The sequence below is a fragment of the Streptomyces sp. 8L genome (assembly GCF_020176795.1).
Lineage (GTDB): Bacteria > Actinomycetota > Actinomycetes > Streptomycetales > Streptomycetaceae > Streptomyces.
The window spans coordinates 1-44,715 of sequence record NZ_JAIUKE010000005.1; the positions used below are offsets into that span (position 1 = coordinate 1).

Below are 44,715 nucleotides of genomic sequence, written 5' to 3' on the forward strand. Positions count from 1 at the left end.
CGCCCACCCGACAACCCGACTCACCTGCGGACCTCGACCTGGCGCGGGCGGCGGAGGACATGGGGATCGACGGCGCCTTTGTGCGCGTGCACCACTGGGCTCGCCAACTTGCCTCCCCCTTCCCGCCGCTGTCCGCGCTCTACATGGCGGAAGAGGCGGCGGCCGTAGACCCCATGAGCGGTGAGCGGCTTCAGCTCGGTTGTGGGCCTGATCATCCCCCACCTCGTCCCGCTCTCCACGGGCGCGAACCACCGCAGGCCCCTTCTTCCTCTGGCTTCTCCGGCGGAACAAGGGCTTGGATGCGGTATGGGGCTGACCGTCGAGCAGGTACATGTCCGGCTGGACCGTACGCCGGTGTTGCGGGGCGTGGAGCTGGAGGTGGGTGTCCAGCGGGCAGGTGGTGGGCGTCGTCGGCCCCCATGGGAGTGGCGAGTCCACACTGGTCCGAACGGCGACCGGTTCGCAGCATCGGGACAGGTCGCGCGGAGCGGTGTCATCGTCGGGTCCCGGTCGCCGGGCCGAGGCGGCGGGAGAGGAATGCGTCGAACGTGGTGCGGGTTCTTGTCGAGCGGTCGCGCGGGCGGAGCATGCGGATGCGCCCTTCGGCGACGTCCTCGGTCATGCCGACCGTTCCGTCCGCCATATGCGCGGAGAAGCCGGCCGTGAGCAGGCCGGCACGCATCGTCGGCGCGTCGACGCGTTCATAGCGTGCTCGCGGGTCGCTGAGGTGGCGGCCGATCGTGGCCGTCACCTCGGCCAGCGTGATGTCCGCCGGGCCGGGCAGCTCCAGGACCCTCGTGGACGGGGTCCTGTCTCCGGCGAGGATCTCCGCGGCCACGGTCCCGATGTCCTCGGTCGCGATGGCGGGCAGGGGCAGATCTGCGGGGATGAGGCCGTGGGAGACACCGGTGTCCTCGATCTCGGCGATCATCGGCAGCGTGTTCTCCATGAACCATCCGGCGCGCAAGTGGAAGGCTGCCACGCCCGGGATCGTGTCCACCGCCTCTTCGAGGCGTCGCAGTCCCCAGACCGGCCCGCGGGCGCCGTCGTAGTTGGCCGCCCAGCCGCTGAGAGTGACTACGCGTTCCAGCCCGGGCGTGTCGGTGAGGGCCCCGCGTAGCGCGCTGATGGTTCGGCGCTGGTGCGCGGCGTAGTCCGTGCTGTCGGGGATCAATCCGGGTGCGAGCATGACGAACGCGGCACGTGCGCCGCGGAAGCCGGCGTGCAGCTCATCGGCACTCCCGTGCGGCACCGCCGCGACCTCCGCGCCGCGGTCGCCGTACGTGCGCAGCCGCTCCGCGTTGCGGCCGAGGGCCCGCACCGGGTGGCCGTGGGCGAGCAGAGAGTCGGCGACTGCTGATCCGGTGTTGCTCGTGGCAGAGACGACGACGATCATCCAGCACGTCCTTTCGCTGTGGGCTTCCCACGGAGTGGGCTCGGCGACGACTCGCCGGGGAAATCAGGAGCGCGGAGGCGCGGCCCCTGACACAGCACTTGCCGGAGCGGGGTCGCGCGGGGATCAGTCCGCAGAGAGCGCCCCGAGCAGCCGCAGCCGTTCGGCCGAGGGCGATGACGGCTCGGCGGCGCTGATGATGAGGCGTTGGCCGGGGTCGTCGGGGAGACGGAGGATCTCTTCGTTCAATTCCAGGTCGCCGACCAGGGGGTGACGGTAGCGGCGCACGGTGTGCATGCAGTCCCGGACCGGGTGCTCCTGCCAGATCCGGGCGAAGTCCTCGCTGCCGTCGGCGAGTTCGGCGACAAGCCGGTGCAGAGAGAGGTCGTCCGGCCGTTCCGCGCTCGCCAGCCGCAGGTAGGAGGCGAGGTCTTCGGCCTGCTTTTCCCAGTCGGCGAACAGCGATCGGGAGGCGGGATCGAGGAACACGCGTCCGACCTGGTTCGGTCCCCGCTCCGTTCCGATCGCCGCGATCTCCTCTGGCGTGAGACACCAGAGACCGTGGCCGAGCGCGTTGCCGGCGAGGATGTCGCCGCGGCGCCCGACCAGCAGGACGGCGGCGGTGCTGGAGGCGATCAGGTCGAGGACCGGTCGGCGCACCCGGTCCGGTCCGTCGATCGCGACCGCGGGCGGCAGGGTGCGCGCCAGGCGATACAGGTGGGCGCGCTCGTCCCGGGTCAGACGCAGGGCGCGCGCCAGAGAGCCCAGGACCCCGTCGGAGACCTCGTGCCGTTCGCCTTGTTCGAGCCGCGTGTAGTAGGTGACGCTGAGACCGGCGAGCCCGGCGAGTTCCTCACGGCGCAGCCCGGGGACCCGGCGGTCGTCGCCGTAGGAGGGCGCCACGTCCGCGTCCTGCGGCGTGAGCGCCGCGCGGCGGGAGCGCAGGAACGCGCCCAGCCCCCCATCGCGCACCTCGGCGGAGGAGCTGGTCGCGTCGGCTTTCACGCCGCCTCCAGTGGTCGATACGGGATCGGAATCCATGTTGCCTCGTCGTCGTGGAAACGCAGATGCCCGATGCCGGGGAACGGCAGATGGGCGCCCGCGACGGCCCAGCGCCGTGCGCGAAGCTCATCGAGAATCCGGGCCCGGGATGTGCGAGCCGTCGGCCGGTCGCTGTCGATCTCCATCGCCACACGCGGCGCACGCAGCTGGACCGTGTGACTGTGCACCGTGTCTCCCCAGAACAGCACCGACTCGCTCGCATTCATTCCGTCGGCGCCGCTCAGGAGGTATCCGGTGTGGCCTGGTGTGTGCCCGTGCAGGTCCACAGCGGTCACCTGCGGCACCGGCTGGTCGCCGTAGGCGAAGCCGGATACCTGCCCGCCGGCGCGGTACGGCGCCAGCGCCTCCCTGCCCCATCGATGGATCTGGGCCTGCACGCCCTCCGCGCCGGCCTCGATCGTGTCGTTCAGCCAGTGGTCCAGGTCCGCGCGTGCGACGTGCACGGTGGCGTTCGGGAACGCCGCATCGCCACCCGTCGTGAGCAGGCCGAAGGCGTGGTCCGGATGCATGTGCGTGATGAGGACATCGTCGATGTCTTCCGGCGCGGTTCCCGAGGCGCGCAGGCTCGTCAGGAGGTGGCCGGTGCCGGGGCCGAGCGACGTGCCCGCTCCGGCGTCGACCAGGACCGTGCGGCCACCGGCGTCGAACAGGAAGACGTTCACCGCCGTGAGCAGATCGCCCTCCGGGGGAAGGAAGCCGTCCGCGAGGAGCTCGGTGATCCGCTTCGGGGATTCCCCGTGCATGTCCGACGAGAAGATCGGCAGCGCGCCGTCGTAGAGAGTGGTCACCGTCGATGAACCCACACCTGTCCGGGTGAAACCAGGCGGTGCGGAGTGTTCTGTGGAGCGCATGTTTTCAGTATGCGAAGGCGGGCGTGAGCCTGCCTGCCCACGTGGTGGATAGGCAGCGGCCGGCCATGCGGACCGGAGCGCCGAGTCCGAAAAGCCCCGCTTCCGGGCGTCATCTCTGTGTTCCCGGTCGCGGACGACGGTGGAGAACTTCGCGGTGTTGTTGTCGTCGCGGGGGGCCGGCTCAGCCCGCGGCCCTCAATGCCGCCGCCCCCGGATGCTGCGGCGACCAGCCCCCAGACGTGCGTGTGGTTGGTCGGTGAGGGACGGCTGCGCGAGCTCGGCCGGGGTTCGTCGCCAGCGGTCACGGGCCGAAACGCGGTGTTCGGCGTGCACCCGCTTCCACTGGTCGGGCCTGGCCGACCCGTCACTGAGCCACAAGGCCCGTACTCCGTGCTGCTCAGCAGGCGACTGATCCACCGTTCCGGCCCATCAGTCTGCCTGTGGTGGGACTGGTGGCGCACTGACGGTTTAGGGCCGCAGACGCACGAACGGCATGCGTGGCGGTGCAGGAAGGGCCGTTCGGTCTGATTCGGTGATCTTCATGTGGGACGGCTCGTGGAGACAGACCCGGGCACCTCGGCATGGCGCGCCTCGCTGTCGCGTGTAGACGTCCGGGCGAGACCACGCTGGGGGTTGTCCCAACGGATGTTGGTGGAGACGAAGGTGGACAACTTCGAGCGTCAGGCGCGGCTGAGCTTCCTGGGCTGAGCGGGACCGCTACCGGGCCGTGCCGGCCGGTTCTCGGTACCGTGCGTGCGCTAGTAGAGAGAGACCTGCACGGACTGGGCACGGCTGTGAGCGAACGTCCGTCGCCGCACCTGGGCCATGACGCACGTCGTGTGTCCAAGCGATCTGGGTGACGCCACGTCGGGAGTTGGCCGAACTGGTGCTGTCCGCCCGGTGCCGTGAACGCCGCGGCCGAGCTCTGGACTCCGGCAGGCATCCACTCCTCCAGACGTCTCCAGACGCGCATTCTGTCGAACGGGTTCTCGCCGATCCCGGATGCCGGAGGCGACCCACTCGCTGGACGCACCGGCGGTACCGGCTTCCCCCCGTCTGCCGGGCCCATGGCTTCCGTCCTTCTCCACGCCGGTTCCGTACGAGCCGGAGCGCCTGCAAGGACTATCCGCTTTCCGGATGGAGATGACCTGAATTCCGGCGTTGACCCTCTCGCAACAAACATTTAACGTCCTTGTCAGTGATCGCCTTCACACGGGATTGCGGAACCATGCGATCGCGTGAACACCGGGGATGCGGGCTGCCGTTTGCGCTGCCGGGGAACACCCGCACGCACCGTGCGATGCCGCCAAGTCATATCGATGCCATGAGGTGAAAGATGCCGGAAAGCACGCAGGAGAAGATAGGCGATGAAATTCTCGCGCGATTTCGAGATATTCCGACGAGCCTGGTGACGGACGCGTTTCTCCGCCTCGGACTGAGCGGCTGGATGGACGAAATCCTGCCGCTCGCGGCCGGCAGCCGTGTCGCCGGCCGTGCCCGTACCCTCGCCTTCGGGCCGACGCGGCGGTCCGGAAAGCTCGACGCCAGCATGTACGAGCTGCTGTCCAGGATCGCCGGGGGCGAGGTCCTGGTCATGGGCGCGGGCGGCACTCACGACAACCTGCTCGGCGACAACATGGCGACGTTCGCGCATCGCTCGGGCGTCGCGGGGATCGTCACCGACTCCAAGACGCGGGACCGCGCGGGACAGCGCGCGCTCGGCATGCCCCTCTTCTCCCGTGGAGCCGGGGTCCGGCCCCCGATCGAGGTGGAGCCGCAGGCGTTCGACGTGGCGATCAGCTGCGGCGGTGCCCAGGTGAGGCCCGGCGACATCGTCCTGGGCGACGACGACGGTGTCGTCGTGATCCCGGCGGAGCGCGCGGCCGATGTCCTCCACGAGATCGAGGACATCATCGAGATCGAGGAGGCCGTCGGGCGGCTCATCGCGAATGGTGGCGGCGTACGGGAGATCGAGCAGCAGGTCGCGAAGAAGAAGACCCCTCGGGGCTGACCGGGCCCGCCCGGGCCCAGCCCCCTTCCCACGAACCGGAAGTGACGCGCCATGTCCGACGACAGCACGGAACGTGCCCTGATCGCACGCCGCGAGGAAGCGCTGTACGACGCTCTCGCGACCGGTGACACCGACGCCTTCGAGGACCTCTTCTCGGAGGACGTGACCTATGTCCACTCGACGGGCATCGCCGAGAGCAAGGCGGAGAACATTGCGGGCCAGCGGCACGGCGTACACCGCCACGGGCCGACCACGACCGTACGGGGCCACACCCGGATTCTCGGCCGGACCGCCGTCACCCGTGGCCTCATCGACATGATCGACACCGCGCACGGAGAGCCGTTCAGCATCCGTATCCGTCAGACCCTGGTGTGGGTCAAGGAGGACGGCGTCTGGCGCCTCCTGGTGCGCCATGCCACACGCATCCCGGTGTGACAGCCCATGCGTTCCACTCGGCACACGCACCACAAGACACGCAGCATCCACCATCCAGGACTCAGGACGGGAGTGAGGCCATGACCGCATCGGCTGGGGCGGCGGAACAGGAGACCGTCCGGATCGTCGAGGAGAGGGAGGAGCTCCTGTACGAAGCGCTCGCGGAGCCACGCGGCGAAAACCTCTCAGCGAGGCTCGGCGAGCTGCTGTCCGAACGGCTCGTACACATTCATCACACGGGATTCGCCGACACCGGGCGGGAATACCTCCTCGGCCGCCTGAGCGGTGTCTACAGGCCCGGTCGCGTTCGCAGGCTCAACGGCGGTACCGCGGTGCACGGGGACCTTGCGGTCACCACGGGAACCGTCGACGTGGCGGACCCTGCACGGGGTCCTGCCGCCGTCACACGCCTTGAACAGACACTGGTCTGGGGCGCGGAAGAAGGCACATGGCGCCTCCTGCTCAGGCAGACAACGGCGGCGCGGCCGTAACTCCGGCCGGTTGCCGTAGCTCTGGCCGGCTGTCGTAACACCCGCCGTAGGACCGGCTCTTGAGCGCGGCGGCCGCATCGTGGTGGCTGCCGCGCCGTGTCCCAGCCTGCCCCGTCCCACTTCCGAGTGCTCGCGCAGGACCCTTCTTCCGTCCGCGCACACCGGCACACCACCACACACCGGCACACCACCACACACCCGTCACCACACACGAGCCGCAGCCCGGGGCGCCGCAGTCCGCGGAACGGCCCCGGGCACACCGGGAGACGAACATGGACAGTATCGCGCAGGTGCGCGCCAGGGAAGACGCGTTCTTCCTGGCCCAGACGGCGTCCGACGTCGCCGCGCTGAACGAGATCATGTCGGACCGCCTCAAGCGGTTCGTCCACACCACCGGCCTCGTGGAGACCAAGGCCCAGTATCTGGAAGGCGTCGAGTCCGGCCGCCACGCCCACGGCGCCATCACCCGCATCACGGGGCACACCAGCGCCTCTGGCGGCGGCGCCGTCACCATCGGCGTGGTCGACATGGTGGCCGAGCCGCCCGGTGTCCCCTCCTTCACCATGCGCATCCACCACGTCCTGGTGTGGGCACACGAGGACACCGGCTGGCGTCTGACGGCACGTCAGGCCACCCGGCAGCCGCTGTAGCGGTCCGAAGACCCCGAGGGGCAGGACCGCTGCCCCTCACCCACGGCCCAACACCACTGCGAGGCGCCAGATGAGCGACGACAGCGCGACACCGAACCGGAAGGACGGTCCCGACCGCGGCCCGCTGGCGGTCGTCGGATGCTTCACCACAGCGGAGAGAAAAGCACGCGGCACCGGAATCCGTGTGTTCCACCGCGACGGCGCGCCCTGGCGGGCCGCCCACCGGCTCGACGGCATCGTCAACCCCTCCTTCCTCCGGGCCGATCCGGAACGGGGCGTGGTCTACGCGGCCCACGGCGACGACGATGTCGTGAGCGCCTACACCGTCGACCCGGCCACCGGTGCGATCGCCCCGCTCGGCCGGGCCCGCTCGGCCGGCCGCAACGGCGTCGCGGTAGCGCTGCACCCGTCGAAGCGGTTCCTCTTCGTGGCCGACTACGCCGACGGCAGCGTATCGACACTGCCCGTGGCGTCCGACGGCAGCCCGGCGGACGCCACCCACTGCCTGGCCCTTCCCGGCCCGGCCGGGCCCCACCGCGTCGAGCAGACCTCGTCGCACCCCCATGACACGGTCATGGACCCGGCGGGGCGGTTCCTCCTCGTCCCCGACAAAGGACTCGACCGGGTGTTCGTGCTCCGCCCCGAGGACAGTACCGGTGAACTGACGGTCGTCAGCCAGGCTCTTCTGCGGCCCGGCTCGGGGCCGCGGCACATCGCCTTCCACCCGGTGCTGCCACGCGCCTACGTCGTCACCGAGATCGACTCCATGGTCGTGTCGCTCGCCTGGGACGCGGCGGCCGGAGTGCTGTCGCCTCTGCACGTGGTGCCCGCGCTGCCCGACTCCTTCTTCGGCCACAGCACCGCCGCCGAGATCGTGGTCGATCCGTCCGGCCGCTTCCTCTACCTCTCCCACCGCGGCGCCGACCTGGTGGCCCGGTTCTCCCTGGACGACAGCGGCGACCGCCCGGTCCTCGGCGGTTGGGTTCCGAGCAACGGCGCCGAACCCCGTTTCATGGCGCTCTCGCCCGACGGGACCCGGTTGTTCGTCGCCAACGAACAGAGCGACTCCATCGTCGAGTTCGCGATCGACGCGGTGACCGGCGAGCTGTCGGCGACGCACACCGTGGCGACACCGAGCCCGTCCGCCGTCGCCTTCCTCTGAACACCGGCCCGGCCGGCGCCCACCGGTGGCGCGGACGTCGACAGCGGCCATCGCACCCCAGGAGAACCGTGTGAACGTCCACTCCGGAACCGTCGTCGATCACAGCCTGCCGATCATCGATCCGCACCACCACCTCTGGCACGGCGCCGCGGGGCGGTACATGCTCGACGATCTGGTGGCCGACCTGAGCAGCGGACACGACGTGCGGGCGACCGTCTACATCGAATGCGGATCGTTCCACCGCGCGGACGGTCCTGAGCCCCTGCGTCCCGTGGGAGAGGTGGAGTTCGCCAACGGAATCGCCGCGATGGCCGCGAGCGGCCGCTACGGGCCGGTCCGCTTCTGCTCCTCCATCGTCGGCTTCGCCGACCTGATGCTCGGCGCCGAGGTCGACCGGGTCCTCGACGGCCTGGTCGCCGCGGGCAACGGCCGGCTGAAGGGCGTGCGGCACATCGCCGCACACGACCCCGAGGTCAAGCAGCTCGCGCCGGTCGGCATGCTGCGCGACGAGCGCTTCCGCGCCGGCTACGCCCGTCTGGCCGGGTACGGCCTGAGCTTCGACGCCTGGCTCTACCATCCCCAGCTCGGGGACCTTCTCTCCCTCGCCGCCGCCCACCCCGAGACACCTGTCGTCGTCAACCACGCGGGCGGCCCCATCGGCATGGGCTCGTACGCGGCCCGGCGCGACGAGGCGTTCGCCGAGTGGCGGACAGCACTCAAGGCGCTGGCCGCACTGCCGAACGTGCACATGAAGCTCGGCGGCTTCTTCATGCCGGTCTTCGGGTTCGGGTTCGAGAAGGCGTCCGCCATCGACCCGGAGGAACTCGCCCGCGCCGCACGGCCGATCGTGGAGACCTGCGTTGAGCTCTTCGGTCCCCAGCGGTGCATGTTCGAGAGCAATTTCCCCGTGACGCGGGACTTCCTCACCTACCGGGACGTGTGGAACTGCTACAAGCTCGCGGTCGCCGACGGCACGCCCGCCGAGAAGCGGAGCCTCTTCCACGACACGGCGCGGGACTTCTACGCGATTCCCCGCGAATGACTCAGGACAGGACGGGAAAATGACGGAGATCGAACAGCGCACCATGCGCCGCCTGAGCAAGAGGCTCGTTCCCTTTCTGCTCCTCTGCTATTTCGTTTCCTATCTCGACCGGACGAACCTCAGCTTCGCGGCTCTGCAGATGAACCGGGACCTGGGGCTGACGGCCGGGGCCTTCGGCTTCGGGGCGGGTGCCTTCTTCCTCACCTACTTCCTCTTCGAGGTGCCCTCCAACCTGATGCTGGCGCGTGTCGGCGCGAGCCGCTGGATCGCCCGGATCATGGTGACGTGGGGGCTGGTCTCCGGCGCCATGGTGCTCGTCAGGGGCGAGGCGAGCTTCTACACCGTCAGGGTTCTGCTGGGCGCGGCGGAGGCCGGGTTCTTCCCCGGAGTCATCTTCTACCTCGGCCTCTGGTTCCCGGCCGCCCACCGCGCCCGCATCATCAGCCTCTTCATGGTGTCCGTGCCGCTCTCCGTGGTCGTCGGCGCGCCCCTGTCGGGCGCACTGCTGTCTCTCGACGGTTCGCTGGGGCTGCGGGGGTGGCAGTGGGTCTACATCGTGGAGGCGGTACCGGCCCTCGTGCTCGGCGTCGTCACGTTCTTCTACCTCTCCGACTCCCCGAAGGACGCGCGCTGGCTCCCGGACGACCAGCGCACCTGGCTCGTCGGCCGTCTGGAGGCGGAGCGGATACAGGCGAAGGCCGGCACAGGACACGTCACGGTCCTCAGGGCTCTCACCCACCCCCGCATCCTCGCCCTGGCTGTGGTCGATGTCGCCATCTGCTCGATCAACACGGGCGTGGGGGTCTTCCTGCCGCAGATCATCCAGGGCTTCGGCGTACGGTCGGACGTGGGCGTCACTCTGACCACGGCCGTTCCCTACCTGGTGGCGGCCATCGGCATGGTGCTGTGGAGCAGGCACTCGGACCGAACGGGAGAGCGGCGGATGCACACGGCCGTCCCCCTCGCAGTCGCGGCCCTCGGGATCGTGGGCGCGGTCTGGGTGCCGGGCGCCGTGCCGAAGATGGTGTGCCTCTGCGCCGTGATGTTCGGCCTCTACGCCATGCAGCCCGTCTTCTGGACGCTGTCGATGACCTTCCTGACCGGTGCGGCGGCGGCAGGCGGGGTCGCCGTCATCAATTCCATCGGCAACCTGGCGGGCTTCGTCAGCCCTTACGCGATGGGTTCGGCCAAGGACGCGACGGGCAGCTTCAGCGTCGGCATGCTCGGCATCGCCTGCACCGGTGTGCTCGGCGTGGTCGTCGTGCTGCTCGTCGGCAGGGGCCGGCGACGCACAACGGCCGAGTCGCTCTCCAGCAGTGCGGAGACGGCGCGGAGTGGGCAACCGCACGGCGGCGGGGGCGCGTGAGACGGGCGCCGCGACTCACAACGGCGGGAACACCGTGGGGTGGCGGCGGTGCGCGGCGCCCCGCAGATCCACCACCTGCTGCGGGGGCGGGGTCAGCAGCACCGTCCTGAGCAGCGCCGTCGCCGCTGCCGACGGTTCCACGGCCGCGGTCCAGTACACCGCGACCTCCCGGCTGATGCCGGAGGCCACGGGCACGACGGCCACACCGTCGAGCCGGACGCTGCGGAGCGCCATCAGGTTGATGATCCCGCAGGCCAGCCCCTCTCTGGCCATCGCGACGATCGACTGCGGCTGGTTGGAGATGTACTTGATCCGCGGGGTGACCCCGACCGCCGAGAGCAGCCGGGTGATCTCCGCGTCCTCGCTGTTGCGGCCCCCGATGATCAACGGCTGGTCCGCCAAATCCACCGCCTCCACGGCTCCACTGCGGGACAGCGCGTGGTCCTCGGCGACCACCAGGCACATCGGCTCCCGCCACAGCGGCTGGGCATGGAGGGGCGTGCGGCACATCGGCGGCGGAACCGTCGGGCGGATGGCGATCGACGCCTCGTCGGAGTCGAGTACCTGGTCGAGGCCACGGATGCGTCGCTCAACCAGTTTGACCTCGATGTTCTGGTAGTCCCGGGCGAAGTTCTTGAGCACGTGCGGCAGGTACTCGGACCCGGCGCTCGGGTAGGTGGCGACGGCGACGTCCCCCCGTGCGAGCCCCTTCACCTCCAGGGCAGCGTGGCGGCCCGCGGCCAGCTCGTCGAGCAGGGCCCTGGCGTGCGGGAGGAACGCCTCGCCCTCCGAGGTGAGCCGGGTGGGACGCTGGTGGCGGTCGAACAGCCGCACGCCGAGCTCCCGTTCGAGCGCGGTGATGTAACTGCTCACCCGCCCCTGCGAGCGGTAGAGGTGACCGGCCGCGGCGGAGAACCCGCCGACTTCCACGACCGCGAGGAACGCCTCTATCCACATCGTCTGCACGGCGGCGCCGTCCCTTCCCGTCCGCCCGATTCCCGCCCGATTATGACAACACACCGGTTCAAGCCGCGGTGCCGGGGCGTCCGCGGGGGCCGAACCGGGACACTCCCCGGCCGGCCCCCACGCGTCACCGCTTGCCGACGGACGCTCAGTCCTCCTCCGACAGCCCCCGCAGCTTGTGCACGAGCGTGCGCACACCCCTGGGCTGGGCGAGCACCGTCAGGATCGACTCGGCGACGTCCTCTGCCCGCAGCATGTCGGCGAGTTCGGGGGACCGCGGCGTACGCCCGGCCCCCGGCGCCATCGCGAACTCGGTGACCACCCCGCCCGGGCACAGCGCGGTCACCCGGATACCCGACCGGTGCAGCTCCCTGTCCAGGCCCTTCGCCAGCCCGATCTGCGCGTGCTTGGTCGCGCCGTAGACCGCCTCGTTGGCTCGTACATCCAGGCCCGCCACGGAGCTGACGACGACGATGTCCCCGGAGCCGCGCTCCCGCATGTGCGGCACCGCGGCGCGCACCGGCCACACGGTGCCCGCCACATTGGCGTCGAGCATCTCGGCGAGTTCCTCGTCGGTGTGGTCGGTGATGCCCCCGTACATCCCCACGCCCGCGTTGGCGACGAGGACGTCGAGCCGGCCGAAGTGCCCGACGGCCTTCGCCACCAGTTCCCGGGCGGCCTCGGGGTCCCGTACGTCCATGGTGACGCCGACGGCCCGGTCGCCGAGTTCACGGCAGAGGTCGTCGAGCCGCTGCTGCCTGCGGGCGCCGAGTACGACGCGCGCCCCGGCGGCCACCAGGCGCCTCGCCGTGGCGGCGCCGATGCCGGAACTCGCACCGGTGATCGCGACGACGTGCCCCTCTGGCAGTGTGTTCATTTCGTTCTCCTCGCGGGCTCGCTGTGTGGATCGGTGGTCAGAAGGACTTCAGGATGTGGCGCACGTGGCTCGCCTGTGGGGGAGCGGTCAAGAGCGGCATGACGAGTTCGCGCCAGTGGGCGAAGTCCTCGCTCGTACGGAACCCGACGAGGTGGTCGTCGAGGGTGCTCCACTCGATGAGAAGGTGATAGACGAGGCCGTCCTCGACGGACCGCACCAGTTCGAACGACCGGCAGCCGACGGCCCGTTGGAACAGGGCGGCCGCCTCCGCGACCCGGGCCTCGAACCGGTCCTCCGCGCCGGGCCGCACATGCAGGTCCACGCACTCCGTCACACCGTCGCGACCGGTGCCGCCCGCCGTCTCCTGCTCCACGTCGATACGCGTCGCCGGCCCGCCCGCGGCGGGCGCCCGGGTCGCGTCCACCGAGGCGTACGTCCAGAAGATGCGCATCGGCCGGGACGCCGAGGCGTTGCGGAAGTGGTGGGGGATGTTGGCGGGGACGAACGTGACGTCGAAGGGGCGCAGCGGCGTCTCCTGCCCGTCGATGTCCACCACCGCCTCGCCCTCGATGACCATGACGCTCTCAGGGCAGTTGTGCAGGTGGTGCCCGATCGCCGCGCCCGGCTCGAAGGCCGTGATCCCGTTGAGGAACCCCGTCGCTCCCAGGGCCCGGTCGACCAGCGGGGTGGTGCGCGCGCCGTTGCCGCGGTCGATCGCGGCCCGCTGTCCCGGCCGCAGGACGGCCGGGGGGAAGGGCCGCCCCCGTGTGCTCCCGGTCGTCATGCCGCCTCCTTGCCCTGTCGCGATCCGATCCACAGTGTCTTGACGTTGACGAACTCCCGGATGCCGTAGGAGCCGAGTTCACGGCCGTAGCCCGACGCCTTGACACCGCCGAAGGGCAGCCGCGGGTCCGAGGCGACGATCCCGTTGACGAACACGGCGCCCGCGTCGATCCGCCGGGCAAGCCGCTCGGCGCGCTCGGGGTCCGACGACCAGAGCGACGCGCCGAGCCCGAATTCGGTCAGATTCGCCAGCCTGACCGCCTCGTTGTCGTCGTCGACCCGGGTGATGGCCGCGACAGGCCCGAACGTCTCCTGGTCGAACACCGCGTGGCCGGGCGCCACCCGGTCGAGGACCGTGGGCGGATAGTACGAGCCCGGGCCGGGCAGAAGTTCACCACCGGTGAGGAGTACGGCGCCGGCCGTGACACTGCGGCGCACCTGGTCGTGCAGGACCGCCAGCAGGTCGGGCCGGGCGAGGGGCCCGACGGTCGTCGCGGGCTCGAAGGGATCGCCGACCGTCAGCGCCTGCGCCCGTTCCGTGAAGTGTTCGACGAACTCGTCCGCGACGGCGGCGTGGACGAGGAACCGCTTGGCGTTGACACAGCTCTGGCCCGCGTTGGTGAAACGGGCCGCCACCGCGGCACTCGCCGCCTCCTGCACGTCGGCGTCGGCGAGGACGACGAACGGGTCCGAGCCGCCGAGTTCGAGCACCTGCTTCTTGACCCTGGCCGCCGCGCGGGCGGCCACGGTCGCGCCGGCCTGGGTGGACCCCGTCAGAGTGACGGCGGCGACGCGCGGGTCGTCGATGAGCGGGGCCACCGCCTCGGTCTCGACCAGCAGAGCGGAGACCAGACCGTCGGGCGCGCCGGCCGCCGCCAGCACCTGCTCGATGGCGAGCGCGGACCCCGGGACGTTGCCCGCGTGTTTGAGCAGGGCCGCGTTGCCGGCGGCGAGCGCGGGCGCCGCGAAGCGGAAGAACTGCCAGAAGGGGAAGTTCCACGGCATGACGGCCAGCACAACACCGAGAGGCTCGAAGACGACCCTGCTGTCGGCGGCATCCGACGCCACTGCCTCGTCCGCGAGGAACGCCGGCGCGTGCTGGGCGTAGTAGTCCAGGGTGACCGCACACTTCTCGATCTCGGCGCGTGCCTGGACGAGGGGCTTGCCCATCTCCAGGGTGATCAGCCTGGCGTGGTCCTCGGCGCCTGCCCGCAGCACCCTGGCGATGCTCCTGAGCAGTTCGACGCGCCGGACCAAGGGGGTGTGCCGCCAGGCGCTCTGGGCCGTCACGGCTCGTTCCACCCTGCGGTCCACCTCCGCCTCGGTGTGCGGGGTGTAGGTCCGTACGCGCTCGCCCGTCGCCGGGTTGACGGTGGCTATCACGCGCCCACCCCGTTCCCCGGCGCCTCGAAGGCGCCTCGGGCACCCGCGGGCGTGTCCGTCAGGGGCACGAGGGTGCGCAGCGACCGGCTGCCGTCGATCACACACCGGCGTTCCACGGTCTTCCACCGGGCGAAGTGGGGGGTCGCGCGGTGCTCCTCGGCGAAGGCCCGCTCGTCGCGGTACTGCTCGTACAGCACGAACGCCTGCGGGTCCCCCTGGTCCCGCAGCACGGTGAAGGAGAGGCATCCCGGTTCCGCGGCGGAGGCCTCCGCGTTGCGGGCGATCTCGCGGCACACCTCGTCGAGGAACTCCTCGCGGGCGCGGAAGGACACGATCACGACGAACACGCGGCGCCTCCCGTCGGCGTCCCGCCTGCCGTCGGCCCTTCGGCGGCCAGGCTCCGCAGGGACTCCATCGTGTCCCGGTAGTAACTGAGCAGAATGTTGCGCTCGTTGGGGTAGACAATGGACCGCATTCCGCGCGCCAGCAGGTCGGCGGCGTCGTCCAAGGACGAGCAGAGCGAGCCGCACGCCACGCCGTGGCGTGCGCACGTCGCGATCACGGAATCGATCGCCGCGAGGACGTCCGGATGGCGTATCTCCAGGGGGAAGCCGAGATCCGTGGAGAGGTCGCCCCGCCCGATCTCGACGAATCCGATGACACCCTCGGCCAGCAGTTCGTCGAGGCGCGCCACCCCCTCGGCGCTCTCGACCTGCGCGGCGATCAGCACCTGGTCGTCCACAGCGGCCTTGATCCGGGCTCCGGGGCCGCCCCGGTAGTCCTGGGCCGCCGACTGCGCCGTCGAACCCCGGTTGCCCGCGGGCGGGTAGAGCGCCGCGTCCCGCATGCGCCGTACCTCCTCCGGCGTGGTCACGTCGTGGAACATGACGCCCATCGCGCCGATGTCGAGGACCCGGCCGACGACTCCGGAGTCGAGCGAGTACGGCCGGACGACGGGGGTGACGCCGCACGCCCTGGCCATCTCGCACAGGTCGCCGACGGTCTCGAAGGACAGGCTTGAGTGCTCCATGTCGATGAACACGTAGTCACAGCCCGCGGCGGCGGCGATGCGGACGATGGCCGGTGTGCGCATCGAGTCCAGCCACACGCCGAAGACGTGCTCTCCACGGGAGAGCTTGTCCTTCATTGTGTTGCGCGTGGCGAGGAGGTTCGGTGATGGGGAGGGGGTCATGTTGTGTTCCTTCCTGAGGGCGACTCGGAGAGCGGCGCGGAAAGAGGGCGCTGCGGTGGCGGGCGTGCGGACGACCGGGCGGAACTCACACCAGTTCGCCCACCCGCCGGACCTTGGGTGTCAGGAGCGCACCGATGAGTGTTCCCACACAGGTCAGTGCGACGAAGAGGCCGATCAGCCAGGTGTGCGGCGGTCCGCCTGCGGCGAGCAGCAGCGAGCTGGCGATCAGCGGGGTCAGGCCGCCGCCCACGGCGCCCGACAGCTGCCAGCCGAGGGACACACCGGTGTACCGGGTGTTGGTCGGGAACAGTTCAGAGTAGAACGAGGGGGCGATCGAGAAGATCATCGACCAGCACACGTACATGAAGAGCCACCCTGCGTACAGCCCGGCCGACGAGTGGGTGTTGATCAGTGGGAAGACGGTGAGCGCGCTGATGCCGAGCAGGACCGCGCCGATCGTGCACAGACGGCGGCGCCCCACGCGGTCCGACAGCGCGCCGAAGGCAAGGATGCAGGGGATCGAGACGGCCTGGCAGATGATCGCGGCGTGCAGGACGGTGTCCGTCGCATAGCCGATCTGCACGGCGTACGTCACCGAGAACGTGAGGAAGATGGAGCTGGCGGTGAAGGGGCCGATGGTGATGAGCAGCGCCTGGGCCACGCCGCGCTTGTTCTTCTGCAACAGCTCAAGCAGCGGTACCCGTGCGTGCAGGTCCTTCTGCCCCTGCGCGGCGCGGAACACCGGGCTCTCCTCCAGCCGGAACCGCATCCACAGGCCGAGGCCCACGAGGAGCGCGGCGGCCAGGAACGGCACGCGCCAGCCCCAGGACATGAAAGCGGCCTTCGGCATCGACTCGACCCAGGTGAAGACGAGGGTGGCGATGACGGTGCCGGAGATCGAGCCGAGCTGGGAGATGCTGCCCCACAGGCCGCGCTGCTGCGGCTTGGCGAACTCGGAGGTCATCACCGACGCGCCGCCCCACTCGCCGGCCGCCGCGAGCCCCTGCACCACCCGCAGGAGGACGAGCAGGAGGGGCGCGACGAGTCCGACCTGAGCCGCCGTCGGCATGGCGCCGACGAGGACGGTGGAGAGTCCCATCAGAAGGGCGGTGAGCACGAGCACTCGCTTGCGCCCGAGGCGGTCGCCGTAGTGCCCCCAGATGACCGCGCCTATCGGGCGCACGATGTAGCCGGTGGCGAACGTCCCGAAGGAGGCGATGATCCCCAGCCAGGACGGCACGTCGGGGAAGAAGATCTTGGCAAAGATGAGCGTCGAGGCGACGCCGTAGATGTAGAAGTCGTACCACTCGATCGCGGTGCCGAGGTAGCCCGACAGATAGACCGTGAACTGCTCACGGGCCGAGGGCCTGGTGACCGGCTCCTTCACGGCGCTGTGATCGGCATCCATGGTGCTGCTCCTTACTGGTGCTCCTTTGGACCAGCGGCGGCTCGTGCGTGCTCAGGGGTGGGGGAAACCCCGCGCCACGTGGCGCGCATGCTGTGGGAAGGCTCTGCCCGCCTCCTCAGGAAGAAATAACATATTATCTTCGAGTGGGGAAGGGATCTCGGCTCGCCAGAAGGGATCTCGGGTCCGCTACATGATGGCCAAGGGGGAGACGGGCGAGCCCACGGACCGGCTGATTTTCAGGCCGAGACCACTGAAGAAGAAGTCCCAGCGGCCCTCCGAAGCGCAGACCTCGGACAGCTCCTCCAGGTCGAACATCTCACCGAGGGTCATGCCAAGATCACGGATCAGGACCATGTGGACCGGCAGCCCGGCCCCCGGCTCCACGCTGGGTTTGACCTCGACCGCCTGGTTGTCGGCGGCCACGGCCGCCACCTGCCGTTCGTGCAGCCACTCGCAGCAGGAGACTCCGAGCCCCGGCACGGCGTCGCTCACGTAGGGCACACCGAGCGAGGGGTCGAGGAAATAGCGGTACCAGCCCGTCCGGACCAGCAGGATGTCGCCGGACCGTACTTCGACACCCTGTGTGCGCGCCGCCGCGTCCAGGTCGCCGGCGGTGATCTCCTCCGAGGCGCCGAGGCTGGGGACCCCTTTGAGCCGGGCGATGTCGAGCAGTACGCCGCGGCCGATCAGGCGGCCGACGACCTGGTCCGCGGAGTTCCTGGAGGCCCCCGCGGTGGCCGTCACCACCGAGGCCGGCGTGGCGTTGTAGAGCAGGCCGTCGTACCCCACGTGGGCAAGGCTGTCCCACTGGGTGGCGCACTGGAGCGGCATGACCACCATGTCGTCGGAGACGATCTGGCCGCTCGGCGTCGCGCCGTCCGTCGGCAACTGCGTCATGCGGTGGATCGGGTTGAACCTTCCGTTGGCCCCGGTCTGGGGCCCCTCGTCGCCGAAGGGCATTCCGAGGTCCACGATCCGGCCGGTGCGGATCAGTCGGGAGGCCGCCCTGCGCGTCTCGTCGGTGAGGAGGTTCGCCGTGCCGAGCTGATCGTCCTCGCCCCAGCGGCCCCAGTTGCTGAGGCGGCGGCCGAGTGCCTTGAACGCGTGGTGGGTGGCGGGGGGCAATGTGGCACCGTCCTTGTCTGCGGTTCGCCGATCCACCGGTTCGCCGGGTCGTCCCGTTCGCGGTTGATCGATGACATAACATGTCATCTGGGGAGCGTATAACTCGCATAGTCTGACGGTCAACGAGTCGGAGGTGACAGGGATGTCAGGTGAGGAACCCGTCGACGGGGGCTATGGGCTCAAGGTGCAGAACGCCGCGAACCAGATCCGCCACAAGATCGCGGTGGGGGAGTTCAGGCCCGGCATGCATCTGCGCCAGGACCAGACCGCCCTGGCGCTCGGGCAGTCGCGGGTCCCGGTCCGTGAGGCGTTCAAGATCCTCGTGGCGGAACAGCTCCTCATCCACCACCGCAACCGGGGGCACTTCGTCACCGAGCTGACCCCGCACGAGATGGCCGACATCTGCTGGCTGCGGGAGTCCCTGGAGGCCGAACTCGCCAGGACGGCCGACCGCATCACGGCGGAGGACATCGAGCGGCTGCGCGAGATCAACGGTGAGATCGAATCCCTCATCGACACGGGGACGGTGTGGCGCAGGGTGGAACTCGACGAGCGGTTCCACGAGATCCTCTGGAGCCTGGCGAACCGCCCGGTCCTCTTCCACGAGGTCAAGCGTGTCGCGGAGCGGCAGCGGCCCTACCGGGTGCTCATGTCCGAGCGCATCCCCGCTCGCGACCGCGCGGCGGCGGCCGAGCACCGCGAACTGCTCGACGCCCTGCGGCAGGGGGACTTCGCCCGCTACACCGCTCTGCTGGTGGTGCACATCTCGCGCGCCCGCGAACTCGTCGGGCTCCTCGAACAGGACCTGGCGGCGAGAAACGAGGACCTCGACGAGGCGTGATCGGCCGGGCGGGAGCCGGCGGCCCCGTACGCACTCCGCCGGCGTCGGACGGCCCCGTACGCGCTCCGCCGGCGTCGGAAGAGCCCGCCGGGCGGTGCCGATCGTCGCAGTGGTGGCCGCCGAGCGAAGCATGCCGCGTCCCGGGGCATGGCCGGAGGCGCGGACCGCGCGTGGGTGCGGTGACCAGCGCTCACCGGGAAGCGCCCCCAGAGCTCACGCATCGCTGACCGAGTCCCCGGGTCCACCGTGCCGAAGCGGCGGGCTCAGCGGTCCGCGATCACCGGGTAGGGCACGTGCGTGCGCCGGTCCGGGTCGACGGCCAGCTGTCCGCCGGCCGGGGGCCGGGCACGCTGGGCGCAGTCCCGTCGTTCGCAGATGCGGCAGCCGAGCCCGATCGGGGTGGTGGAGCGTGGATCGTCGAGATCGATGCCCTCGGCGTACACGAGGCGGTGCGCGTGGCGGAGTTCGCAGCCGAGTGCCACGGCGAAATCCGCACGCGGTGCGCGATGGCCGAAGCCGCCGCGGGTGACCGTGCGTGCCAGCCAGAAGTACCGCTTCCCGTCGGGCATTTCGGCGACCTGGGTGAGGATGCGCCCGGGCGCGGTGAACGCCTCGTACACCGTCCAGAGGGGACAGGTTCCGCCGAGCCGGGAGAAGTGGAAGTCACTGGCCGACTGCCGCTTGGAGATGTTCCCGGCCCGGTCGACGCGCAGGAACGAGAAGGGCACCCCGCGGTGGCCGGTGCGCTGGAGGGTGGACAGCCGGTGGCACACCGTCTCGAAGCCCACGCCGAAGCGGGCCTGGAGCAGCTCGATGTCGTAGCCCAGTTCCTCGGCCGCGGTGTGGAAGACGGTGTACGGCATGAGCAGGGCGCCGGCGAAGTAGGTGGCGAGCCCGATCCGGGCGAGGCCCGCCGCCTGCGCCGACGCGGGTCCGGCGGAGTCCACCAGTGTGTCCAGGAGCGGAGCGTGCTCCAGGAGCGCGAGTTGGGTGCCCAGCTGGAAGGCGCGCTGGCCTTCGCTGAGCCAGGGCGACAGCATGAGCAGCCGGTGTTCCGCGTCGAAGCGCCGTGCGTCCGCGGCCCGTTCGGGTGCCGCCTGGACGACCCGTACCCGGTGGCGGGCGGCGAGACGCTCGGTGAGCGCGTCGGCCGCCCGGCCGGCCTTGCCGAGCCCCATGCTCTCCGCGGTCCGCTCCGCCTCGGTGTCGAGTGCTCCGAAGTGGTTGTGGTGGGAGTAGAAGAAGTCCCGCACCTCCTCGTGCGGCTCGGCGGGCACCAGCGCGGCGCCCGCCTCGGGCGACGCGAGGGCCGCGACCCGCTCGGCGGCGTCCCGGTACCGGTGGTGCAGGGCGACGAGCGCCCGCGCCACCTCGGGATGGTCGCGTGCCACGTCGACGGCCTCCTCCGCGGGCACCGGGACGCCGCACGCCTCGTCCCCGAGGGCCACTCGCAGATCGGTGGCGAGCCGCTCCTCGTCGGCCTCGGAGAAGAACTCGGGGTCGACGCCGAAGACCTCCGCGATCCGCAGGAGCACCGGAGCGGTCAGGGGCCGCAGGCTGTGTTCGATCTGGTTGAGATAGCTGGTCGACAGACCCAGCGCACGCGCCAGCTCGACCTGGTTCATGCCTCGCTCACGGCGGAGTCTGCGCAGCTTGGCATGGGCGTAGATCTTTCGCGCGGCGGAACGTCCCATGCGCTTCCCCGGCTCCTCTCCTCACACTGCCTGTTGCGAAGGTAGCATCCGCATCTTTCGCAGAATTCGCAGATTCGCAGCGCGCACGTGGCCGGATTCCGCACTGTGGAGCGGTCGCGCCGGCCCGGCCGCCGGGGAAGGCTCGTTCCCGTACGACGCATCGCCGCCTGCCGCGAGGAGCCCCGTGATCGACCACCAGGTACGCGTCCACCCCAGCAGCGACCGGCTGCCCCGTGAGGAGCAGCTCGCGTGGAAGCTGGCGGCCGTGGCCACCGGAACCCAGGACGCGCCGGACCTCGATCCGGAGGCGGCCGCGATGGCGGCGAACCGCGTCATCGACAACGCCTCGGTCGCGCTCGCGTCGCTGCGCCGCCACCCGGTCGCGGTCGCCCGCGCCCAGGCCCTCGCCCACCGGGCCACCGCGGGCGCCTCGGTGTTCGGTGCCGCCGCCGGCGCCCGCGTGTCACCGGAGTGGGCGGCCTGGGCCAACGGCACCGCCGTACGCGAGCTGGACTTCCACGACACGTTCCTGGCCGCCGACTACTCCCACCCCGGAGACAACATCCCACCGCTGCTCGCGGTCGCCCAGCACGCGGGCCGGAGCGGCGCCGACGTGCTGCGGGGCATCGTCACCGCGTACGAGATCCAGGTCGCCCTGGTCAAGGGCATCTGCCTGCACAAGCACCGCATCGACCACGTCGCCCACCTCAGTGCCGCGACCGCCTGCGGCCTCGGCGCCCTGCTGCGGCTTGACACCGCGACCACCTACCAGGCCGTGCAGCAGGCGGTGCACACCACCACCGCGACCCGGCAGTCCCGCAAGGGCGAGATCTCCAGCTGGAAGGCGTTCGCGCCGGCCTTCGCCGGCAAGGCGGCGATCGAGGCGGTGGACCGGGCCATGCGCGGCGAGGGCTCCCCCTCCCCGGTGTACGAGGGCGAGGACGGGTTCCTCGCCTGGATGCTGGACGGACCGGGCGCCTCCTACACGGTCGCGCTTCCCGAGCCGGGAGAAGCGCTGCGCGGCATCCTCGACACGTACACCAAGGAGCACTCCGCCGAGTACCAGGCGCAGGCGGTCATCGACCTCGCGCGGCGGCTGCGGGAGAGGACCGGCCCGCTGGAGGAGGTCCGCGACATCGTCCTGCACACGAGCCACCACACCCACCAGGTGATCGGCTCCGGCTCCGGCGACCCGCAGAAGTACGACCCGGGGGCCAGCCGTGAGACGCTCGACCACTCGGTGCCGTACATCTTCGCCGTCGCCCTGGAGGACGGCGTCTGGCACCATGAGCGCTCCTACGCCCCGGAGCGGGCCCAGCGGCCGGGCACCGTCGAGCTGTGGAAGAAGATCTCCACGGTCGAGGACCCCGAGTGGACCCGCCGGTACCACGACCCCGACCCGGCCCGCAGGGCCTTCGGGGGGCGCGCCGTGATCACCCTCACGGACGGCACCGTCGTCGAGGACGAACTCGCGGTGGCCGCCCCCCCCCCCCGGGGGGCCCGCCCCTTCGACCGCGCCGGGTACACGGCCAAGTTCCGTACGCTCGCCGAGGGGATCGCAGCCGCCGGGGCCCAGGACCGCTTCCTCCAGGCCGCGGACCGGCTGCCGGAACTCGACACCCCCGGCCTCGCGGCACTGTTCCCCGCCGTCGACACGGACGCGGTCGCCGCCTTGGACGCGCGGCTGCCGAAGGGCCTGTTCTGATGCTGCACGCGCACACCACCCCCGCCTCGCGCCGCCGCGCCTTCCGCGAACAGCTCGCCTCAGGAAGGCTGCTGAGGGTCCCCGGAGCGATCAACCCCTACTCCGCCCGGCTCATCCAGGAGACCGGATTCGACGCCGTCTACCTGTCGGGCGCCGTACTCTCCGCCGACCTCGGGCTGCCCGACATCGGCCTGACCACCTCCACCGAGATCGCGGCGCGGGCCCAGCAGGTCACCAGGACCACCGACCTGCCCGCGCTCATCGACGCCGACACGGGGTTCGGCGAGCCCATGAACGCCGCACGCACCGTCCAGCTCATGGAGGACGCCGGGCTCGCCGGGCTCCACCTGGAGGACCAGGTCAATCCCAAGCGGTGCGGACACCTCGACGGCAAGAGCGTCGTCCCGCGCGAGGAGATGGTCCGCCGGGTACGGGCCGCCACCGACGCCCGCCGTGACCCCGACTTCCTGCTCATGGCCCGCACCGACGCCCGCGCCGTCGAAGGCCTCGACGCCGCGATCGACCGCGCCAAGGCCTACGTGGACGCGGGCGCCGACGCCCTGTTTCCCGAAGCGCTCGCGGACGAGGCCGAGTTCGAGGCCTTCCGCGCCGCCGTCGACGTACCGCTGCTGGCCAACATGACCGAGTTCGGGAAGAGCCGGCTCCTCGACGCGCGCACCCTGGAGAGCCTCGGCTACAACATCGCGCTCTACCCCGTCACCCTCTTCCGCCTCGCCATGGGCGCGATCGAGGACGGCCTGCGGACCCTCGCGGCCGAGGGCACCCAGGAGTCCCTGCTGCCGCGGATGCAGACCCGCTCCCGGCTCTACGAGGTGCTCGGCTACGAGGACTACGCCGCCTTCGACTCGGCCGTCTTCGACTTCACCCTTCCGCCAGGCAACTGACCCACACCGGAGGCCAGTCATGACCACCACCCCCGAGATCCACCGCGGTCTGGCCGGTGTCGTCGTCGACACCACCGCCATCTCCACCGTCATCCAGGAGACCAACTCCCTGACCTACCGCGGCTATCCGGTCCAGGACCTCGCGGCCCGCCGCTCGTTCGAGGAAGTGGCGTACCTGCTCTGGTACGGCGAACTCCCGGCCGCCGATCAACTGCGGGACTTCCAGGCCCGCGAGCGCGCCCTGCGCCCGCTGGACCGCACCACCTCCGAGATGCTCGCGTGGCTGCCTGACACCTGCCACCCGATGGACGTGCTGCGCACCGCCGTCAGCTTCTTCGGCTCCGAGGACCCCACCGAGGACGACGGCAGCGCCGCGGCCAACCGCGTCAAGTCCCTCGCCCTGCTGGCGAAGCTGCCGGTCGTGGTGGCCGCCGACCACCGGCGCAGGCGCGGTCTCGCGCCCATCCAGCCCGACCCGTCGCTCGGCTACGCCGAGAACTTCTTCCAGATGTGCTTCGGCAGCCTGCCCTCGCCCGAGATCGTCCGGTGCTTCGAGACCTCCCTGATCCTGTACGCGGAACACAGCTTCAACGCCTCCACCTTCACCGCCCGCGTCGTCACCTCGACACTCTCCGACCTCTACAGCGCCGTGACCGCCGCGATCGGCGCGCTCAAGGGGCCACTGCACGGAGGCGCCAACGAGGCCGTGATGCACATGCTGAACGAGATCGGCGACCCGCGGCGCGCCGACGAGTGGCTGGTCGAGGCCCTGGCCGCCAAGCGGAAGATCATGGGCTTTGGGCACCGGGTCTACCGGCACGGCGACTCCCGCGTACCGATCATGCAGGAGGCCACCGACCGCCTCGTGGCGCGCGCGAGTGACCCGGACGCCACCCGGCTCGCCACCCTGCACGCCGCGCTGCGCCACGCGATGCTCAGCCGCAAGGGCATCCACCCGAACCTCGACTATCCCGCGGGGCTGGCGTACCACTTGATGGGGTTCGACATCCCCACCTTCACCCCCATCTTCGTGATGAGCCGGATCACCGGGTGGACCGCCCACATCACGGAACAGCTGGAACACAACGCGCTCATCCGCCCGCTCGGCGTCTACAACGGGCCCGGCCAGCGGGCCGTCCCCGCCGAGGTCGGGTAGGTGTCCTTCCGGCCTCCCGCTCAGTGCTCGGCTGCGGGCACACCATCGCTCTCCCGCCCACCGGCGAACGCGCCGGACCACGCCCCGGACAGCATGTCGTCGACGGGACCGCGGGCCACGCAGCGGCCGTCCTCGAAGACGAGCGCCTCCTCCGTGAGCGCCCGCACCGCGGGCACGTCGTGGCTGATGAACAGCAGGGCGGTGCGGGCCGGCGCGAGCAGGCCGGGAAGCGCGTCGAGGACCCGCCGGCGGGACACGGTGTCCAGTGCCGATGTCACTTCGTCGCACACCAGCAGCGCCGGGCGTGCCGTCAGCGCGCGCACCAGCGCGCAGCGCTGGAGCTGGCCGCCGGACAGCCGCCCCGGGACGCGGTGCAGGAGCGCTTCGCCGAGTCCCAGCGCCTCGGCTACCGTGATCGCCTCAGCTGTGGCCCCAGCCTCGTCCAGGCCACGCGACAGCCGTGCGGTGGCGGCCAGTTGGCCGAGGACCGGACGGTGTCCCTCGAACGATCCTGCGCTGTTCTGGTGCACGTACTGCACGACACGTCGCTGAGGGGCCGTACGGCGGTCGATCCGGGCGGGGAGCGGTCGGCCGTCGACGCGTACGTCGCCCCGCGTCGGTGCGGTCAGACCAGCCAGGACCCGGCCGAACGTCGTCTTTCCGGAGCCGGAGGGACCGATCAGCGCGGTCCTGCTTCCCGGCGGGAACGTAGCGCGGACGGGTCCGGTGAGGGGGGAGCCGGACCGGCGGCGCACCGCGATCCCAGCGGCTTCGACTCCGCCCACCTCCTTCTGGGGCGGACGGGTCGTGGCCGGTGCCGTGGTCCCGTCCACGGCGGGGAACTCCGCGGCGAGCAGTTCGAGGGTGGCGCGGTGCCGGCCCGCGGGCGGCCCGGCGGGAGACACGGAGCCGGCGGCGGGACGGCCGGCACCGAGAACGTCCCGCGCCGGTCCTTCGTCCACGGGCCGTCCGTGCTCCAGCACGACGACCCGGTCCGCGGTCTCCCGTACCAACGGCAGGTCGTGGCTGAGCAGCAGGACGCCCGCGCCCTCGTCCGCGAGCCGCCGCACCGTCCGCCCCAGGGCTCGGGCGAGCGCCGGGTCCAGGCCGCTCGTCGGCTCGTCCAGTACCAGCAGTCGTGCCCCCGTCACCAGGGCCGAGGCCAGGGCCAGGCGCTGCTGCTGGCCACCGGAGAGCTGGTGGGGAAAGCGCCGGCGGACCCTCTCCCACTCCAGGCCGGTCAGGGCCAGGGCCTCGCGCGCGGCCGCCGCTCTCGCGGCCCGGCCGCGGTGGCCCAGCGCCGCCAGCTCGGCCAGCGCGGCGCCGGCCCGGCGGACCGGGTCGAGCACGGTCTCGGGATGCTGCGGAAGGTGCGCGGCCCGCCCGGCCCGCGCCGCGGAACGTTCGGCCGGCGTCATCCGCAGGAGGTCGGTGCCCGCCAGCACGACGCGCCCGGCCAGTGTCACACCGGTGCGTGAGGAGCCGAGCGCGGCCAGGCCCAGTGTGGTCTTGCCGCTTCCCGAGGGACCTACGACGGAAACCACCCTGCCCGCGGAGACATGCAGCGCGACCCCGTCCAGCAGCGGGAGTCGCCTCCCGTCCGCGTACGCGGAGATCTCCGGGACATCGAGCAGCGGCGCCCGACCGGGCCGGATCACGGATTCCTCCTCTTGGCGGCGAGCAGCCGGTCCACCAGCAGGTTGCCGCCGACGCACAGCGCGGTCAGCAGGCCCGCGGGCACCAGTACCGCCGCGGGCTGGGTGAACAGGGCAGGACTGTTGCGCTCGATGAGTACCGCCCAGTCCGGCGAGGAGGCGGGCAGCCCCAGGCCGAGGAAGTTGGCGGACGCCAGCAGGTACAGCACCACGGCGAACCTGCCGCCGGCGTCGGTGGCCACCGGAGCCGCCAGTTCCCTGGCCAGGTACCGGAGATGGATGGAGGCCCAGCCGTGTCCCTGCATCCGCAGCGCCTCGACGACCGTCCGGGAGCCGGGAGTGAGCGCGGCCCCGCGGACCAGACGTGCCACCGCCGGGACCTGGAGCAGGCCGGCGACCGTCACGAGCCAGTACCACTCCCGGTGCCCCGTCGCGGCCAGCGTCATCAGCACCAGCAGTCCGGGAAAAGCCAGCAGTACGTCCAGCCCGCGCATCACCGCCTCGTCCAGGCCGCGCCGCGGTCCCGCGGCCAGCAGCCCCAGCGGAACCCCGGCCACCAGGCCGATCAGCAGCGCGCCCAGGGCGCTGCCCAGTACCGACGCGCCGCCGTGCAGCACGAGCGCCAGCACGTCCCGTCCCAGCACGTCCGTGCCCAGCGGATGTCCCGCTCCCGGCGGTCGCGAGGGCAGAGCGCCCTCCTGCGGCGCTTCCCCGCCGGCCGTCCAGGGCCCCAGCAGCGCGGTCAGTACCGGTACACCCAACAGGACCAGGGCGATCCACGGAAGACGCCGCCGTGCCACGGCTCCCGCCCTCCCTTCCGCCAAAGAGGTCACGCCGTCACCCCCCGGCGCGGCGCCAGCCGGTGTGCGACCAGGTCCCCGACGAGGTTCACGGCGACGGCGGTGCCCGCGAACAGCAGCGCGTACGTCTGCACCTGCGGCCCGTCCCGGTTCTGGACCGCCTCGACGAAACCACTGCCCAGGCCGTTGAAGCCGAACACGGCCTCGACCAGCACCGCCCCGCCCAGCAGCCCCTCCACGCAGCGGGCGTACTGCTGCGCCGCCGGGCCCACGGCGTTGGGCAGCACATGGCGCAGCACCACCGTGCGCTCCCGCATGCCCAGCAGCCTGAGGTGCTCGGCGACACTGCTGTGCCGCTCCGCTGCCACGCCCGCGCGGATCTGGCGGGCCAGGTCGCACAGCTGCCGGGCCGTCAGCACGGTGACGGGAAGGACCAGGACAGCGGGCTGTGCCAGCAGCGCGGCCGTGTCCATCCCCACCGCCGTCGCGGGCAGCAGTCCGGCCGCCAGCGACACCGAGGCCACCAGCAGCAGCCCGAGCACGAACTCCGGGACGGCGTGCAGGAGTACGGCGGCCGTGTTCAGCGCCCGGTCGACGCGGCTCCCCTCACGCAGCCCCGACACGGTGCCCAGCAGCGGCGCCAGTACGGTGACAAGCGCCAGAGCCGGACCGCCCAGCAGGAGAGTCACACCGATCCGGCGGCCGATGTCGTCCCCCACCGGGAGCCCGGTCGCCAGGGAGTTCCCGAGATCGCCCGTCAGCAGATGACCGAACCAGTGCGCGAAACGGTCCCAGGCCGGCTGATCCAGCCCCAACCGGTGCCGCAGCGACTCCACTTGCCCCGCGGTTCCCAGCCGGCCGCGCAGCACGTCGGCCGTGTCGCCCGGCAGCAGCGATCCGACGGCGAACACCGCGACCACCACCGCACAGCACTGCAGCAGCGCGAGCAGCGAGCGCCGCACGACATAGGCGCGCACGTCAGGAGACGCGGACCCGGTCGAACCGGGCCCAGTCACGCGAGTTCGGGGGCGTGGCGCGCAGGCCGCCGACCGACGGGGCGATGGCGTCGTTGGCGTCGGAGAACGCCCACACCAGCAGCCCCGACTCGTCCCGGGCGATCTTCTGCGCGCGGGCGAGCAGCGCCAGCCGTGCCTGCTCGTCGCGGGTGGTGCGAGCCTGTTCCAGCAGTGCGTCGAACCTCTTCGAGGCGTACTGCGTCTGGTTGCGGGCCGCCCCGCCGCGGACCCGCTGCTCGAGGAAGTCGGAGACGGGCAGCGTGGAGGTGGTGTTGAAGGCGGCGACCCCCTGGGTCCTCGTCTCGCTGAAGTACGTGCTGGCGGCCCGGGTGTTCGCGGAGAGCTTCAGCCCGATCCCGGCCAGCTGGCGCGCCATCAGGTCGGCCGCCGGCTCCCACGCCGCGTCGACGGAGCTGGTCTCCACGGTGATGTGCAGCCCCTCCGCGCCGGCCTCCTTGACCAGACGGCGCGCCTCACCGACGTCCCGTACCCGGGGTGCGAGCCCCTGCGGATAGCCGCGCAGGCCCATCCCGAACAGGTCGTTGCCCACCTCGCCGTGGCCGGCCAGCGCGATCCTCACCAGCGCCGCGCGGTCGATCCCCAGTTGCACGGCCCGCACCAGCCGCGGATCGTCGAACGGCTTGCGCCCGGTGCGCAGGAGCAACTGCTGTGCGGTGGCCCGCTTCACGGTCAGCAGCCGCGTCGAGCCCTCCTTCTTCAACTGGTCCACGGAAGCGCCTGCCATGTCGGCGGCGTAGTGGACCTGCCCGGACAGCAGCGCGTTGAGCCGGGCCGACTCCCCGTTCGCGGGGACGATCTCCAGTTCGGCGATGTGCGGGGCGCCGTCCCAGTGGTCCGCCCAGCGACGGTAGCGGGCGGTGCCGCCGGGCGTGAACGACACATAGGTGAAGGGCCCGGAGCCGACGGGCTTGCGGAAAGTCGTCGTCCCGTCCGGGATGATCTCGGTGCCCGGCCCGGCGAAGACGGTGGGGAACTCGAAGTTGGGGGCCTTCAGCGCGAAGACGACGGACCGGGTGCCGTCGGCCTTGGTGGCGGTGAAGTCGACGGCGGAGAGCAGCACCTGAGAGGCCGACCCCGTGGCGGGGCCCCCCGCGCGGCGGTAGCTGTAGAGGACGTCCGCGGCCGTGACCGGCTTGCCGTCGTGGAACGCCGCCTTGCGCAGGCGTATGCGCCACCGGGTGCCGGAGGCGTCGCTCTCCCACGACTCCGCGAGCCGCGGGCGGACGGACATGTCGTCGTTGTACGTACCGAGCGTGTCGTACAGGGCCTTCGCGCGCGCCTGGTCCACGAAGTTCGGGGCGACGTGCGGGTCGAGGGTCTCCTCGGAACCGCCGGACGTGAAAGCCGCACGGAACCGGTCGCTCTTCCCCCCGTCCCCGCCGTCCGCACCGCAGCCGGCGAGCAGGCCCGACGCGGCCAGGGCCAGGGCGCCGCCTCCCGCGAGCACCCCCCGCCTGCCGGGTCCTGGCCGGTGCACGGGCCGGTGCCCGAGAGCATGCGTCGTCACAGTCGATCCATTCCGGGGTGTCCTCGCCCCTGCTGTCAGACCGGCGACGGGTCAGTCTCCTGGCTCCCGGATCGTCGCCCGCCCCCCGCCTTCCCACCCGCGGACGCGGGCAGTGGCACGCAGGAGGACCGCTCCCCGGTCACAGTGGCGGGACCGCGCCGGAGTCACACCGGCTTCCTGGTTCCCGTCGCCTCGTACGCGCCCATTATGCGCACCGGGCCCATCGGCCGGACGACCTGGTCACCACCGGCCACCGCCGGCTCGGGCTCGGCCGCGCAGGGCTTCGCGGCCCCCGCGCCCCACGGCGCCGGGACCGGCTGCCCCGTCTCGGCTGCCCCGTTTCGGCCGGGGCCCGTTCGCTCAGTCCCAGTCGAGCGAGCCGCCGTTCTGGTACTCGATGACCCGGGTCTCGAAGAAGTTCTTCTCCTTCTTCAGGTCCATCGCCTCGCTCATCCACGGGAAGGGGTTCTCCGCGGGCGGGTAGACCGGGGCGAGCCCGATCTGGGCGCATCGGCGGTTGGTGATGAACCGCAGGTACTCGTCGCACAGTTCCGAGTTGAGCCCGAGGATGCCGCGCGGCATCACATCACGGCCGTAGGCGATCTCCAGCTCGCACGCCTCGGTGAGCATGGTGCGGATCTCGGCCTGGAACTCCTCGGTCCACAGATGCGGGTTCTCGATCTTGATCTGGTTGACGCAGTCGATGCCGAAGTTCAGGTGGATCGACTCGTCGCGCAGGATGTACTGGTACTGCTCGGCGATGCCGACCATCTTGTTGCGGCGGCCGAACGACAGGATCTGGGCGAACCCCGTGTAGAACCACATGCCTTCGAAGACCACATAGAAGGCGATGAGGCAGCGCAGGAACTGGCGGTCGTTCTCGGGGGTGCCGGTGGTGAACCCGGGGTCGGCCAGGTGGTCGGTGAACTGAAGCGCCCAGGCCGCCTTGTCCGTGATGGAGGGCACCTCGCGGTACATGTTGAACATCTCGCCCTCGTCCAGGCCGAGGCTCTCGCAGATGTACTCGAAGGTGTGGGTGTGCACGGCCTCCTCGAACGCCTGCCGCAGCAGGTACTGCCGGCACTCGGGGTTGGTCAGGTGCCGGTAGACCGCGAGGACGAGGTTGTTGGCGACCAGGGACTCCGAGGTGGCGAAGAAGCCGAGGTTGCGCTTGATGGCGTGCCGCTCGTCCTCGGTCAGGCCGTCCGGCGACTTCCACAGGGCGAGGTCGGCCTGCATGGAGACCTCGGTGGGCATCCAGTGGTTGTTGCAGCCGGCGAGGTACTTCTCCCAGGCCCAGGAGTACTTGAGAGGCAGGAGCTGGTTCACGTCCGCGCGAGAGTTGATCATCGCCTTGTCCTCGACACTGACGCGGGCGGCGTCGCGGTCGATGGCTCCGAGGCCCGTCGGGTCCACCTGGGGTGCGGTCCCCGGCGTGGCCGTGGCGGTGCTGTGCTGGTCAATCATGGGGTGTCCTTGGAGAGTTGACGTGCGAATGCTGAGACGGCGGTGTCAGTCCGGGTCACTGGCACGCTTCACAGTCGGGGTCGTCGATCGAGCAGGCGGCCGGTACGGGGGAGGGAACGGCCGACGGCGCGGGCACCGGGACGGGCGCGGAGACCGGCACGGCGTTCAGCTTCCCGTCCGTCGTGGCCAGGGTGCTCTTCTCGACATGGGTCGCGCTCTGCGCCCGCAGGTAGTACGTGGTCTTGAGCCCGGCGCGCCAGGCGGAGCGGTAGAGCTCGTCGAGCTTCCGGCCGCTGGGCTCCGCGAGGTACAGGTTCAGCGACTGGGCCTGGTCGAGCCACTTCTGCCGCCCGGACGCGGCCCGTACCAGCCACTTCGGCTCGATCTCGAACGCGGTCGCGTAGAGCGCCTTGAGGTCGGCGGGCACGCGCGAGATGGGGCCGAGGCTGCCGTCGTGGTACTTCAGGTCGCTGATCATCACGTCGTCCCAGAGGCCGCGCTCCTTGAGGTCGCGCACCAGGTACGGGTTGACGACGGTGAAGTCGCCCGACATGTTCGCCTTGACGAAGAGGTTGCGGAACAGCGGCTCGATCGACTGGTTGACCCCGGTGATGTTGGCGATGGTCGCGGTGGGGGCGATCGCCATGATGTTGGAGTTGCGCACACCGACCTCGCGGACCCGGGCCCGCAGGCCGTCCCAGTCCAGTGTGGTCGTCGTGTCCATCTTTAGATCGCCGCCGCGTGCCTCGGCCACCAGGGCGATGGAGTCGACGGGAAGGACGCCCTTCGACCACAGGGAGCCGTCGAAGCTCTCGTACCGGCCGCGCTCGGCCGCGAGGTCGGCCGACGCCGCGACGGCGTAGTAGCTGATCTCCTCCATGCTGCGGTCGGCGAAGGCCACCGCCTCCTCGGAGGCCACCGGCAGGCGCAGGGTGAACAAGGCGTCCTGGTAGCCCATGAGCCCGAGCCCGACCGGCCGGTGCCGCTCGTTGGAGCGGCGCGCCTCGGGGATCGTGTAGTGGTTGATGTCGATGACGTTGTCGAGCATCCGCACAGCCGTGTCCACCGTGGCCTTGAGGCGCGCGGAGTCGAGGCCGAGCGGCCCGGTGTGACGGGCCAGGTTGACCGACCCGAGATTGCAGACGGCGACCTCGTCGATCGAGGTGTTCAGCGTGATCTCGGTGCACAGGTTGGACGAGTGCACGACCCCCGCGTGCTGCTGCGGCGAGCGCAGGTTGCAGGGGTCCTTGAACGTGATCCACGGGTGGCCGGTCTCGAAGAGCATGGTGAGCATGCGCCGCCACAGCTCGACGGCCCGCAGCCGCTTGTGCACGCGGATCTCACCGCGGTCGGCCGCCGCCTCGTAGGCCGCGTACCGCTCCGCGAACTCCGTGCCGTACAGGTCGTGCAGGTCGGGTACCTCGTCCGGGGAGAACAGGGTCCACTCCCCGTCGGCCTCCACGCGCTGGAGGAAGAGGTCCGGCACCCAGTTCGCTGTGTTCATGTCGTGCGTGCGGCGTCGGTCGTCACCGGTGTTCTTGCGGAGGTCGAGGAACTCCTCCAGGTCGATGTGCCATGTCTCCAGGTATGCGCAGGCCGCGCCCTTGCGCTTGCCTCCCTGGTTCACCGCGATCGCCGTGTCGTTGGCGATCTTCAGGAACGGCACAACACCCTGCGACTGCCCGTTCGTGCCCTTGATGTGGGCGCCCAGGCCGCGCACCGGGGTCCAGTCGTTGCCGAGGCCGCCGGCGTACTTCGACAGCAGTGCGTTGTCCCGCAGCGACAGGAAGATCCGCTCCAGATCGTCCTGCACGGTCGTCAGGAAGCACGAGGAAAGCTGTGGGCGCCGGGTGCCTGAGTTGAACAGCGTGGGCGTCGAGCACATGAAGTCGAAGGACGACAGCAGCTCGTAGAACTCGATGGCGCGCCGCTCGCGGTCGTCCTCGCGCAGCGCCAGACCCATGGCCACACGCATGAAGAAGGCCTGCGGCAGTTCGATACGGACGCCGCGGACATGCTGGAGGTAGCGGTCGTAGAGGGTCTGGAGCCCGAGGAACTGGAAGTCCAGGTCGCGCTCGGGCTTCAGAGCCGCGCCGAGGCGGGCCAGGTCGAAGTCCGCGAGTTCCCCGGCGAGCAGTTCCTCCGAGATGCCCCGTTCGATGTAGGCGGCGAAGTAGTGCGGGTAGTCGGCCGCCATCGTCGCCTGGTCGGGCTGCTGGACGTCGCCGCGCAGTTCACTGACGGCCTCGGACCGCAGCTTGTCCAGCAGCAGCCGGGCGGCGACGTGCGCGTACGCGGGTTCCCGTTCCACCAGGGTCCTGGCCGCCATGATCTGGGCGAGTGCGAGCTCCTCCGCGGTGATGCCGTCGTAGAGGTTGCGCCGCACCTCCGCCAGGACCAGCCCGGGGTCCGTGTCGGCCAGAGCCGCGGACGCCTCGGTCACGACACGTGTCAGACGCTCCTCGTCGAGCGGCGCGGTTCCCAGCGGTCCCCGTACCCCGATCGGCCCGGCGAGCGGGCCGCCGACCGCTGCCGCGCTCTCCTTCGCCCGGTCCTGGGCGCGCTGTTCCCGGTACAGGACGTAGGCGCGGGCCACCTGCTGGAGTCCGGCGCGCATGAGGACAAGCTCGACCTGGTCCTGGATCTCCTCGACATGGGCGGCCCGGCCCGTTCCGCCGCGCCGCACCAGCGCCGCGCCGACCTGACCGGTGAGCTCCGCGACCTGGGGGCGCAGGTGCTCGGAGGACCCGACTCCGCTCCCTTCGACGGCCAGGAAGGCCTTGGTGATGGCAGTGCGGACACGGTCCTGGTCGTACGAGGTGGTGCTGCCGTCCCGGCGCAGCACCTGATGCGGCGCCCCGGTGGTCGCCCCGGTGGGGACTGGGTGGTTCATGCCGTCTCCTCGCGCTCGTGCTCACGTACGTCCGGAGGCCGGGAGACGGAGCAGCGCGTACGGGAGAGCGCGTCCGGAACGGAGGCATGCCCCGGCCGGAGTGCGCGACCGCCACGCGGCCCTCCCTCGGGGCCTCGAAGCGCGCGCGTTACCGGACGCGCGCACCAGTGGCAGGTCTTCGGACTCGCGGGCACACGCCGGCCGAAAGGCCGACGCACCTACTGACCGTGGCTTCCCAGGCGCGCTCGTCGCGCCCAGTGCCGTCGCCGCGCCCCAGGGCTCCGCGGAGCCTGGAGACGCGGATCGGTGGTCGTTCCCACTTACCGCTGCGGGGCAGCCCCGGATTCCCACCGGGTTCCCTGTTTCCTCGTCCGGCACCTGTGCACCGGGCGAACCACCAGCACGGACAACACTACATCTAGGCCATCCGGACTCGCACCACCCCGCATGTAGTGGCGTTCGCGGCCTGTCGTACCAGCTGTCAACAGGCGCACGACATCCCTCGACCTGAGCGGGTACCGGCAGCCGGGCGAATCTCTGCGGCGCTTCCCCGGGGCGCGCAGTACGGGCGTCGACCTCGACCCGGCGCTCCTCACCATCGCGCGGCACTCCTTCGCCGACGATCCCCGGGTGGAGTTCGTGACGGCGGATCTCACCGATCCGGGCTGGACGGATGGCCTGCCGCGCCGCACCTACGACGCGGTGCTCACGGCCACCGCCCTGCACTGGCTGGACACCGAGCCGCTGCGGACCCTCTACGGGCACCTGGCGGGCCTGCTCCGTGAAGGAGGCGTCTTCCTCAACGCGGACCACATGGTGGACGAGTCCGCACCGCGTATCAACGCCGCCGCCCGCGCCCACACCGAGGCACGCAAGGAGCGTGAGCGGGGCGACGGCGCACAGGACTGGGCGGCGTGGTGGCGTGCGGTGGCGGACGACCCCGGGCTCGCGGAACCCGCGCGCCGGCGCTTCGCCCTGCTGGGCGATCCGCGGACACCGGCCGACGCCCCCGCCCGCCGGCCGAGGCCGACCACCGTGGAATGGCATACGCGGACGCTGCGGGACGCGGGTCTCCGCGAGGCGCGTCCTGTCTGGTGCTCACCCAGCGACGCGGTGGTCGCGGCATTGCGCTGAACCGGGCACCGGCCCAGGCGCGGCCCTCGTACGGTCCGGCACCGGAGGCCGGACGGTCCCACCGCGGCGTCGGCCCCGCCGAGGATGGGCCGGGCGTGGGGGGGCGATGCGCCGGAGCGGCCTTGCCCGCCCCGGCACGTCCGAGGAGACGGGTCACCGGCCCGGCAGACGGCCGTGCCGCGTCAGTCCTCGGGGCGGAGGAGGCCGCGCTCGTACGCCTTCCTCAGGTGCTGTGGCACCAGGTGGATGCTTCCGTCGACGGTGACGGGGACGAGCGCCGGGACGCTCGCCCGCCACTGGGCGCGGCGGTGGCGGGTGTTGCTCCGGGACATCTTGCGCTTGGGGACGGCCATGGCGGTCCTTTCGTCGGAGGGAAGAGCCGGCGTGTGATGTGCCGGTCAGCGGCTGGAGTAGGGGAGCAGCGCCATCTCGCGGGCGTTCTTTATGGCTGTGGCGATCTGACGCTGCTGCTGCCGGCTGACCCGGGTGACGCGGCGGCTGCGGATCTTGCCGCGGTCGGAGACGAACTTCCGCAGCAGGTCGGTGTCCTTGTAGTCGATGTACGTGATGCCGGCCGCGTCGAGCGGGTTGGGCCGGTTCTTGCGCGGGAGCGCTGCCTTGGCGGGGCGGGACATGACGCCTTCCTCGGTGTGTGGTGGGTGGGATGGGGAACAGGTGACGGGAAGTCAGGTGGCGGGGGCGAGCAGTTCGTCGAAGCCGGTGGGTCCGGGCCAGGTGCCGGGCCCGGACGCCAGTTCGTCGTCGGTGAGCAGGCAGGAGTCGAGCAGGGAGAGCAGCCCCGCCCGGTCGAGGCCGGGGGAGGTGAAGACGAGGTGCTGGCAGCGGTCGCCGTGCTCGGGGTGCCAGTCGAGGGCGGCCGCGGTGCGGCGCGCGGCCGGCATCATCTCCCAGGCCGCATCCGGGAGCGCGGCCATCCACGGCCCGGCGCTCTCCACGCACAGCGCGCCTCCGGCGGCGTCCCAGGCGAGCAGGCTGTCGGGCCTGTCCCCCAGCCAGAACCTGCCGCGGCTACGGGCGGCCGCGCAGCACAGATCCTCCAGGGCCTGGTAGAGGCGGCCGGCGTGGAAGGGGCGGCGGCGGCGCCACACGAGCGTACTGACGCCATGCTCGTCGCAGTCGTGGGGGAACCGCGCGCACGCGGGGTGTTGGGCGGCCGCCGCGGCGTCCACGTCGAAGCCGGCGAACGCCGTGACCCCCAACCGGCCGGAGGCGATGCGCACTTGTTGGGCGGTGGGGTGCAACTGCCGCAGAAGGGCGAGGTCGTCGAGTCCGGTGGCGGCGCCGTCAGCCATGGCGAGGACGGGAGCGTACTCCAGTTGCCGTGCGAAGGTGTCGCCCACGGTGCGCTGGTCCGTGGTGGCCGCGGCGAGTCCGGCGTCCGCGAGGTCGTCGCCGTTGGACAGGCAGGCCAGGACGAGGGCGGGCTCCACGGCGGTCAGCACGTTGGTCACCCGGAAGGCGTCGCCGCCGTGGGCGGCGATGACCTCGGCCATGCCGCGGGGCTCCACCGAGTCCCACAGTTCCACGACGGCGAGGCGGGTGAGGCCGCCGTCGGCCAGCCGTCCCAGTTCGGGAACCAGGTCCTCGCGCAGGGCGCAGCAGGCGCAGTCGTTGACCAGGGGCGTCTCGCCCCAGCCCGTCTCGCCCGTGGCGTCGCGGACACTCCGGCGCACGGGGCCCACCGGGCCTGCGGACAGGTCATGGTGCAGCGCGACACTGTCGGACACCTCACGCAACAGCTGTTCGACGGTGGCACGGCGGGCGTCGGCGTGAAGTCCGGCGACGACCACCACGGGCATCGGTCCGCCGGGAGTCATCGGCGGCCTCCGCCCGGGCCGTAGCGGCGCTCGAAACGCTCGACACGGCCGGCGGTGTCCAGCACGCGGGCGGTGCCGGTGTAGAAGGGGTGGCTGGCCGAGGAGATCTCGACGTCGACCACGGGATAGGTGTGGCCGTCCTCCCACTCGATGGTCTTGTCGCTGGTCATCGTGGACCGGGTGAGGATGGCGAAGTCGCCGGCCTTGTCGCGGAAGACGACCTGGCGGTAGGCGGGGTGGGTTCCGGGCTTCATGGAGTGTGTTCTCTCGATCGGGTGCCGGCGGACGGGCGGAGCGGACGCGGTCAGCGTTCCTCGCGGAACTCGACGTGCCGTCGGGCGACGGGGTCGAACTTGCGCAGGACCAGCCGGTCCGGGTCGTTCCTGCGGTTCTTGCGGGTCACGTACGTGTAGCCGGTCCCTGCGGTGGAGCGGAGCTTGATGATCGGGCGTACCTCGTTGCGGGCCATGGCGGGTAGCATACGACAATGATTTCCATTACCGATAACTCGGTGGAGAGAAAGGCAGCACCCTCATGTCCGCCCACTGCCAGCTGACCGGCGCCCAGCCGGTCTTCGGCAAGAAGATCTCCCGCTCGCACCGGCGTACTTCGCGCCGGTTCGACCCCAATATCCAGAACAAGCGCTACTGGCTGCCCGGCGAGGGGCGGCACGTCCGCCTGAGGCTGAGCGCCCGTGCCGTCAAAACCGTGCACACCATCGGCGTCGAAGCCGCCGTCGCCCGTATCCGTGCTCGCGGGGAGCGTGTCTGATGGCGAAGAAGAGCAAGATCGCGAAGAACGAGAAGCGGAAGCGGATCGTGGCGCGCTACGCGCAACGACGCGCCGAACTCAAGGCCGTCCTGGCGTCCCCGTGGGCCGCGGGCGAGGAGAAGGCCGCAGCGCGGGCGGAACTGCACCGCCAGCCCCGGGACGCGAGCGCGACCCGGGTGCGGAACCGTGACAGCGTTGACGGCCGCCCGCGTGGCCACTTGCGCAAGTTCGGGCTTTCCCGCGTCAACGTACGCGCCCGGGCCCATGCCGGAGAGCTGCCAGGGGTGACGAAGTCCTCCTGGTAGCGCGCCCAGCGGGTGGGGGGGCGATGCCCGGGCTGGCGGCCCCGCGCCCGGGCTCCCACCGGGCGCCGGGGCACGGCCCGGGTTCCCCACCGGGTGCCGGAGTCCCGCTCGGGTTCCGTGCCGGGCGCCGGGGCGCGGTCCAAGTTCCCCACCGGACGGGGCGCAACCCGGGTTCCGCACCGGATGGCCAGGCTCAAGCGCGCGGGGCCGCCGCCGCCGCCGGGCCCGGCCGGCCCCCCCGCCCCCCCCCCCGCCCCCGCCGCGCCCCCCCCCCCCCGGGCGGGGGGCCGGGGGGGGGGGCGCCCCGAGGGTGCCGTGCTCCTCGGGCCGCCCGGCCCGTCCGTGCCGACTCCGGCCTCCCGTGCCGGAGATGCCGGTCGGGGGACTCAGTCGGGCAGTGGCGCGTAGCGCGCGGCCAGTGTCTTCTTGTCCACCTTGCCGATCGCGGTGAGCGGCAGGTTGTCCAGGATCTCCAGGCGGTCGGGGGACAGCAGGGTGCTCGCGCCCCGTTCGCGCAGGAACCGCTTGAGGGCGCGCAGGGTCGGCGGCGTACCGTCCGGCACGACGCAGACGCAGACGCGCTCGCCGAGTGTCTCGTCCGATACGCCGATGACCGCGACCTGGCGGACCCCGGTGTGCGCGGCCACATGCGCTTCGAGTTCGGCGGGGGCGATCTTCTCGCCACCGCGGTTGATCTGGTCCTTGACGCGGCCGACCACGGTCAGGCAGCCGTCGGCGTCGCGGCGCACCACGTCGCCCGAGCGGAAGAAGCCGTCGGGGGTGAACGACGAGAGGTTGCGCTCGGGCTCCCGGTAGTAGCCGTTGATGGTGTACGGGCCCCGGGTGAGCAGTTCGCCCGCCTCGCCGGCCGGAACCGGCCTGCCGTCCTCGTCCACGACGTGGACCTCGTCGTCCGGGGAGAGGGGTCGGCCCTGGGTGGTCAGGACGCGCTCCTCGGGGTCGTCGAGCCGGGTGAAGTTGAGCAGTCCCTCGGCCATCCCGAAGACCTGTTGCAGCGCGCATCCGAGCCCCGGGCGCACGGCGGCGGCCTGGCGGGGCGCCAGTACGGCGCCGCCGACCTGGAGGAGTCCGAGGCTCGCGAGGTCGTAGCGGCCGGTGGCGGCCTCTTCGAGCCAGAGCGGGACCATCGAGGGCACGGTGGCGGTCATGGTCACCCGCTCGCGGCCGATCAGCGCCAGGCAGTCCTCGGGGCTCGGCGAGGGCGCCAGGACCACCGTGCCGCCCGCGGAGAACGTGCCGAGCATCCCCGGGCAGGCGAGCGTGAAGTTGTGGGTCACCGGGAGCGCCGCCAGGTAGACGTCGTCACCACCGAGACCGGTCACGTCCGCACTGGCACGCGCGTTGTAGTGGTAGTCGTCGTGCGTGCGCGGTATCAGCTTGGGGGTGCCGGTGGTACCGCCGGAGAGCAGCAGCACGGCGATGCCGGCCGGGTCGGGCTCAGGCCACTCGGCCGCTTGCGCCGGACGGGGGAGGCCGGCCAGGTTCACGGTGCCGTCGTCACTCCCGTACGGCTCACCCGCGACGACGATATGCCGGACGCCGGGCTGCCGCCGCCGCAGCTCCTCGGCCTGCTCGCGGTAGTCGAAGCCGCCCGCGCCGGGTATGACGTAGCCGGCCGCCCCCGAGAGCTCGGCGAGCGCGTCGAGTTCCGCGATGCGGTGGCTCGGCGGGATGAGGACGGGCACGACTCCGGTGCGGAACGAGGCGAAGCAGAGAGGGACGAACTCCGCCCGGTTGTCGAGCTGGACCAGCAGCCGGTCGCCGGCCCGGAGTCCGAGCCCGACGAGGCCCGAGGCGATCTCGTCGGCCCAGGCGTCGAGTGCCGCGTAATCGAGACGAAGCTCACCCGCGACGAGCGCGGTGTGCGCGGGCCGTTCGGCGGCCCGCTCGCGCAGCAGTGTGCCCAGCGGACGGCCGAGCCAGTGGCCCGCGTCCCGGTAGTGCCGTGCGCGGTCCGCGGGCCACGGCGTGAGGCCTTCCGTCATCTGACTCTCCCCTGACTCCTCGCGCGGCGTGCGGGCGACCTCGTGGTGCGGACGGCGATGTGATGACCGGTCACGTCGTGGACGGCCTTGCCGCGACCATGAACAAAGCTTAGCCTTACCTAACCAGCGCCGATGGTAGCGCACGCCATCGAGTTCCCGCCGAGTGAGGAGCCCATCGCAATGCCGGAGAATCCGTTCGACGACCCGGACGGCGAGTTCGTCGTGCTCGTGAACGAAGAGGGCCAGCACTCGCTCTGGCCCACCTTCGCGGAGGTGCCGGGCGGTTGGGTCGTCCAGCACGGGCCCGCGGCCAGGGAGGCCTGCCTCGACCACGTCAGGGAGAACTGGCGGGACATGCGACCGCGCAGCCTCGCCGCGCGGATGGCGGAGGACGCCGCGCAGGGCGCGACAGACGGGGCTCGGCCGGGGACGGCCCGATGACAGCGGGCGGCGCCGCTCTCGGCACCGTCTCCGACGTGCTGCCCCTCTCACCCTTGCAGGCGGGGCTGTTCTTCCACGCCTCGCTCGGCGCCGGGGACGTCTACCGCTACCAGCTCGCGCTCGACCTCACGGGGCCGCTCGACCCCGCCCTGCTGCGGCGCTGCGCCGACACCCTGCTCGACCGCCACCCGGCGCTGCGGACCGCGTTCGTCGCCGAGGAGACGGACGAGCCGGTCGGCGTCGTGCTCGACGGCCTTGCCATGCCCTGGGCGGAGTCCGACCTGTCGGGCCTGCCGCAGGACGAGCAGGACGAGGAGCTGCGGCTGCACGCGGTGGCGGAGCGCGCCCTCCCGTTCGACCTGGACAGGCCGCCGCTGCTGCGCGCCTCGCTCGTACGGCTCGGCGCCGAGCGCCACCGGCTGCTGCTGACCGCTCACCACATCGTGCTCGACGGCTGGTCGGTGCCGGTGATGGTGAACGACCTCGGCACGCTCTACGCGGCAGGCGGCGCGGCGGACGCGCTGCCCGAGGCCCGCCCGTTCCGCGACTACCTGGAATGGGTGGCGGGACAGGACGAGGGTGCGGCGCGCCGCACCTGGCGGGAAGCGCTCGCCGGGATCGAGGACGGGACGCTGCTGGCGCCGGGCGCCGAGGTCGCGGAGACACCCGCCGAGCCGGGGCGGGTGCGCGTGCCCTGCTCCGCGGACCTCTCCGCGCGCCTGACCGCCCTGGCCAGGAGCCGGGGCGTGACGGTCAACACCGTTGTCCAGGCGCTGTGGGCGCTGCTGCTCGGCGCCCTCACCGGGCGCGACGACGTGGTGTTCGGCACGGTCGTCACCGGCAGGCCGCCCGAGCTGCCCGGCGCCGACTCCATGGTGGGACTGTTCGCCAACACCGTGCCGGTGCGGGTGCGCCTGCGCCCCGGCGAGGAGTTCCGCGACCTGCTCACCCGCGTCCACCGGGAGCAGGCCGCACTGCTCGACGCCCCCTTCCTCGGGCTGGGCGAGATCCAGCGCGCGGCCGGCCCCCCGACACTGTTCGACACGCTGGTGGTGTACGAGAACTACCCGGGCGGCCCCGGCGCCGAGATGCCGGCGGGGCCGGACCTGACCATCTCCTCCGGCGGCTCCTGGGACGCCACGCACTACCCGCTCGTCCTCGTCGTCGTGCCGGGCGACCCGCTCTCCGTCGTCCTCAAGTACCAGCCGAACGCGGTGCCGGCGGAGCAGGCGGAGCGGATCGCGGAACGCCTGGCCCACCTCGTCGAGGAGGCCGTCGGCGCCCCGGAGCGTACCGTCGCGGCCGTCGACCCGCTCACCGGGGCGGAGCACGAGGCGCTGCGCCTGGCGAACTCCACCGGCGCACCGGTCTCCGACGCCACCGTCATCGACCTGTTCGAGCAGGCGGCGGCCCAGGACCCCGACGCGGTGGCGCTGCGGTACGACGGGCAGTCACTGACCTACCGGGAGCTGGACACCAGGTCCGACCGCCTTGCGTGGCGGCTGAGAGCGCTCGGCGTGGACGGCGAGCGATGCGTCGGCGTGCACTTCGACCGCTCGCCGGAACTGGTCGTCGCGCTCCTCGCGGTGCTCAAGGCGGGCGGCGCGTTCGTCCCCCTCGAACCGGCCTGGCCGCGGGCCCGGGTGCGGGCGATCCTGTCCGACGCGCAGGTCGGACTCGTCTGCGCCCTGCCCGGTGCCGACCTGCCGGAGGACGTTACGCCGGTGCCGGTCGGACCCGCGGGCGCCGGCATACCCGCCCAGGGCGAGGCGAGCACCGCCGACGGGCCGCCGCCACGCTCCCCGCACGGCGACAACGCGGCCTACGTCATCTACACCTCGGGCTCCACGGGCGCGCCCAAGGGCGCGGTCATCCGGCACCGTTCGATCGCCAACCGGCTGCTGTGGCAGGCCGGTCTGCTCGGGTACGGGCCCGGCGACGCGGCCCTGTTCAAGGCGCCGCTCGGCTTCGACATCTCGATCAACGAGATCCTGCTGCCGCTCGTGACCGGCGCCCGCCTGGTGATCGCGGCGCCCGGCGAGGAGCGCGACGTCGAGGCGCTGCTGCGGCTGATGGCCGAGGAGCGGGTCAGCTTCTGCTACGTCGTCTCCTCGATGCTCGCCGCCATGCTGGAGGTGCCGGGCTTCGCCGAGGCCGCGGGCCCCGCGCTGCGCCATGTCTGGTGCGGCGGCGAGCCGCTGACGCCCGAGCTGTACGCGCGCTTCCGGTCCGTGACCGGCGCCACGATGTACCACGGGTACGGGCCGGCCGAGACCACGGTCGGCGTCACCCACGAGGTGCGCGGGCCGGGCGGCGACGACGGCCCGCCGACCCTCGGGCGGCCCAACCCGAACACCGCGGCCCATGTGCTCGACCGGTTCCTGCGGCCCGTGCCGACGGGCGTCGTGGGCGAGTTGTACATCGGAGGGCTGCTGGTCGGCCGCGGCTATGTCGGCGATCCGGCCCGTACGGCCGAGCGCTTCGTGGCCGACCCGTTCGCGGCGGACGGCTCCCGGCTCTACCGCACCGGCGACCTCGCGGCGCGCCTGCCCGACGGCAGGCTGCGCTTCGCGGGCCGGGTCGACAACCAGGTCAAGATACGCGGCATGCGGGTGGCGCCCGAAGAGGTGGAGGCGGCGCTCGGCGAGCACCCGGCCGTCCGCCAGGCCGCGGTGATCGCCCCGGCCGACGCCGGAGGCGGCCGGCGCCTGGTCGCCTTCTGCGTACCGCGTGAACAGGAGCACGCGGCGGACGCCGGGGACATGGCCCCGGATCTCGACGGCGCGCCCGGCGCCGGGACCGCAGGCTCCGGGACCCCGGACACAGCCCGGACCGCGGACTCCGGGACCCCGGACACCGCCCGGACCGCGGACTCCGGGACCCCGAACACCGCCCGGACCGCGGACTCCGGGACCCCGAACACCGCCCGGACCGCGGACTCCGGGACCCCGGACACCGCCGGGCTCGCGCAGGCCGACGCGGGCGGGGTGCTCGGTGCCGTGCGCTCCGACCCGGCCGACCCGCTCGTCGGCGACCTGCGGGTATGGGCGCGTACGCGGCTCGCGGGGCACCTGGTGCCCGCGGAGATCGTGATCGCCTCGCGGCTGCCGACACTGCCTTCGGGAAAGGTCGACCGGCGGGCCCTCGCGAACGCGGTGCCCGAGCGGCGGGCCGCCGCCGCGAAGCCCCGCACGGAGACGGAGGCGCGGCTGCTCGACCTGTTCAGGGTCACGCTGGCGCGTTCCGACATCGGCGTCACCGACGACTTCTTCGCGCTCGGGGGCCACTCGCTGCTGGCCACCCGCCTCGTGGTGGCGGCCCGCGCCGCGCTGGGCACCCCGCTGCCGGTGCGTGCGCTGTTCGAACACACCACGGCCGCGGCGCTCGCCGCGTACATCGACTCGGGCGCGGCGGCGGAACCCGCCAAGATCGCCGATGGCGTGCTGCTGCCACTGCGCGCCACCGGCACGGAACCCGCGCTGTTCTGCGTGCACCCGGTCACCGGTCTCGCCTGGTCGTACGCCGGTCTGCTGCGCCACGTGCCCGACCGGCCCCTCTACGGCATCCAGGCGGAGAGCCTGATCGGCGCGGACGACCTGCCGGAAAGCCTCGACGACATGGCGGCCCGGTACGCCGACGCCGTACGCAAGAAGCAGCCGTCGGGCCCGTACCACCTGCTCGGCTGGTCCCTCGGCGGCAGCGTGGCGCATCTGATGGCGTGCCGCTTGGCGTCGGCGGGCGAGACGGTCGGCAGCCTGACGGTGCTCGACGCCATGCCGGCCCACCGGCTCGACGGCACCGCGGGCACGGGCGGCACCGCGCTGAATCTCGCGCGGCTGCTGGCCGTCAACGGCTATCCGGTTTCGGCGGACGAGGAGTTGACGGCCCGCAAGGCACTGGCGCTCGTAGCGGAACAAGGCGGTCCGCTCGCCGGGTTCAGCGCCGACGAGCTGTGGGCGGTGGCCACGAGCTGGAGCCACTCCGCGGGGCTGCGCCGCCTGGAGCCCGCCCCGGTGTTCCACGGGGACCTGCTGCTCGTGGACGCCGCCGAGGAGGTGAGACCGCGCGACCCGAGCCCGGCCTCGCTGTGGCGGCCCCATGTCACGGGCCGGGTGCGGACGCTCTCCGTCGCCTCGACCCACTGGCAGCTCACCCGGCCGGAACCGCTGGCGGCGATCGGCGTGGAACTCCGCGCCGAGCTGCGGCGGGCGAGCCGCGCCGGCTGACCGTACGCCTCCGCTGCCGCACCGGTCGGGCGGCCCCCCCGGGGGGGGCGGCCGGGGGGGGGGCGCCCCCCCCCCGCCCCCCCCCCGCGGCCCGCCGCGCCCAGCCGCATAACCGGAACCGTCAGAAAGGCGCGGCCGCC

Annotated in this window: 40 protein-coding genes, 1 pseudogene and 2 riboswitches; of the genes and pseudogenes, 16 read left to right on the forward strand and 25 right to left on the reverse strand. The window is 71.8% G+C overall.

The window, feature by feature from the left end:
* Window positions 1-20: 20 nt before the first annotated feature.
* From LCE31_RS41070 to LCE31_RS00580, 4 genes are all read right to left on the reverse strand, one after another.
* A complete protein-coding gene (locus LCE31_RS41070; RefSeq protein ID WP_225011810.1) occupies window positions 21-215 on the reverse strand; it encodes a hypothetical protein in 195 nt (64 codons plus the stop codon).
* Window positions 216-493: 278 nt separating this feature from the next.
* Window positions 494-1,396 carry an NmrA family NAD(P)-binding protein gene (locus LCE31_RS00570; protein WP_225011811.1) on the reverse strand — a complete coding sequence of 301 codons (903 nt, stop codon included), beginning with the start codon at window positions 1,394-1,396 and terminating at the stop codon, window positions 494-496.
* Window positions 1,397-1,519: 123 nt separating this feature from the next.
* Window positions 1,520-2,398, reverse strand: a complete 879-nt coding sequence (locus LCE31_RS00575) for a helix-turn-helix transcriptional regulator (RefSeq protein WP_225011812.1) — start codon at window positions 2,396-2,398, stop codon at window positions 1,520-1,522.
* A complete protein-coding gene (locus LCE31_RS00580) occupies window positions 2,395-3,306 on the reverse strand; it encodes an MBL fold metallo-hydrolase (RefSeq protein WP_225011814.1) in 912 nt (303 codons plus the stop codon). Before LCE31_RS00580 ends, LCE31_RS00575 begins: the two co-directional genes overlap by 4 nt.
* 1,336 nt (window positions 3,307-4,642) lie before the next feature.
* Between LCE31_RS00580 and LCE31_RS00585 the strand changes: the two genes are divergently transcribed.
* From LCE31_RS00585 to LCE31_RS00615, 7 genes are all read left to right on the forward strand, one after another.
* Complete coding sequence (locus LCE31_RS00585) at window positions 4,643-5,317, forward strand: RraA family protein (protein WP_225011815.1); 675 nt, start codon at window positions 4,643-4,645, stop codon at window positions 5,315-5,317.
* Window positions 5,318-5,368: 51 nt separating this feature from the next.
* Entirely contained in the window at window positions 5,369-5,752 is a 384-nt protein-coding gene (locus LCE31_RS00590) for a nuclear transport factor 2 family protein (protein ID WP_225011817.1), read from the forward strand.
* A gap of 80 nt (window positions 5,753-5,832) precedes the next feature.
* Window positions 5,833-6,243 (forward strand): nuclear transport factor 2 family protein, encoded by a 411-nt coding sequence (locus LCE31_RS00595; RefSeq protein ID WP_225011820.1) that lies wholly within the window; start codon window positions 5,833-5,835, stop codon window positions 6,241-6,243.
* Window positions 6,244-6,515: 272 nt separating this feature from the next.
* Window positions 6,516-6,893, forward strand: a complete 378-nt coding sequence (locus tag LCE31_RS00600) for a nuclear transport factor 2 family protein (RefSeq protein ID WP_225011824.1) — start codon at window positions 6,516-6,518, stop codon at window positions 6,891-6,893.
* Between the two features lie 70 nt (window positions 6,894-6,963).
* A complete protein-coding gene (locus LCE31_RS00605; protein ID WP_225011826.1) occupies window positions 6,964-8,055 on the forward strand; it encodes a lactonase family protein in 1,092 nt (363 codons plus the stop codon).
* A gap of 70 nt (window positions 8,056-8,125) precedes the next feature.
* Window positions 8,126-9,097: an amidohydrolase family protein gene (locus tag LCE31_RS00610; RefSeq protein ID WP_225011829.1), complete on the forward strand. Its 972-nt coding sequence runs from the start codon at window positions 8,126-8,128 to the stop codon at window positions 9,095-9,097.
* A 19-nt stretch (window positions 9,098-9,116) separates the two neighbouring features.
* On the forward strand, window positions 9,117-10,463 hold the full coding sequence (locus LCE31_RS00615) for an MFS transporter (protein WP_225011831.1): 1,347 nt from the start codon (window positions 9,117-9,119) through the stop codon (window positions 10,461-10,463).
* Window positions 10,464-10,478: 15 nt separating this feature from the next.
* On the opposite strand, the gene LCE31_RS00620 is transcribed toward LCE31_RS00615, so the two are convergent.
* From LCE31_RS00620 to LCE31_RS00655, 8 genes are all read right to left on the reverse strand, one after another.
* Window positions 10,479-11,420, reverse strand: coding sequence for a LysR family transcriptional regulator (locus tag LCE31_RS00620; RefSeq protein ID WP_225011889.1), 942 nt, complete (start codon window positions 11,418-11,420; stop codon window positions 10,479-10,481).
* Window positions 11,421-11,574: 154 nt separating this feature from the next.
* Window positions 11,575-12,303 (reverse strand): SDR family oxidoreductase, encoded by a 729-nt coding sequence (locus tag LCE31_RS00625; RefSeq protein ID WP_225011833.1) that lies wholly within the window; start codon window positions 12,301-12,303, stop codon window positions 11,575-11,577.
* A gap of 37 nt (window positions 12,304-12,340) precedes the next feature.
* Entirely contained in the window at window positions 12,341-13,087 is a 747-nt protein-coding gene (locus tag LCE31_RS00630; RefSeq protein WP_225011834.1) for a cupin domain-containing protein, read from the reverse strand.
* Entirely contained in the window at window positions 13,084-14,469 is a 1,386-nt protein-coding gene (locus LCE31_RS00635; RefSeq protein ID WP_225011837.1) for an NAD-dependent succinate-semialdehyde dehydrogenase, read from the reverse strand. The genes LCE31_RS00630 and LCE31_RS00635 overlap by 4 nt, the downstream gene beginning before the upstream one ends.
* Window positions 14,466-14,816, reverse strand: a complete 351-nt coding sequence (locus LCE31_RS00640) for a putative quinol monooxygenase (RefSeq protein WP_225011840.1) — start codon at window positions 14,814-14,816, stop codon at window positions 14,466-14,468. Before LCE31_RS00640 ends, LCE31_RS00635 begins: the two co-directional genes overlap by 4 nt.
* Complete coding sequence (locus LCE31_RS00645) at window positions 14,804-15,661, reverse strand: HpcH/HpaI aldolase family protein (RefSeq protein WP_225011842.1); 858 nt, start codon at window positions 15,659-15,661, stop codon at window positions 14,804-14,806. The genes LCE31_RS00640 and LCE31_RS00645 overlap by 13 nt, the downstream gene beginning before the upstream one ends.
* Before the next feature lie 85 nt (window positions 15,662-15,746).
* Entirely contained in the window at window positions 15,747-17,069 is a 1,323-nt protein-coding gene (locus tag LCE31_RS00650; RefSeq protein ID WP_225011844.1) for an MFS transporter, read from the reverse strand.
* Between the two features lie 186 nt (window positions 17,070-17,255).
* Window positions 17,256-18,194 (reverse strand): cyclase family protein, encoded by a 939-nt coding sequence (locus tag LCE31_RS00655; RefSeq protein WP_225011846.1) that lies wholly within the window; start codon window positions 18,192-18,194, stop codon window positions 17,256-17,258.
* A 142-nt stretch (window positions 18,195-18,336) separates the two neighbouring features.
* Here LCE31_RS00655 and LCE31_RS00660 point away from each other — a divergent pair, with 142 nt between their 5' ends.
* Window positions 18,337-19,035, forward strand: a complete 699-nt coding sequence (locus LCE31_RS00660; protein WP_225011848.1) for a GntR family transcriptional regulator — start codon at window positions 18,337-18,339, stop codon at window positions 19,033-19,035.
* A 263-nt stretch (window positions 19,036-19,298) separates the two neighbouring features.
* On the opposite strand, the gene LCE31_RS00665 is transcribed toward LCE31_RS00660, so the two are convergent.
* On the reverse strand, window positions 19,299-20,729 hold the full coding sequence (locus tag LCE31_RS00665) for a short-chain fatty acyl-CoA regulator family protein (protein ID WP_225011850.1): 1,431 nt from the start codon (window positions 20,727-20,729) through the stop codon (window positions 19,299-19,301).
* Window positions 20,730-20,913: 184 nt separating this feature from the next.
* On the opposite strand from LCE31_RS00665, the gene LCE31_RS00670 reads away from it, so the two are divergent.
* From LCE31_RS00670 to LCE31_RS00680, 3 genes are read left to right on the forward strand one after another with little or no spacing between them, the layout of a single operon-like run.
* The gene (locus LCE31_RS00670) at window positions 20,914-22,434 is read left to right on the forward strand and encodes an MmgE/PrpD family protein (RefSeq protein ID WP_225011852.1); all 1,521 of its coding nucleotides are present in this window, start codon (window positions 20,914-20,916) and stop codon (window positions 22,432-22,434) included.
* Window positions 22,434-23,339 (forward strand): methylisocitrate lyase, encoded by a 906-nt coding sequence (prpB, locus tag LCE31_RS00675; protein WP_225011853.1) that lies wholly within the window; start codon window positions 22,434-22,436, stop codon window positions 23,337-23,339. The genes LCE31_RS00670 and prpB overlap by 1 nt, the downstream gene beginning before the upstream one ends.
* A 19-nt stretch (window positions 23,340-23,358) precedes the next feature.
* Window positions 23,359-24,495: a bifunctional 2-methylcitrate synthase/citrate synthase gene (locus LCE31_RS00680; RefSeq protein ID WP_225011854.1), complete on the forward strand. Its 1,137-nt coding sequence runs from the start codon at window positions 23,359-23,361 to the stop codon at window positions 24,493-24,495.
* Between the two features lie 20 nt (window positions 24,496-24,515).
* Here LCE31_RS00680 and LCE31_RS00685 read toward each other — a convergent pair whose 3' ends face one another.
* The 6 genes from LCE31_RS00685 to LCE31_RS00710 all read right to left on the reverse strand — a co-directional run bounded on the left by LCE31_RS00685 (window position 24,516) and on the right by LCE31_RS00710 (window position 33,854).
* On the reverse strand, window positions 24,516-26,153 hold the full coding sequence (locus LCE31_RS00685; protein ID WP_225011856.1) for an ABC transporter ATP-binding protein: 1,638 nt from the start codon (window positions 26,151-26,153) through the stop codon (window positions 24,516-24,518).
* Entirely contained in the window at window positions 26,150-26,950 is an 801-nt protein-coding gene (locus LCE31_RS00690; RefSeq protein ID WP_225011858.1) for an ABC transporter permease, read from the reverse strand. Before LCE31_RS00690 ends, LCE31_RS00685 begins: the two co-directional genes overlap by 4 nt.
* 29 nt (window positions 26,951-26,979) lie before the next feature.
* On the reverse strand, window positions 26,980-27,927 hold the full coding sequence (locus LCE31_RS00695) for an ABC transporter permease (RefSeq protein WP_225011860.1): 948 nt from the start codon (window positions 27,925-27,927) through the stop codon (window positions 26,980-26,982).
* A gap of 1 nt (window position 27,928) precedes the next feature.
* Window positions 27,929-29,494 carry an ABC transporter substrate-binding protein gene (locus tag LCE31_RS00700; protein WP_225011861.1) on the reverse strand — a complete coding sequence of 522 codons (1,566 nt, stop codon included), beginning with the start codon at window positions 29,492-29,494 and terminating at the stop codon, window positions 27,929-27,931.
* 32 nt (window positions 29,495-29,526) lie between these two features.
* Window positions 29,527-29,733, reverse strand: a riboswitch (cobalamin riboswitch).
* A gap of 121 nt (window positions 29,734-29,854) precedes the next feature.
* Window positions 29,855-30,961 (reverse strand): ribonucleotide-diphosphate reductase subunit beta, encoded by a 1,107-nt coding sequence (locus LCE31_RS00705; protein WP_225011862.1) that lies wholly within the window; start codon window positions 30,959-30,961, stop codon window positions 29,855-29,857.
* A gap of 55 nt (window positions 30,962-31,016) precedes the next feature.
* Window positions 31,017-33,854 (reverse strand): ribonucleoside-diphosphate reductase subunit alpha, encoded by a 2,838-nt coding sequence (locus LCE31_RS00710; RefSeq protein ID WP_225011863.1) that lies wholly within the window; start codon window positions 33,852-33,854, stop codon window positions 31,017-31,019.
* A gap of 152 nt (window positions 33,855-34,006) precedes the next feature.
* Window positions 34,007-34,268, reverse strand: a riboswitch (cobalamin riboswitch).
* 123 nt (window positions 34,269-34,391) lie between these two features.
* Here LCE31_RS00710 and LCE31_RS00715 point away from each other — a divergent pair.
* Window positions 34,392-34,988, forward strand: a pseudogene (locus tag LCE31_RS00715) (class I SAM-dependent methyltransferase); the annotation flags it as partial.
* A gap of 182 nt (window positions 34,989-35,170) precedes the next feature.
* Here the strand turns inward: LCE31_RS00715 and rpmF are convergent.
* From rpmF to rpmG, 5 genes are read right to left on the reverse strand one after another with little or no spacing between them, the layout of a single operon-like run.
* A complete protein-coding gene (gene rpmF, locus LCE31_RS00720) occupies window positions 35,171-35,341 on the reverse strand; it encodes a 50S ribosomal protein L32 (RefSeq protein ID WP_225011865.1) in 171 nt (56 codons plus the stop codon).
* Between the two features lie 45 nt (window positions 35,342-35,386).
* Window positions 35,387-35,623, reverse strand: coding sequence for a 30S ribosomal protein S18 (rpsR, locus tag LCE31_RS00725; protein ID WP_225011867.1), 237 nt, complete (start codon window positions 35,621-35,623; stop codon window positions 35,387-35,389).
* A 51-nt stretch (window positions 35,624-35,674) separates the two neighbouring features.
* On the reverse strand, window positions 35,675-36,826 hold the full coding sequence (locus LCE31_RS00730) for a GTP-binding protein (RefSeq protein ID WP_225011868.1): 1,152 nt from the start codon (window positions 36,824-36,826) through the stop codon (window positions 35,675-35,677).
* On the reverse strand, window positions 36,823-37,080 hold the full coding sequence (locus LCE31_RS00735; RefSeq protein WP_225011870.1) for a type B 50S ribosomal protein L31: 258 nt from the start codon (window positions 37,078-37,080) through the stop codon (window positions 36,823-36,825). Before LCE31_RS00735 ends, LCE31_RS00730 begins: the two co-directional genes overlap by 4 nt.
* A gap of 50 nt (window positions 37,081-37,130) precedes the next feature.
* Entirely contained in the window at window positions 37,131-37,295 is a 165-nt protein-coding gene (rpmG, locus tag LCE31_RS00740) for a 50S ribosomal protein L33 (RefSeq protein ID WP_225011871.1), read from the reverse strand.
* A 65-nt stretch (window positions 37,296-37,360) separates the two neighbouring features.
* On the opposite strand from rpmG, the gene rpmB reads away from it, so the two are divergent.
* Window positions 37,361-37,597, forward strand: coding sequence for a 50S ribosomal protein L28 (rpmB, locus tag LCE31_RS00745; RefSeq protein ID WP_225011873.1), 237 nt, complete (start codon window positions 37,361-37,363; stop codon window positions 37,595-37,597).
* Complete coding sequence (gene rpsN, locus LCE31_RS00750; RefSeq protein WP_225011874.1) at window positions 37,597-37,902, forward strand: 30S ribosomal protein S14; 306 nt, start codon at window positions 37,597-37,599, stop codon at window positions 37,900-37,902. Before rpmB ends, rpsN begins: the two co-directional genes overlap by 1 nt.
* A gap of 386 nt (window positions 37,903-38,288) precedes the next feature.
* Here the strand turns inward: rpsN and LCE31_RS00755 are convergent, their stop codons facing one another.
* Window positions 38,289-39,908, reverse strand: coding sequence for a (2,3-dihydroxybenzoyl)adenylate synthase (locus tag LCE31_RS00755; RefSeq protein WP_225011883.1), 1,620 nt, complete (start codon window positions 39,906-39,908; stop codon window positions 38,289-38,291).
* Window positions 39,909-40,088: 180 nt separating this feature from the next.
* Between LCE31_RS00755 and LCE31_RS00760 the strand changes: the two genes are divergently transcribed.
* Both LCE31_RS00760 and LCE31_RS00765 read left to right on the forward strand, forming a co-directional pair.
* The gene (locus LCE31_RS00760) at window positions 40,089-40,349 is read left to right on the forward strand and encodes an MbtH family protein (protein ID WP_225011885.1); all 261 of its coding nucleotides are present in this window, start codon (window positions 40,089-40,091) and stop codon (window positions 40,347-40,349) included.
* A complete protein-coding gene (locus LCE31_RS00765) occupies window positions 40,346-44,575 on the forward strand; it encodes a non-ribosomal peptide synthetase (protein WP_225011887.1) in 4,230 nt (1,409 codons plus the stop codon). Before LCE31_RS00760 ends, LCE31_RS00765 begins: the two co-directional genes overlap by 4 nt.
* The last annotated feature ends 140 nt before the right edge of the window (window positions 44,576-44,715 follow it).

Coding starts and splice junctions, on each gene's coding strand:
- LCE31_RS00760 (WP_225011885.1), top strand. CDS start 40,089: ATGCCGGAGAATCCGTTCGACGACCCGGACGGCGAGTTCGTCGTGCTC.
- rpsN (WP_225011874.1), top strand. CDS start 37,597: ATGGCGAAGAAGAGCAAGATCGCGAAGAACGAGAAGCGGAAGCGGATC.
- LCE31_RS41070 (WP_225011810.1), bottom strand. CDS start 215: ATGATCAGGCCCACAACCGAGCTGAAGCCGCTCACCGCTCATGGGGTC.
- rpmF (WP_225011865.1), bottom strand. CDS start 35,341: ATGGCCGTCCCCAAGCGCAAGATGTCCCGGAGCAACACCCGCCACCGC.
- LCE31_RS00645 (WP_225011842.1), bottom strand. CDS start 15,661: ATGACCCCCTCCCCATCACCGAACCTCCTCGCCACGCGCAACACAATG.
- rpsR (WP_225011867.1), bottom strand. CDS start 35,623: ATGTCCCGCCCCGCCAAGGCAGCGCTCCCGCGCAAGAACCGGCCCAAC.
- LCE31_RS00585 (WP_225011815.1), top strand. CDS start 4,643: ATGCCGGAAAGCACGCAGGAGAAGATAGGCGATGAAATTCTCGCGCGA.
- LCE31_RS00660 (WP_225011848.1), top strand. CDS start 18,337: ATGTCAGGTGAGGAACCCGTCGACGGGGGCTATGGGCTCAAGGTGCAG.
- LCE31_RS00605 (WP_225011826.1), top strand. CDS start 6,964: ATGAGCGACGACAGCGCGACACCGAACCGGAAGGACGGTCCCGACCGC.
- LCE31_RS00650 (WP_225011844.1), bottom strand. CDS start 17,069: ATGGATGCCGATCACAGCGCCGTGAAGGAGCCGGTCACCAGGCCCTCG.
- LCE31_RS00765 (WP_225011887.1), top strand. CDS start 40,346: ATGACAGCGGGCGGCGCCGCTCTCGGCACCGTCTCCGACGTGCTGCCC.
- rpmB (WP_225011873.1), top strand. CDS start 37,361: ATGTCCGCCCACTGCCAGCTGACCGGCGCCCAGCCGGTCTTCGGCAAG.
- LCE31_RS00625 (WP_225011833.1), bottom strand. CDS start 12,303: ATGAACACACTGCCAGAGGGGCACGTCGTCGCGATCACCGGTGCGAGT.
- LCE31_RS00600 (WP_225011824.1), top strand. CDS start 6,516: ATGGACAGTATCGCGCAGGTGCGCGCCAGGGAAGACGCGTTCTTCCTG.
- LCE31_RS00590 (WP_225011817.1), top strand. CDS start 5,369: ATGTCCGACGACAGCACGGAACGTGCCCTGATCGCACGCCGCGAGGAA.
- LCE31_RS00595 (WP_225011820.1), top strand. CDS start 5,833: ATGACCGCATCGGCTGGGGCGGCGGAACAGGAGACCGTCCGGATCGTC.
- LCE31_RS00710 (WP_225011863.1), bottom strand. CDS start 33,854: ATGAACCACCCAGTCCCCACCGGGGCGACCACCGGGGCGCCGCATCAG.
- LCE31_RS00735 (WP_225011870.1), bottom strand. CDS start 37,080: ATGAAGCCCGGAACCCACCCCGCCTACCGCCAGGTCGTCTTCCGCGAC.
- LCE31_RS00630 (WP_225011834.1), bottom strand. CDS start 13,087: ATGACGACCGGGAGCACACGGGGGCGGCCCTTCCCCCCGGCCGTCCTG.
- LCE31_RS00665 (WP_225011850.1), bottom strand. CDS start 20,729: ATGGGACGTTCCGCCGCGCGAAAGATCTACGCCCATGCCAAGCTGCGC.
- LCE31_RS00730 (WP_225011868.1), bottom strand. CDS start 36,826: ATGACTCCCGGCGGACCGATGCCCGTGGTGGTCGTCGCCGGACTTCAC.
- LCE31_RS00620 (WP_225011889.1), bottom strand. CDS start 11,420: ATGTGGATAGAGGCGTTCCTCGCGGTCGTGGAAGTCGGCGGGTTCTCC.
- LCE31_RS00615 (WP_225011831.1), top strand. CDS start 9,117: ATGACGGAGATCGAACAGCGCACCATGCGCCGCCTGAGCAAGAGGCTC.
- LCE31_RS00680 (WP_225011854.1), top strand. CDS start 23,359: ATGACCACCACCCCCGAGATCCACCGCGGTCTGGCCGGTGTCGTCGTC.
- prpB (WP_225011853.1), top strand. CDS start 22,434: ATGCTGCACGCGCACACCACCCCCGCCTCGCGCCGCCGCGCCTTCCGC.
- LCE31_RS00580 (WP_225011814.1), bottom strand. CDS start 3,306: ATGCGCTCCACAGAACACTCCGCACCGCCTGGTTTCACCCGGACAGGT.
- rpmG (WP_225011871.1), bottom strand. CDS start 37,295: ATGGCCCGCAACGAGGTACGCCCGATCATCAAGCTCCGCTCCACCGCA.
- LCE31_RS00705 (WP_225011862.1), bottom strand. CDS start 30,961: ATGATTGACCAGCACAGCACCGCCACGGCCACGCCGGGGACCGCACCC.
- LCE31_RS00755 (WP_225011883.1), bottom strand. CDS start 39,908: ATGACGGAAGGCCTCACGCCGTGGCCCGCGGACCGCGCACGGCACTAC.
- LCE31_RS00570 (WP_225011811.1), bottom strand. CDS start 1,396: ATGATCGTCGTCGTCTCTGCCACGAGCAACACCGGATCAGCAGTCGCC.